This window comes from Enemella dayhoffiae (genome assembly GCF_002250625.1).
GTDB classification, from domain to species: domain Bacteria; phylum Actinomycetota; class Actinomycetes; order Propionibacteriales; family Propionibacteriaceae; genus Enemella; species Enemella dayhoffiae.
Window position 1 is genome coordinate 451,511 of record NZ_NMVQ01000001.1, and the last position, 54,573, is coordinate 506,083.

Genomic DNA, 54,573 nt, shown 5'->3' on the forward strand with positions numbered 1-54,573 from the left:
CACCATCATCGTGCAGAACTACACCTATTCCGCCGGCAGCAGCATCTCCCGCCCGGTGGAGCTGTTGACCGGAATGCTCGCCCAGGCACAGAAAGCCGCACCGGAGCGGCAGCGCTACGTGGTCTATCTGGGCGACGGCGAACAGACCAGCGACGAGACACCGGGTTCGTTCGCCGAGCTGAAACCTTTTCTGGCCGGTGGGGTCGTGCTGGGTTATGGCACCGTCGCCGGCGGCCGGATGCCGACCGGCTATGGGCGCGACAACTTCGTCTACGACCCCGCCGGGCACGGCGACGCGCTGTCGAAGATCGACGAGGGCAACCTGCGCACCATCGCCGACCAGCTCGGCGTTGGCTATCAGCACCGCACCGGCGACACCTCTGCCCTGCAGCTGAACCCGAAACGCACCGCGCTCGGGCTCGGCGACGGGCGGGTGCACTCCGGGGTGGAGACCTATTGGGTGTTCGCGCTCGGCCTGCTCGGCCTGGCGCTGTGGGAGCTGTGGCGCAGCGCCACGGCCTACGCCCGACTGCGGGAGGAGCTGCGATGACCAGGCGCCGACGACTGCTGCTGCTCAGCGCACCGGTGTGGTTGCTGGTGCTGCTGGTGTCGGTCAAGCTGCTCACCATGTCGCTGGACAACCAGACCGGGCGACGGGCGTACGCCGCCGGTGAGCACGAAACCGCAGCCTCCGCGTTCGACCGGACCAAGGTGGTCAACCTGGCGGAGCCGTGGGTCGCGCCCTACAACCGCGGCACCACCGCCTATCAGCAGCGACACTTCGACCTGGCCCGCGACGACCTGACCGAGGCGCTGCGGCTGGTGCCGGCCCAGCACGACTGCCGGGTGCGGCTCAACCTGGTCGCCACCCACGAGGCGATCGCCGACGGGCTGGCGGCGACCGGACAGCACCAGGCGGCGCGGCAGGCGTACGAACAGGGGTTGAGCGTGCTGCGGGCCGGCCGCTGCGCGGACCGACAGCCCACCCCGTCGTCGACGCCCACGAAGTCGCCCTCGGCGTCCCCCTCGAAGACGCCGTCGAGGACCCCGTCACCCTCGCCCTCGGCCAGTCCCAGTCCCGGCGGATCTCCCACCCCGCAACAGAACGAGCCCAACGAGGAGCAGCGCCGCGAGCAGGAGAAGCAGCGCGCCGACGAGGCCGATCCGCGGATGGAGCAGAAGCGCCAGGAACAGCAGCGTCAGGAGGGCCGGGCCAGCAACCGGCCGAGCTACACCCCGCGGCCGGAGCCGACACAGAGCCAGGATCCGCGCGACAGCGAGAGCCGCAGCCAGGAGCTGGATCAGCGCAACAGCGACGCCCGCAAGGAGCGGCAGAAGGACCAGGATCGGGAGCAGCGGCCGAAGGGTCCCGACGTCAAGAAGCCGTGGTGAGACTCAGTTGGCCGCGGCGACCGCATCGGGATGGTCGGCGATGTACTGCTCGATGATCTCGTCCATCCCCGCGTCCGGCTGCAGACCGAGGGCCGCCGAGCGGGAGTTGTCCACCCCGCGCGGCCAGGTCTGCACGAGCGCCTCGATCACCGGATCCGGTTGCAGGGTGACCCGATCCGCGACCTCGTCGCCGGCGATCCGGCGCAGGGCGGTGAGCATCTCGCCGACGGTCACCGCGATACCGGGCAGGTTCACCGGAAGCCGTCCGGTGAGTTGTCCGGGCTCGGTGCCGCGGGTCGCCTCGGCGACGGCGAGGATTCCTTCGACGGTACGCCTCGGCGAGGCGAGCAGCACCCTCAGGCCGGGGTCGACCGGGCAGGTGGCGGGCTCCCCCGCGAGGGGTTCGCGGATGATCCCGGACAGGAAGCTGGAGGCGGCGGCGTTGGGACGACCCGGGCGTACGCTCACTGTCATCAACCGGGCCACCCGAGCGTCCACGAACCCCTTGCGAGTGCAGTCGGCGACCAGGTTTTCGCAGATGAACTTCTGGATCCCGTAGCTGCCCTGGGGCAGCGGCAGCACCGACTCGCTGATCACCTCGGGCAGCGGTAGCGCGTCGTCGCCGCCGTAGACGGCCAGCGAGGAGGAGAAGAACAGCCGTACCAGCGGACCGCCGCCCTCGTGCTGGGCCCGGCACGCGTCGAGCACGGCGCGGGTGACGTCGACGTTGGCGCGCATGCCGAGGTCGAAGTCGCGCTCGCACTCACCGGAGACCGCGGCCGCCAGGTGCAGCAGGACGTCGACCGGTTCGGCGAACAGTTCGGGCAGGGTGTCGGCCAGATCGCCGCCCACCGAGGACACCCGCTGCTCGCCGGCGAACGGGGAGAGCTCCGGCACGAACCGGTCGGCGAGCAGCACCTGGTCGATCGCGCGGCCGTCGAACTGGCCGCGGTCCAACAGTTCCCGGGCGACGGCGCTGCCGAGGAACCCGTGACCGCCGGTGATCACGATGCGCATGGAGTCAGCCTAGGTGGCTTCGACAGGCTGAGCCACCGTTACCGCGTCAGCCAGCCGTGCGGCGGGAGCGGGGGCGATCGACCAGGGCGGTGACGAGGCCGGAGACGAGGCTGATCACGATGGCACCGAACACGGCGGCCCAGAAGCCGGACACATGGAAGCCGAGACCGAGGTTGCCGGCCAGCCAGGAGGTGAGCAGCAGCATCAGCGCGTTCACCACGAGCAGGAACAGTCCGAGGGTGAGCCAGATCAGGCAGCCGGTGAAGAACTCGACGATCGGCTTCACGAACGCGTTGACCAACCCGATGATCACCGCGACGGCGAGCACGGTGCCGATCAGGGCGGGGGTGCTGCTGCCGCGTACGTCGATCCCGGGGACGAGGAGGGCGGCGACGGCGACGGCGAGGGCGGTGGCGATGACTCGAATGGCGGTACGCATGCCTCCAGCCTGCGTGGTGAACCGCTTGCGCCCAATCGGGAACCGCCCGGGTCCGTCCCTGAGGTGGGCAACCCCTCAGTCGGACAGGGTGGCGGCAGCGCGGCGGACCAGGTCGACCGCCGGCCGATGGTCACCGCGCCGTCACGCCAGCACCAGTCGGCTGGGCGGCAGGTCGAGGACCGGCACCGCAACGATCCCGGGCCGGGACAGGAAGGGGGCGCTACCGGCGGCCACCAGACACACTCCGACCCCCGCTGTCACCCCCTCGGCGGTTGCCTCGATGCTGGAGACGACCCCGCCGATCCGCGCCGGACGGGTACGCCGATCGGTCGCCAACCAGAAGTCCCGCAGCGGGCCGGCGCTCTCCGGCAGGGCCAGGAACGCCTCGTCCTCGATCTGGGCCCAGGTGAGCTCGGTGGCGGTGGACAGCGGGTGGTTGCGGCACAGTTCACCGGAAACCTGACCGCGACCGAGATCGAGCTGGGTGACGCCACCGTGCGGGAACTGGACGAACTGAGCCGCGTCGAGCTTGGTCTCCCGCACGACTTCATCCGTAGCTCGGACTGGGCCAACGGGGGCCTGCGCGACCGGATCCGCCTGCCAACCGGCCGGCGGGAGGTGGGCTGATCCCGGCGCCGCCAAGTCGGCCGCGCTCCCTTGACCGGTCGGGCCGGCAGGACGACGATCGACCCATGACCGCCACCGGCACACCCGAGTTGTCCACGATCCTCGCCCAGGCCCCCAAACCGGTGGCCGATCCCGGCCGGCGGGCCGAGATCCGGGAACTGCGGGAGCGGCAGGGTCGGCGTACCGTCGCCCTCGACGACGACCCGACCGGGTCGCAGAGCGTGCACGGTGTCGAGGTGGTCACCGTGCTCGAACGAGGCGAGTACGCCGCAGCCCTCACCGAGCCGGGGGCGACCGCGTTCCTGCTGACCAACTCGCGCAGCCTGCCGCGCAACGTGGCCGAATCGCAGAACTTCAAGCTGGGTGAGGGAATCTTCGCCCTGGCGATGCAGGGCGACTGGCCGGTGGACGTGGTCAGTCGCAGCGACTCGACCCTGCGCGGGCACGTGCTGACCGAGGTGAACGCCCTGGACCGGGCGCGCGCCGAGGCGTACGGGAGCGGGTTCGACGGGGTGCTGCTCGTGCCGACCTATCTGGAGGCGGGGCGGTTCACCGCGGGTGACGTGCACTGGGCGATGGTCGGCGGAAACCCCGTCCCGGTTGGGGAAACCGAGTTCGCCCGGGACAAGACGTTCGGTTATCGCTCCTCCAGCCTGGTCGACTTCCTGGCCGAGGTGAGTGGCGGTGAGCTGGGCGGGGACCGAGTGCGGTCGTTGTCGCTGGAGTTGATCCGCTCCGGTGGGGTGGACGCTGTCGCCGACGCCCTGCGCTCGACTGCTGAGCCTGTCGAAGGGCCACGTCCTGAGCCTGTCGAAGGGCCGACCTGGTTCGTGGTGAACGCCACCGACTATGCCGACCTGGAGACCGTGGCGCTGGCGGTGCACCGGGTGCAGGCCGAGGGGCGCAGCTTCCTGTCCCGGTCCGGCCCGAGCTTCGTCCGGGCACTGAGCGGCATCGAACCGCGCGAGGTGCTCACCGCCGAGGACATCTGGCCCGACGGGCGGACCGGCGGCGGTCACGGCCTGCTCGTCGTCGGCTCGCACGTCGGGCTGACCGGCCAGCAGCTGGCGAAGGCGCGGGCCCGCGGCGGACTGGTCGAGGTGGAGCTGTCGGTCCCCGAGCTGCTCGGCGACGACGCGACCGCCCACGTGCAGGCGACCGCCGGCCTGGTCACCCGGGCGCTGCAGCACAGCGACGTGCTGCTGCTGACCAGCCGGGAGGTGATCTCCACCGACGATCGCGAGGAGTCGCTGGCGATCGCCCGGACGGTCTCCCAGGCGATCGTCGACGTCGTGCAGCAGGTACGCCGGGCCGAACCCGCCTGGGTGGTCGCCAAGGGCGGGATCACCTCCCACGACGTGGCGGTCAGGGGACTGGGCATTCGCCGGGGAATCGTGCTGGGGCAGCTTTTCCAGGGGATGGTGTCGGTGTTGCGTGCGGTGGATGCACCACAGGAGGTGGTCGGCGTGCCCTATGTGGTGTTCGCCGGAAACGTGGGTGATGAGAACGCACTCGCAGATGTGCTGCGCAGGTTCAGCCAGACGACGGAGCAGGGAGGCAAGTGATGAGCCAGCCGCGAATCGGTTGGATCGGGCTGGGCGCGATGGGCGGTCCGATGGCCGAACAGCTTGCCCGCAACGGGTTTGCGGTGACCGGCTTCGACCCTGCCGTCCGCGGCCGCGACGGCGTTTCCGACGCGGCGGATGCGGCCGCCGCGGTCACCGACGCCGAGGTGGTCGGACTGATGGTCGCCACCCCGGCCCAGGTGCACGCGGTGCTCGATCAGGTGATCGACACGCTCGCCCCCGGCACGGTGGTGGTCGTGTTCGCCACCATCGGCACCGAGGCCGCCGAGCAGGTCGCCGCCCGGCTGGCCGAGCGCGACCTGGCGATGGTGGACGCCCCGGTCTCCGGTGGGTCGGTGCGGGCCGGCACCGGTGAGCTGCTGCTGATGGTCGGCGGCGACCCGGTGGCGCTCGAGCGGGCTCGGCCGATGCTGGCTGCGCTCGGCACGGTGCACGTGGTCGGGCCGCAGTCCAGCGACGGGCAGCGGCTCAAGCTGGTCAACCAGCTGCTCTGCGGCGTACACGTCGCGGTGGCCGGGGAGGCGTTGGCGTACGCCGAGGCGATGGGCCTGGATCCGCGGGTGTGCTGGGAGGTACTGCGCGGCGGTGCGGCCCAGTCGTTCATGTTCGCCGACCGGGGCGCGCGCATGCTGGACTATCCGGAGGTGCCGGTCTCCTCGGCGGTGGACATCATCGCCAAGGATCTGGGGCTGGTCGCCGACGCCGCGGCGGGAGTCAACCAGCCGGTTCCGCTGGCGGCGGCGGCCCTGGACCTGTTCCGCTCCGGACAGGCCGAGGGGCTGGGGCGTACCGACGATTCGGCGATGGTGGAGGTGGCCCGCCGCGCCCGGACGGCCGGCGAACCGGCGCCGCCTGCCTAGCCTCCTCAGACGCCGTAGGGGCAACCGGGCTCGGGTGGGCGGGTCAGGGTGTCCGTCACGCCGCGGCGGCCTGCCCGAGCCGGGCGGACTCCAGCAGCAGCATCTCGCGGTGCGCCGCGAACAGGGCCGCGCGCTGCGACGGGTCGGCGGCGAGGAACTGTCTGATCTGGGCGAGGGAGAGCCCGGCGCGCTGAGCCCGCTGCACTTCCGCGGCCAGCGCCAGATCGGTGTCGCGGTAGCGCCGGTGGCCGAGCCCGTCCCGCGCGGGCACGAGCACGCCCTCGTCCTCCCAGTGCCGCAGCACGTGCGCGGCCACACCGAGCTCGCGGGCCGCCTGGCCGACGGTCTTGCCTCCAGGTCGACCTGAGGGCTCGTCGTCGTTGGCATGCGGATACACAGCAACTGCAGGCGTTGGGTGTCGACCCGCGTCCGGTGACCGACCTCGCGCTGACCCATCTCGACGTCGACCATGTCGGCGGGATCGTGGATTCCCCGTCGGCCAAGGTGCACCTCTCCGCGACCCAGCTGTCGCTGATCACCCCGGCGCTGCGGCGTGACCTGCTGGACCGACTGCACCCCGCTCAGTGGGACCACGGCCCTCGCTGGACGCCGCACGTGCTGTCCGAGGCGTACGCCGGGCGGCCGACGGCCCGGATCGCCGACGGGGTCCGGCTGGCTGCCCTGGACGGCCACCTGAGCGGGCACTGCGGCGTGGTCATCGAGCGGCCCGGACGCGGCGAGCTGATCCACGCCGGGGACGCCATCTTCAGTTCGCGCACCGTGTCCGGCCGCCCGGCACCGCCGGGGCTGGCGTTGTTCGAACGTCACCTGCGCACCGAACGGGCGGCCTGGGCGGACAGCCGGCGCTGGCTGCGGGAGCGCCACGCGCAGGGGTGCGAGATCGTGTCCGCCCACGAGCCGGGTCCCGGACCCGGTTGACGGTCGCGGCGGTCAGCTCAGCCGACAGGCGTACGCCGACGGTTCACCAACCAGACCGCGCCGGCCGCGACCAGCAGTCCGCCGCCGAGCCCGCCGACGCCGAGGGCGATCCAGCGGCGCAGCGGCAGCTGACCGGAATCCACGCCGCGGATCTGCTCGCCCCCGAAGTCGGGGACGCCGGTGACCTCGCCACCGACGCGCGTGGTCAGCGTGTAGTCGACCCGCAGCGGGCCGGCCAGCCTGTCCGGGGACAACCAGAGCGCCACCAGATAGCGGCCGGCGAGGAAGGGTTTGCTGCCACTGCGCGAATAGGCGCGCAGTGCCACCGGTTCGGTGACGGCGTCGAAGGTGTCGGCGTCTCCGGTGAGCGTGGACACGGTTTCCTCGGCCTCGCCCAGGTCGGGTCCGAGCACCCCGATCCCGAACTGCGGTCGCTGGTCGGACACGGCCGCGACGGCCTCCGACGGCGCGATCTGGGCCTGCACCTGCAACCACTGGCCCCAGTCGACCGGGACGCTGAACACGTGCACGGTTCCCGAGTCGAGGGAGAGGCGATAGCTGCGGGTCGACTGGATCGAGGCGGGTGCGGTCAACGTGCCGGGGGTCACCCTGCCCTGTTCACCGGTCGGCAGCTCCTGGGTCTTCGGCGGCGGCAGGGTGGCCGGCAGGTCGTTCAGGTTGCGCACCTCGGGCACCTCCAGGACCCGGACCAGGGCGGGCGCCGGTTCGTTGTTGCGGGGCATGTCGGTCAGGTCGGCACGCTGCACCTGGACGAGCATCCCCGGCTCGGGGGGACAGCCGTCCAACGCGTCTCCGCTGACCCCGATCACCGCGCCACCGCGGGAGGGTCCGAAGTTGCTGTTGTGCAGGCAGGTGCGGTTCTGGGCGCGGCTGGTCTGGATCGAGAAGCCGTCGTGCGCCATTCCCGGCGGCTGCATCGCCGCCCCGACGATCAGTCGGCCGCTCGGCGTGGTGCGGTTGGCCCGGAAGTAGCGGTTCCGGTCGATCCGGTCACGGGCGTTGCCGAGGGTGGTGGTGCTGTCCCCGAGCGGGAGCGGTTCGGCCGCGGCCGGATCGGTGGACCCGGCGACCTGCCCCGGCGCGGCGGCCGCCACCGGTGCCCCGCCGAGGGCACCGCCGAGCAGCAGTCCGGCCGCCGTCGCCGTCGCAAGCACCCGGCGTACCGACCGGACGCGGCGACCGGGGGCTGGTCCGGCTGGTGCGGGAGTCACCGCGCCATTGTTCCGCAGCAGCCGGTGGATTCGGGCTCGCGGCTGGCATGCTGGCGGACATGGGTGAAGTGTTCGGCGGGCGATTCGAGCTGGTCGACCCCATCGGCGCGGGCGGCGCCGGCAGTGTCTGGCGGGTCTGGGACTGGAAGCGGTCGCAATATTGCGCAGCGAAGGTGATGAAGCAGTCCGACTCCACCGCCCTGCTGCGGTTCATCCGGGAGACCGGGACCCGGATTGATCACCCCCACGTGGGCGCTCCGACCTCCTGGGTCGGTGAGGACGATCGGGTGCTGTTCACCATGGACCTGGTCACCGGCGGCTCGGTGGCGACCATGATCAACGACTATGGTCGACTGCCCGACTGGTTTTCCATGATCATCACGGACCAGTTGCTCGAGGCGCTCGCCTCGGTGCACGCGTCGGGGCTGATCCATCGGGATGTGAAGCCGGCCAACCTGCTGCTCGAGGCGACCGGGACGGGCCTGCCGCGGGTCCGGCTCGCGGACTTCGGGATCGCCGCCCGCGGTGACGACCCGCGACTCACCCACACCACCGAGGTTGTCGGTACGCCGGGGTACATGTCCCCGCTGGCGCGGATGGGCGTCGATCCCGAACCTGCCCAGGACCTGTACGCCGCAGCGATGGTGCTGGCGGAGATGCTGACCGGTCGCCGGCCGACCGAGACGGAGCCGCCGTTCGACCTGTCCGATGTGGACTGCGCGCCGGAGCTGGTGACGCTGACCGAGCGGATGGCCGCCGACTCCGGGCACGGGTTCGACAGCGCCGAAGCGGCCCGGGCGTCGCTGCGCGGTGTGGTGGCTCGGCACGGCGCCGGTGACGAACCGGTCGAGGTGTTCGACCAGGTCGGCCCACTGCCCCCGGACTGGGGCCCGCACGGTCCACTGTCGCGCGACGGTCAGACACCCGCGGGTGGGTGGGCGCCGGGTACCCCGATCACCGGTCCGCAGCCGGTGCTCGCCGGGTCGCCGGTGAGTCAGCCGTACGCGCCCACGGGGGCGCACCCGTGGACTCCGGCCGGGTCGGCGCCCGGACCGGTGCAGCAGGGTACGCCGGGGCGTACCGCGGCGGGAGCGGGACTGGCCGCGCGGCGGCGTACGCCCCGCTCGGTCTGGGTGTTGGGAATCGCCGGACTCATCTGTCTGCTGGTGGCCCTGGGCCTTGCTATCTTCTGAGCCGATGTTTGCGTCCGCAAAATGTGGGAGGGCCGATGCAGCGTGGTGAGGCCGAGGTGTCGCAGACGCGTGCCCGGCAGATCGAGCTCTATGGTGAGCCGCTCCAGGACGTGCTCGGTCGTTGCTCCCGCTCGTTGCACCTGACCCAGGCGCGCATGTCCGAGCTGCTCGGCATCTCGGCGCCCATGCTTTCGCAGCTGATCAACGGGCATCGGATCAAGATCGGCAACCCCGCCGCCGCCCAACGGCTGCAGTGGATGATCCGGATCGCCCAGCAGGTCGACCAGGGCGTCACCGCTCTGCCGGCCGCGCTGGAGGAACTGCACCGCAACGCCAAGGCCTCCGATGTGCTCAACGCCCCGCCCAGCGGGACCGCCCGGCGTACCCGACACCTCGCCACCGAGATCCAGGAGGTGTGCCGGCAGACCGCCGCCGCCACCGATTTCGTCGGTGCGGCGGAACTGGTCCGGGAGCGTTATCCGGAGATCGCGGAGTTTCTGCTGATCTATGGCGCGGAGCGCGCCGATCGCGCGATGCGGCACACCGACCAGGTCCTGCGAGGCTGAGTCGAGTCCCGCATTCCCTGTGTGGGTGTGATTTCTCACGTTTCCTTAGACCCGGCTGAGCAGCGCCTCAAAGCATCCGCCGGGGTGTGGACAGGTGACTGGTGGGCGTGGATATAGTCAAATCCACTGCAAGGTATGTACGACTCCCGGCCAGAATCAGCCCCACGTGAGGAGCATCATGACCAGCGAAAACCACCACAACGACATCGATTCCCTGCTCAACGCCACCGTCTATGACAAGGACGGCGACAAGGTGGGTGGTGTCGGCCAGCTCTATCTCGACGACGACACGGGGCGTCCCAGCTGGGTGACCGTCTCGACCGGCCTGTTCGGAACCAAGGAGACCTTCGTTCCGCTGCAGGACGCGACCTACACCGACGGCGAGATCCGGGTCCCGTATGACAAGGCGCGGATCAAGGACGCCCCGAACCTCGATGTGGATGAGCACCTGACCCCCTCGGCCGAGGCGAAGTTGTACAGCTTCTATGGCGTGCAGGAGCGGAACCGCGAGAAGTCGGCCCAGAGCGAGGAGCAGCAGCGGCTGCGTCGCCACGACCGCCACGGCGGGACGGGTGCCGCGGCCGGAGCCGCGGGTGCGGCCGGTGCTGCTGGTGCTGCGGCGGGTCACCATGATCGTGATCATGACGGGCACCGCGATGGCGGGATGAAGGAGCGCCTCGACCGCGACAACGACGGCCGCCTCGACTCCGACGACCTTCGCGGCCGCGACCGCGATCATGACGGGCACCGCGATGGCGGGATGAAGGTCGACCGCGACAACGACGGCCGCCTCGACTCCGACGATCTCCGCGGCCGCGACCGCGATCATGGGGGCCTCGGACACCAGGGCGACGCCCAGGGGTACGGCAACGCCGGCCAGCAGGGCGGCCTCGGACACCAGGGTGACGCCCAGGGGTACGGCGACGGCGGTCACCAGGGCGGCCTCGGACACGGTGGCGACGCGCAGGGCTACGGCGGCCAGGGTCAGCAGCACGGCGGCCACGGTGCGGCCGGGGCCGCTGCCGGTGCCGCTGGTGCCGCTGGTGCCCCCGGCCTGGGAGCTGCCGCCGCCGGCGCGGCTCACCACGGCCAGCAGGGACAGCACGGTCAGCAGGGCATGGGCCAGCAGGGCATGGGCCAGCAGGGCATGGGCCAGCAGGGCGGCATGGGTCAGCAGGGTTACGAGCAGGGCGGCATGGGCCAGCAGGGCGGCATGGGTCAGCAGGGCGGCATGGGTCAGCAGGGCGGCATGGGTCAGCAGGGTTACGAGCAGGGCGGCATGGGCCAGCAGGGCATGCAGCAGCCCGGGATGGGTCAGCAGCAGCCCGGGATGGGTCAGCAACAGCCCGGGATGGGTCAGCAGCAGCCCGGGATGGGTCAGCAGCAGCCCGGGATGGGTCAGCAGCAGCCCGGGATGGGTCAGCAGGGTGTCGGCCAGCAGGGCTACGAGCAGGGCGGCATGGGCCACCAGCAGCAGGGCGGCGTCGGCCAGCAGGGCATGCAGCAGGGCGGCATGGGCGGCGCGGCAGGCCAGCAGGGCATGGGCCAGCAGGGTCAGCAGGGTGGCCTGCAGGGCCGGATGGACCGCGACGGCGACGGCCGCCTCGACGCCGGTGACCTGACCGGCCAGCATGGCCAGCAGGGCCAGGGCGAGCAGGGCGACAAGCACGGTCTCGGTGGCACTCCGGTCAGCGACATGGGCCCCGGTGGCCAGGGCGGCCAGGGTGGTCAGGGCGGCCTGAAGGGCAAGCTGGACCGTGACGGTGACGGCCAGATCCGCGACGACCTGCCCGGCGGCGGTCGCTGAGCCGCAGACCCGGCGTACACCTCGAACGCCCCGGTGCCCACCGCACCGGGGCGTTCGTCGTCTCCGGATGATCGCCTGACAGACTCTCGCCATGGAAGCGCGGGAGTTCTGGAGTTTCGTCGACCGAGCGAGCACCCGGCTGGCCGACCAGGGTGACGCGACCGACCCGACCGCCACCCGGCTGTTGCTCACCCTCAACCGCGCCTCGGCGGTGATCACCTATGACCTGGAGTCGTCCATCCACCGGCCGCGCGGCCGCTCCTGGGCCGCGTTCCGACTGATGTTCGTGCTCTGGCTCGCCGGGCCGCTGGAGTCGAAGCGGGCCGCCGAGCTGACCGGGCAGAGCCGGGCCGCCACCTCGAACCTGACCACCCCGCTGGAGGCGGCCGGAGTACTCACCCGCAAGACCGATAACCATGATCGCCGATCGGTGACGCTGACGCTGACCGAGGCCGGCCGGGCCGAGATCACCGAGCTGTTCGCCGAGCACCACCGGCGCGAGCAGCAGTGGGCGCAGGCGCTGACCCCCTGGGAACGCGAGACCCTGACCGGGCTGCTGGAGAAGTTGATCATGAGGACCGACATCACCATCCGTGGCCGGACCTGACTCGGACCGCTGACAAGTTGTGTGATCGGCGCTACACTTTGATACATTGATGTATTAACTGGTCGAAGGGGAGGACCGATGGCGTACTACCGCAGCGTGGGCAGCATCCCGCCCAAGCGACACACCCAGCACCGGAACCCTTCGACGGACGGGCTCTACTACGAGGAGTTGATGGGTGAGGAGGGGTTCTCCTCGGACTCCTCGCTGCTCTATCACCGCGAGATCCCCTCGGCCATCGTCACCGTGAAGAAGTGGGAGCTGCCCGATCAGCAGACCCGCCCCAACGATCCGCTGCTACCGCGGCACTTCACGCTGCACGCCCTGTTCACCGAGGACACCTGGTCCGAGACCGACGTGGTCACCGGGCGTCGGCTGCTGCTCGGCAACGGTGACGTACGCCTGGCCTACGTGGTCGCGCGGGCCGAGAGCCCGCTGTACAAGAACGCGGCCGGTGACGAGCTGGTCTACATCGAGTCCGGGGAGGCCCGGCTGGAGACCGTGTTCGGCGTCCTGGACGTGGTCGAACACGACTACGTGTTGATCCCCCGCAGCACGATCCACCGATGGCTGCCCCGGGGTGCCGAGCCGCTGCGGGCGTACATCGTCGAGGCGAACAGCCACATCGCACCGCCGAAGCGGTTCCTCTCCCGCTATGGGCAGTTCCTCGAGCACGCGCCCTATTGCGAGCGCGACCTGCACGGGCCGAGCGAACCGTTCGAGATGACCGGGACCGACGTGTCGGTGCTGGTCAAGCATCACGGCCCGGGTGGGCGGATGGCGGGCACCGAGATGGTGCACGCGACCCACCCGTTCGACGTGGTCGGCTGGGACGGATGCCTGTATCCGTGGCGATTCAGCGTGGACGACTATGAGCCGCTGACCGGGCGGGTGCACCAGCCGCCGCCGAGCCACCAGGTGTTTGAGGGGCACAACTTCGTCATCTGCAACTTCGTGCCGCGCAAGGTCGACTATCACAAGCTGGCGATCCCGGTGCCCTACTATCACGCGAACGTCGACTCCGACGAGGTGATGTTCTATTGCGGCGGGGATTACGAAGCACGCAAGGGATCCGGGATCGGTCAGGGGTCGATCTCGCTGCATCCGGCCGGTCACGTGCACGGCCCGCAGCCGGGGGCGTACGAGCGCTCCATCGGGGTGGAGTTCTTCGACGAGCTGGCGGTGATGGTGGACACCTTCCGCCCGCTCGAGCTCGGCGAGGGTGCCGCTGGCTGCGAGGACGAGGCCTACGCGGGGAGCTGGAATGCCAACCGCCGCTGACCCGCAGCTGTTCCGCGGGATGCTGGACGACGCGGCAATTTTCCCACCAGGGTTGAAACCGCTGGAACAAGCGGTCCCCGCTCACCGGAACCACCGACGCTCGAAGTATCGCGAGCTGGTTGGTCCGCTGGTGCTCACGAGCGCGGCGTTGGATGAGCTGCCGCGGCTCACCAGGGGGTACGCCGACGGCTCGGTCGAGGTGTCGGTGACCGGGGTCGAGGTGACCCGGGCGCCAGAGGTGGCCGAGATCTGCTTCACCCTGGCCGCCGTCCGGCTCGCCGCCTTCGAACTGCTGATCGGGGAGCTCGCCCCTCGTGAGGTGGGGCGGCACATGGCCGAGCTGGCCGCGGTGCTGCCGGGGGTTGAACTCTTCCTCGAGGTGCCGCTAACGCCCGATGGCGGATATTCGGAGGAGGTGCTGGAGGCCCTCGCCGGCACCCCGTGCCGGGCGAAATTCCGCACCGGCGGGGTGACCGCCGACCTCTATCCGAGCGAACAGCAGCTGGCGGCGGCGATCGAGTCGGCGGTTCGTCTCGGTGTCCCGTTCAAGGCGACGGCCGGACTGCATCACGCGCTGCGCAACACCGATGGGGACCGCGAGCAGCACGGCTTCGCCAACCTGCTCTGGGCCACCGCGGAGGCACAGCGCGCTGGCGACGTCGCGGGTGCCCTGGCGGAGCGCGACGGTGCGGTGGTGGCCGAGCGGGTGGCCGAGCTGGATCCGGGCGTACGCCAAGCCTTCCGCTCCTTCGGCACTTGCAGCATCGACGAGCCGGTCGAGGAGTTGCGGGGTCTTGGCCTGCTCTGACGCGGCCGGCGGAACGGGTCTTTGCAGTTGGGAACCTTTGCAGATGTGAACGCGTCGCTCCGGCGTTCCGGCGATCTGCCCCCCACCAAGGAGTCATCATGAAGCGCACCTCGATTCGCCTCGCAACGGCCGCCCTGGGTGCGGCACTGGCCCTCAGCGCCTGCACGGGCATCACCTTCCAGCCCTATTCGGGCAGTCCGAGCAGCGCGAGTTCTCCGGCTGCGGCCCCGACCACCCGTTCGCCTTCCATCCAGCCCAGCCCGGAGGACAGCGCCTCCCCGGAGCCCGGTGAGTCACCCAGCCCCGGCGGTGGCTCCCGCGGCAAGGTGGCCCGCATCCAGGTGGAGGTGGCGATCATGAACGAGGTGAAGGACAAGACCGGTCGCACCGTGATCGTGGACTGCCCGGCCGATCTTGACGCGCGAGTGGGGACGAAGATGACCTGCGACTGGCGCGATGTCGACGACAAGGGCCGGGTCGAGGTGGAGGTCATCTCCGTCGACTCCACCGGCCAGGTGAACTTCCGCTTCCGCACCGTCTCCTGACCACCTCCCGCAGAACTCCCGGGTTCTTGGCATCGCACCGACGAGAGCCTGCGGTCCAGCCGGCCGCGGGCCGTCAAGAGACCGGAGTTGTGCGGGAATCCACCAGTATTCGCATCTTTGCAGATGGGAACCACTCGGTGAATCGCCCCGTCAGTACTCATGTAAACCGCCGGAGACCCGGCACCCGATCCTCGACAGGAGTCGTCATGAAGACCACCCGTTCGCTCGCCGCCCTCCTGGCCGCAGCCGCTGCTGGCCTGGCCCTCTCCGGTTGCTCGGTGCTGCCGACCTCGTTCGCCGGCCCCCGCGCCCCGGAGCCGCCGGTCAGCCAGCCGGCCCCGCCGACCGAGCCCACCACCGCACCCACCAGTGCGCCCACCACCCGTACGCCGAGCAGCTCACCGACCAGCAGTCAGCGCCCGACCACCCAGCGCCCGACCACCCAGCGCCCGACCACCCCGCGTCCCACGCAGGACGGCCAGACCCCCACCGCGCCGAGCGACCCCGGCGTACGCAACGGGTACGTCCCGAAGGAGACCGTGGTCTATGAGGTGGCGAGCGCAATCAAGAAGAGGTACGGGTTCTATCCGAACGTGCAGTGCCCCGCCGACCTGCCCGCCCGGGTGGGCGCCGGCGTGAACTGCACCGTCGCCGACAGCAAGCTGCCCGGTGGACAGATCGAGGTCAAGGTCACCGCCACCTCGATCAGCGGCCGCACGGTGAACATGAAGTTCGAGCAGGTCGGCTGAGCCGGACCCGGCTGACCCGCCGAGCGGGCACCCTGAGACGAACCCGTCCCCCGGACTCTCCCCCGGGGGGCGGGTTTCCTTGTGCGCGACGGGCCGCACTCTCGAGGAGTCAGAGCCAGGAGTTGCGCTCCCGGGCGGTCGGCACCACCGCCTGGTCCCACTGCTCGAACGGCTCGAGCAGCTTGTACCGGTTGTCGGGCTGGCGATCCAGCACGACGAAGGTGCCGTTGGGCGGATTGCAGATCGACTCGAAGTAGTCGACGCTCCAGTGGAACCACCGCATGCAGAACAGCCGCATCGTCAGCCCGTGGGTGACGATCACGACATTGCGCTCCATCGCCGGGTCGTCGAAGTTTCGGTGCAGCGATTCGAGGAAGGTGGATACCCGGTCATAGACGTCGGAGCCGGATTCGCCATGGCTGAACCGGTACCAGAAGTGGCCGTAGTCGTTGCGCAGCCGCTTCTCCTCGGCGATCTTGGCCGGGTCCTGGAAGTTGGCCCAGTCCTGTTCGCGGAGTCTCGGCTCCAGGCGTACCTCGTCGGCCGGGACGCCCAGGCCGAGCAGGGCGGCGGTCTCCAGGGTGCGGGTGTAGGGGGAGACCCACATCCGCAGCGTCTCCTCGCCGACCAGCGCGCGGATCCGCTCACCCGCCGCGATCACCTGCTCCCGGCCGCGTTCGGTCAGGTGCAGGGCGTGGTCGGGCACGGTCTCATAGATCCGGTCGTCGATGTTGCCCTCGCTCTCCCCGTGGCGGACCAGGATGATGCGTTGCGGACGGTGGGCCGGGGGCACTACTCCCCCGTACGCTCGGCCACGTCGGCCAACCGGGACAGCGACGCCCGCAGCCAGTCAGCGGTGGTACGCCGGGCGCGCGGGATCCGGTTGCTGTCGGTGAGCCCGGTCCAGTCGTAGGTGTGGGTGACCCGGGTCCGGCCGTCCTCGAGTGGCTCCAGCTCCCAGCGCCACAGATGCCCCGGGGGACGCGCACCCGGTTCGGCGGGCTGCCAGGCGATCAGCCGACCCTCGGTGAACTCGACGACGTGGTTCTCCCGCACCGAGCCCTGGGTCAGGGTCATGGTGAACAGCTGGCCGACCGCGGTGATCCGTTGCCCGGCCGGCGCCTCGGCCAGGTTGTCGTTGCCGTCCCAGCGGGGCTGGTTCGCCGGGTCGGCGATCAGCTCGAAGATGCTCCGCGCGTCCGCAGCGATCACCCGGCTGGCGGTGACGGTGCGCTGCTCAGTGTCGCTCACGTCGCGATCCTGCCACACGGCCCCGGGGGCGCAGGCGTACGCCGGGGATCGCCGGGGCGGGGATCCGGCCGGTCTCGCCCCGGTAGCCCCGCACGGCGCCGAACCGGTCGCCGTGCGCCTGCCACTCCTCGCGGAATCCGGCCACCTCGTCGTGGTCGCTGCCGATGAAGTTCCACCACATCACGATTTCCTCGGTGAACGGTTCGCCGCCGAGCAGGATCACCCGGGCCGGTCCGTCGCTGCCCAGCTCCAGCCGGGACGGTCCACGCTCGAGCACGCCGAGGTCACCGGCGGCCAGCTCGCGGCCGTTGAGGCGTACGCCGCCGCGGTCGACCAGCACCGCGTGCTCGTGCCCGGCGGGGACCGGGAGCCGGGTGTCGGTGCCGGGGGCGAGGGTCAGCTCGGCGCCGAGCAGGGAGGTGAACGTGCGCACCGGCGAGCGCTCCTGGGCCAGGTCGCCGAGGAACACCCGCCCGGTGATCCCGTCGGCCAGCTCGACCTGCTCGGCCGCGTGGTGCTGGAAGTCGCGGCCGGTGTCCCTGGCCGTGGCGGGCAGCACCACCCACAGCTGCACCCCGTGCAGCTCGTCGGTGGCCGGCGTGCTCACCTCGGAGTGGCAGATCCCGGAGCCGGCGGTCATCAGATTCAGCTCGCCGGGGCGGACCATCGCGTGCACGCCGGCGGAGTCGCGGTGCTCGATCTCCCCGGAGAACAACCAGCTCACCGTCTGCAGACCGGTGTGCGGGTGCGGGGCGACGTCCATCCCGCCGGTGGCCGCGACCCGATCTGGGCCGTAGTGGTCGACGAAGCACCAGGCCCCGACGAACGAGCGCTCCCGGTGCGGCAGGGTCCGGCGTACCGTCATCGCGCGCGGACCGCCCAACGGGACCTCGCGCGGGCTCAGCAGCTCCAGCTCGGTCATGGTCCGACCCTATTCGACAGGCTCAGGGACCTTTCGACAGGCTCAGGGACCCTTCGACAGGCTCAGGGACCCGACCTCGGGCTCGTTAGGATCGGCGTACAGCGACCACCACGAAGGAGTGCCATGCCTGCCGACGATTCGTCCCTCTTCGGACCCGACAACCTGCCCTACGGTGTGTTCTCGGTGGAGGGGCAGGATCCGCGGGTCGGCGTACGCCTGGGTGAGGAGGTGATCGACCTGGCCCGGTTGTTCGAGGATCCGCGGTTCGACCAGCCCTCGCTGAACGCGTTCATGGCCAGCGGTTATGAGGCGTGGGTGGAGGTGCGCCGGCAGCTGCAGCAACGGATCGCCGACGACGCGTTGCCCGTGGAGGCACGGTTTCCGCTGTCCGAGGTGCGGTTGCACATGCCGATGGAGGTGGCCGACTACGTCGACTTCTATGCCTCGGAGCACCATGCCAGCAACCTCGGTCGGCTGTTTCGGCCCGACGCCGAGCCGCTGCTGCCCAACTGGAAGCACCTGCCGGTCGGGTATCACGGCCGCTCCGGCACGGTGATCGTCTCCGGCACCGACGTGCGCCGCCCGTGCGGCCAGCGCAAGGCGCCGGACGCCTCCGAGCCGACGTTCGGGCCGAGCGTACGCCTGGACATTGAGGCCGAGCTGGGGTTCGTGGTGGGCACCGGCTCCCGGCTCGGTGAGCAGGTCTCCACCGCCGACTTCGAACGCCACGTGTTCGGCTGCGTGCTGGTCAACGACTGGTCGGCCCGCGACATCCAGGCGTGGGAATACGTGCCGCTGGGACCCAACCTGGGCAAGAGTTTCGCCACCTCGATCTCGGCCTGGGTGGTGCCGCTGCTGGCGTTGACCGCGGCGCGCTGCGAGCTGCCCGGGCAGGATCCGACCCCGCTGCCCTATCTGCGCGAGGAGCAGTCGTGGGGGCTGGACATCGCCCTCGAGGTGGCGTGGAACGGGCAGGTCGTCAGCCGTCCGCCCTATCGCACGATGTACTGGTCGCCCGCGCAGATGTTGGCCCACATGACGGTGAACGGGGCATCCGCGCGGACCGGCGATCTGTACGCCTCCGGCACGATCTCCGGGCCCGAGAAGGAGCAGCGGGGTGCGTTCATCGAGCTGACCTGGGGTGGCGAGGAGCCGGTCACGGTCAACGGTGAGGAGCGGACCTTCCTGGTTGATGGTGACGAGATCGCGATCACGGCAAGCGCACCGGGTGCGAACGGGTCGCGGATCGGCTTCGGTGAGGTCCGCGGGACGATCCAGCCGGCACCGTGCGAGTCATGAGCCGCCGCGAGATCGTCCTCGCCGAGGAGGATCCGCGGACCGGTTATCCGCTGCTCACCGCGACCGTGGTGCCGCGCCCAATCGCTTGGGTGTCGACGGTCGCGGCCGATGGGGTGGTCAACCTGGCGCCGCATTCGTTCTTCTCGGTCTCCTCGGCGCGGCCGCCGATCGTCCAGTTCACCTCGGTGGGGGCGAAGGACTCGCTGCGCAACGTGCGCGAGACCGGTGAGTTCGTGGTCAACCTGGTCAGCGAGGAGCTGGCCGTTGCGGCCAATGCCACATCTACGGATTTTCCTGCCGAGCTTGACGAATTCGAGCAGGTCGGGTTGGTCAAGGAGTCGTCGAGGTTGGTCCGGCCGCCGCGGGTGGCGGCCTCACCGGTGGCGATCGAGTGTCGGCTGCACCAGGTGATCGAGGTGGGCGACTGCTTCGTGGTGATGGGTGAGGTGCTCTGTTTCGCCATCGACGAAGAGGTTCTCGACCCGGATGCCAAACGGCCGCATCCAGCGTACGAGAGGCTGCGACCGGTCTCCCGGCTGGGACGCGACGAGTGGGGACGACCCGCGGACACCTTCGAGCTGAAGAGAATTCCATTCTCCGACGACGATTCCGGGCGCTGACCGCTCAGGTGACTGGCCCGCAACTCGTGCTGGTAGGAGGCGATCTTCTCCTCGTCGCCGTACCAGCCGTCGAACTGCGGTTCGATGCTCTCGGTGTTGGGGTCGAGCATCGCGCCCACCCGACCGACTCGACCGATCCGGTCGAGCGGTTGATGGCGTTCGTGGGGCGTACGCCCTGAGGCTCAGTCCTGGTTGGCGGCCCGGACCGCGAGAGTCTCATAGCCGAGCTCGTGCAGCGGAACGGGTACGCCGGTGACGGCGGCCAGCCGGACCAGGGCACCGAGGATCGACTCGAGCTCACTGGGTACGCCGGCCAGCAGATCCCGCTGCAGCGAGGTGGTGGACCCCTCGGGGAGGACCTCGGCGAACGCCATCGAGCGGGGTACGGCGTCGGCGGGCAGGCTGACGCCGGCCGCGCTTCCGACGGCGGCAACTTCGGCGATCGCGCGGGAGAGCAGTTCGCGCAGGCCGGGCCGGGTGCGGATCACCCCGATCGGCTGTGCGGACAGGGATCCGAGCAGGCCGAAGGCGGCGAAGAACAGGTATTTCTGCCACAGCTCGGACCAGATGTCGGTGGGTTCGACCACGGTCACCCCGGCGTCGTGGAACGCCTCGCGCAGGGCGATGACGCGATCGGTCACCCGGTTGGTCCACTCGCCGAACGCGATCGACCCGGGACCGCCACGGTGGTCGACCACCCCGCGGGCGGACAGCTGGGCGAAGATGCGCACGATCCCGGGGAGCACGGCTCCCTCGCCGACCACCTCGGCCACCCGCCTGGGTGCGTCGATCCCGTTCTGGGTGGTGATCACGGCGGTCAGCGGGCCGACGAGGCTGGGCAGCTGCGGCAGCACCGCGTCGAGGTGGTGGGCCTTCACGCACAGCAGCACCGCGTCGACCGGGCCGATCTGGTCGGCCTGGTCGGTGCAGCTGACCTCGGGGAGGTGCAGTTCGGTGTCCCCGTGCACGCGCAGCCCGTCTCGCCGCAGCACCTCGAGCGTCTCCGAGCGGACGAGATAACCGACCTCATGCCCGGCCCGCTGCAGCAGCGCACCGAAATAGCCGCCCAGCGCACCCGCACCCACCACCGCGAATCTCATGGCCACCATGCTAGAAGTCGTGTCAGGATCGTGGGGTGGAGCTCACCGACCTGACCTGGCCCCGGCAGACGGCCCGCCTCACCCTGCGGGCGATGGCGGAGGCGGACCTGCCCACCGTGTACGCCTATCGCAGCCGACCGGCGGTGTACGAGTGGATCACCACCGCACACACCTCACTCGACGACTTTTGCACCCGGGTCCAGCGCCAGTTGTCGGAAACCGACCGGTTGCTGCTGCTGGTGGCCGAGCTGGACGGCGACGTGATCGGGGACGGGATGGTCAAACTCACCAACGGATGGGCGCAGGACGACCTGCCCGCCGCCCAACGGTGCCAGGCCGAGATCGGTTACGTGATCGACGACGGGTACGCCGGCCGCGGGCTGGCCACCGAGCTCACCGGCGAGTTGCTGCGGATCGGCTTCGCCGACCTGGGGCTGCGCCGGATGGAGGCGGGGTGCTTCGCCGACAACCTGGCCAGCCGGCGGGTGCTGGAGAAGTGCGGGTTCCGGCTGGAGGGGTATTTCGTGCGGGAGTCGCTGCACCGCACCCGGGGTTGGTTGGACGGTTGCGCGTACGGGGTGCTGGCTCAGGACTGGGTGGGCTGAGGCGTACCGGGGTTGCGCACCAGGACCAGTCGCCGGTCGCTGGCGCTGAGGGTCAGCCGGTCGCCGGAGACCGACCACTGGGGACCGGCGGCGAGCAGTTCGGCGACCAGCTGTTCCTGGTCCATCAGGTCCTGGGAGCAGGCCATCTTGGTGGAGATGAGCCGTTCCACGACCAGCCTGGTGCCCTCCACACGATAACCGCCGCCCATCGTGTTGCAGCCGGGCCGGGCCCCGAGGCGGGCCTCCTCGAACGTGATCGTGGGCGCCTTGCCGACCACCGGTGGTACCGGGGCCTGCTCGACCACGCGCCAAGGGCCGCGAAGGGCCGCTGCATCGTTGGCCGCCGGGGTGGACGGGCCCGGTGTGGAGGGTGAGGGCGCGGCGGGAGTCCCACCGGTCCCGCAGGCGGTGAGAATCAGGATCGCGGACAGGGCGAGCAGGAGTGGGTACCTCATGTTGCCGACCACGATACGAGCCCGGTGGGAGGTTCCGTCGGGCGACAGGTTCGACAAGTGGCTTCGACAGGCTCAGCCAGGGGTTGGACGGAGGCTGCGACAGACTCAGCCAACGTTGCCACAGGTTCAGACGGCGGCCTCCTTGTCGTAGGGGCCGCCCGTGCTGTGGTGCAGGTCACGGCCGGCGGCCTCCCGGGCGGTGATCAGCGCGATCAGGGTGACGATCATGGTGATCGCCAGATGGGCGACCACTGCCGGCGTACCCCAGGTGGTGGACAGCCAGAGCGCGATCAGCGGGGCCGGGGCACCGGCGATGATCGAGGAACCCTGGAAGACCAGCGACGACCCGCCGTAGCGGTAGGCGGTCGGGAACAGCTCGGTAATCCCAAATCAACCGGAGCACCACCAGCAGCACGGTGGCGAGGATCCCCGCCGATCCCAGTGTGGGCAGGAAACCGATGGCCGCGGTGGCGGCGCCCAACATCAGGAAGGTGACCACCAGCATCGGCTGACGGCCGAACCTGTCACCCAGGACCGAAGACGAGCCCGCCCAACGGCCGGGCGACGAAGCCGAGACCCATTGTGGCCAGCGCGGACAGGGTGGCCACCCACGAGCCGCCGCGGGCGATCCTGCGCATCGGTTACCAGGTGGGGTCGCGACACCCGCTCACCCACCGTGCGTCCGGACTGGCCATCCTCGCCGTGCGGCCGGAGCAGCCGGACGACCCGGAGTCGGTGCGGCGGGCCAGGGATCAGGGGTTTGCGATCACCCGGGATGAGCTGGAGCAGGGTGCGGTCGGGATCGCCCGCCGGCGTACGCCTCCCGCCTGGCAATGACATGGAGTGCTGCGTCGGTGTGGTTGCGCTGGACGGTCTGGATGCGGACTCGGCGGTGGGGCCGGTACGCGCGGCCTCGGCAGAGCTGCGCCGGTCGTTCTAGGGCGGCGCCTGTTGGTGGAGTAGCGTCTCGCAGAACCGACCCGACGAAGGAGTAGCGATGTCCCTGCCCCCGATGCACCTGGCGATCCCGGTCCACGACATCGATCTGGCGCGTGACTTCTATGGCGCGGTGCTCGGTCTCCCCCGGGGGCGGTCGGCCGAGCGCTGGACCGACTGGAATCTGCACGGGCACCAACTGGTCACCCATCAGGTGGAGGCCCCGATCGTGTCGGCGCCGACCAACCCGGTGGACGGCCACGACGTGCCGGTGCCGCACTTCGGACTGGTGCTGCCGATCGCCGATTTCCACGCCCTGGCGGAGAAGATCCGCGAGGCGGGGATCGAATTCGTGATCGAGCCGTATGTGCGGTTCGAGGGCCAGCCCGGGGAGCAGTGGACGATGTTCCTCCGCGACCCGTCGGGCAACAACCTGGAGTTCAAGGCGTTCGCGGATCTCGGGCAGTTGTTCGCGGTGTGAGGCTGCTTCGACGGGCTCAGCCGACGTAGGAGGAATCAACCGTTTGGGTGATCCGCGGGGCCGTGTCGGCAGCGCAGGGTGGAGGCGTGCTGATTGCCGCCATCGTCCTGATCACCGCCGCCCTGATCTTCTACACCACCGGTGTCTGGGCCGAGCACCGCGCCGGTACCCTGCGGCGCTGGCACGTCGGGGCGTTTGCGGCCGGGCTCGCCTGCGATGCGGCCGGAACCGCGCTGATGAGTGGGCTGGCCGATCTGTCCACCGGCACGCCCGGACTGCTCACTCGGATCATGATGATCACCGGTGGCGTGGCGCTGTTGCTGATGGTGGGGCACCTGGCCTGGGCCGTCGTCGTGCTGCTGCGTGACCGGGCCAGTGAGCGGGCACGCTTCCATCGGCTGTCGGTGGTGGTGTGGGGGATCTGGCTGATCCCCTACTTCACCGGGATGGCCGGTTCCATGATCAACTGATGGGCATCGGTCCACCTCGTCGGTGCGGCGGGTTCCACCCGGCTGGCCGGTTCCGGGGGGAGCGGGCGTACCCAGTCCCCCAGCCGGCCGAGCGCGGAGTTCAACAACCCCGGACGCCAGCGGACGGTACGCGCCAGGTCGAGGCGCAGCCGCGGATGCACCGGGTGCGCAACCGTGATCTCGAAACCGGTCGCGGTGAGAAAGCCCACCGGCGGCAGGGCACAGGAGGGTCCGACCCGGGTCGCGCGCACTTCCAGCGCGGCCAGCCCCATCCGGACCGCGCGCGCGGCGGTGGCCTGGATGAGTTGCCGACCGATCCCGACGCCGGCGCACTCCGGCTGGACCCGGATCGACAGCATGGCGGCCGCATCCGCACCGTGCGGTCCACCGCCCTGCGGACCGCTGCGTGGCACGTGCAGGGGCGGGCAGAACAGCAGATACCCGGCCAGCTCGGCACCGACCTGGGCGCTGATCCCGCACAGACCCCATTCCTGCTGGGCGGCGCGGGCCCACTTCGCGGCGTTGCCGTCCGCCTCCAGCCCGGGGCGTACCCCTTCACCCAGGGCGCACCCCGAACAGGTCCGCGGCAGGCTGGGCAACTGCTCGACCATGATCGGTCGAAATCGCGGGCGCTCGGTCACGGGGCGTCCCGTCGGGCCTGCGAACGCCGGGGCTGGGTGAGCCCGACGACGAAACCGAGCAGCACCGCAGCGGCCAGCCCGACACCCAGCCAGACCAGCCGACTCGGCGTCGGCCGCAACAGGTCCTCGTTGCCGATCACCCGGGCGAACGGGCCGTGGTAGCCAGACTGCTCCTCCATGCCCCCATCGTAGAATGGACCGCAGCATGAAGCACCCAACCCACACCCCCGCAGCCTCCGCGCCCGCCAGGCGTCGGCGGCAGGCGCTGGTGTGGGTCGTCGGCCTGCTGGTCACCGCGGTGATGGTCGGGCTCGGGCTGTGGCAGATGCAGACGTTCCGGGACCAGGGTCAGGACGCGATGCGCGCCCGGATGACCCAGCCCGCGGTCCCCCTCGAGTCGGTGGTCCAGGTCGGACAGCTGCCCCGCGACGGTTACGGCCGCCCGGTGGTGGCCCGCGGCAGCTATCTGCCCGAGCGGCAGGTGCTGGTTCCCGAGGCCGGCCACCCGGGCCGCTTCCGGGTGCTGACCGCGTTGCGGCTGGCCGACGGCACGGTGTTGCCGGTCGTCCGCGGAGTGGTCGAGGGCGATCAGCCGCCCCCCGCTCCCGGTGGCCGGGTCGAACAGATCGGGCTGCTGCTCCCCACCGAGGCCGAACCGGAGACCGAGCTGCCTCCCGGCCAGCTGGGCACGGTCCGACTGCCACGGCTGGCGCAGGCCTGGCCAGAACAGTTGATTCCCGGATTCGTCAGCCTCGGTGACGCGGACGCCACGGCGCAGGGACTCACCCCTGCCGAGGTGGCGGTGCCGAGCTCCGCCGGGCAGGCGCGGAACAGCGGGTATGCCCTGCAGTGGTGGATCTTCGCGATCGCCGCCATCGCGGCCACCGTCAAACTTTCCCGCGACGCGGCGCGGGGGACCGGGCTGATGGCTGTGGGTAATGTGGACAAGGCTGGGGACAACGCTGTTGGCGACACGCCGGACACTGGGGATGAGCGTCCCGCATCGACCCCGGCCGGCGACCCGTCGCCGTCCTCGAGCGCCGACGCGGATACGCGGTTGACAAGGGAAGACGCGTGAGATTGACGGCCTGCGACGGGCCGCCGTGAAAAGGTTGTACGGACCCCGGGCACCAGCTGGTGCGTCGGTCGTGATGGAGAGGGAGACTGTGGACAATCGTGCTGTGCGGGGTGCGCTGATCCGCTACCGGGTGATGGCGTACGTCGTGGGCGTACTGCTGGTGGTGCTGATCTGCATCGGCATGCCGCTGAAATACCTGTCCCCCGATCCCACGCTGAACAAGCTCGGTTCCATGATCAACATGGTGTTGGGGATCGGTCACGGCTGGCTGTACATGCTGCTGCTGGTCACCGCCTACGACCTCGGGCGCCGGGTGAAGTGGACCTGGAAGCGGATGCTGGCGATCGCCCTGGCGGGCACGATCCCGTTCCTGTCGTTCGTCGCCGAGCGATCGGCCACCAGGGACGTGCGGGCGAAGCTGGCGGCGGGGCAGTCCACCCCGGTCGCCTGACCCCGACCCTCCGCGGTCAGTCGCGGGGTTCGAGTCCGAGCAGACCGACGATCCGCTCCAGGTCGTCGGCGGAGGCGAACTCGATGACGATCTTGCCCTTGTTCTTGCCCATGTCCACTCGCGCCCGGGTGTCGAAGCGGTCACAGAGCTGATCGGTCAGCTCGATGGCGCGCTGCGGTTTCTCGGTCGGCGTACGCCGGGCGCGCGGCTCGCTGCCGGTCTCACCGAGGATGATGAGTTCCTCGGTGGCGCGGACCGAGAGTCCCTCGGCGACGATTCGCTGAGCCACCCGTTCCTGAGTCAACTGATCCTCCAGCGACAGCAGCGCCCGGGCGTGACCGGCGCTGAGTACGCCGGCCGCAACCCGCCGCTGCACCGAGGCCGGCAGCCGCAGCAGGCGGATCGTGTTCGAGATCTGGGGACGAGACCGCTTGATCTTCGCGGACAACTCCTCCTGGGTGCAGCCGAAGTCGTCCAGGAGCTGCTGATAGGCGCTCGCCTCTTCGAGCGGGTTCAGGTTGGCCCGATGCAGGTTCTCCATCAGCGCGTCCCGGAGCAGGTCGTGCTCCTCGGTCGGGCGCACGATGGCGGGGATGGTGTCGCGGCCGGCGGCCTGGCTGGCCCGCCACCGGCGCTCGCCCATCACCAACTCATAGGTCTCCTCACCCTCGGCCCCCCGGCGGCCGAGGGGCCGGACCACGATCGGCTGCAGCAGACCCACCTCGCGGATCGACTCCACGAGTTCGTTCAGGTCGTCCTCGTCGAACTCGGTCCGCGGCTGCTTCGGGTTGGGCGTGATCGCCCCGATCGGGAGCTCGGCGAACCAGGCGCCCTCGGGCATCCGCCGGGAGGATTTCTGGGAGTCGATCACCCCGTCGACAGGTCGGTGGGTTCGCGCCTCGGGGTCGGTGTTCTGGATCAGTTGGCCGAGCCCCCGGCCAAGTCCGCTGCGGCGTGGTGGCTGGGTCACGGTCACTCCTTCGTGCCCGCACGGCGGGCGATCTCGGCGGCGGCCCGGCGATAGCAGATCGCGCCGGTGGATTCGGGCTGATAGGTGAGCACTGTCTGTCCGTAGCTGGGCGCCTCGGAGATCCTGACCGAGCGCGGGATGACCGACTCGAGGGTCTGGCTGGGGAAGTGAGCCCGGACCTCGTCGACCACCTGGGCCGCCAGCCGGGTGCGCGGGTCGAACATGGTGAGCAGCACGGTGCTGACGCGCAGCTCGTCGTTCAACTCGCCCTTAACCAGGTCGATCGTGTTGAGGAGTTGCGAGACTCCTTCCAGCGCGTAGTACTCGCACTGGATCGGGATGAGAATCTCCTCCGCTGCGACGAGCGCGTTCAGCGTGAGGAGGCCGAGTGACGGGGGACAGTCTAGGAAGACGTAGTCGACGTCCGTCTCCCTGAGGTGCCGCCGGATCGCGCGGGACAGGCGTGACTCGCGAGCGACCATGGACACCAGCTCGATCTCGGCCGCCGCCAGGTCGACGGTGGCTGGCAACACCCAGAGGTTCTCGGCCTCCGGGGACTGTCGGACATGGTCCCCGAGCGGTTGCCCCGCGATCAGCACCTCGTAGGTCCCCGCCGTCCCCGGCCCGTGCTCGATCCCCAGGGCGGTGGAGGCGTTCCCCTGCGGATCCAGATCCACGACCAGCACCCGCTGGTCACCGAGGGCGAGGGCGGTGGCCAGGTTCACCGCGGTGGTGGTCTTGCCGACGCCGCCCTTCTGGTTGGCGATCACCATGACTCGTGGTTGCCGTGGGCGGGGCAATGTTTTACGTGAAACAGCCCGTCCGCCGGGCTCCTCATCCTCATCCGCGCCGCGCGGCCCCAGTTCCTCGGGGTCAATGGTCGCCCCCAACACCCGGTCGGGCAATGTTTCACGTGAAACGGCCCGCTCGGTAAGGTGGCTCTCTTCCACTTCGGCGTCCTGAAGGGCCGAGCCAGCCTGAGCCGTGAGTTCCGCGTCCTGCGGCTCGGGCTCCGAAAGGGGGCCTTTTGGGGTGGCCGAATCTTCGATCAGTCCCTCCGGAGTCACCGTGTCAAGGTCAGTCACCGGGGCGCTGCGGTGCTGGTGCTCCAGGCCGGGTTCGCCCAGAAAACCTTCGTTGACCTCGGCGTCCTGGAGGCCGGCACCGGCGTCCTCCGCGGGCGCAGCCGACGTTTCCAGGTCCGGTTCCGCGAGGGTGGACGGCGGGTCGTTTCGGATCGGGCCGGGCCAGCCGAGCCCGGCGTACTCCTGAAGTCGAGTCGGCCAACCGAGCGCATCGGACGTGGACGGACTCATCACTCTCCTTGGCTGCGGCTACTCGGCCCGGCGGCGCCGGACGGCCGCCTCAGACTACCGCACGGACCCGTGGTCGCTAAGCCCGCAGGAGTCGGCGTACCAGGTCGCGCACGACCGACTCCACATCGCCCAGAGAATCCCCGCGGACCAGCAGCTCGAGGACGAGCCCGTTGATTGCATGGTGCAGCAGCTGCACCTCGTACGCCCCACCGGGCAGTCCGGCGGACTGGTGAAACTTCGCGTCTGCCTCGCGGCCGCGGGCGAGGAACGGGTTCAGCGCGGCGGCGACCTCAGGCGTACGCGCCGCTTCCAGCCGCAACTCGTAGAGCGCCAGGGTCAGCGTGCGCGAGGCGGTGAGCCGCCGCACCACGTCGAGCACGAACTCCTCGACGGCCGCCACCCCCTGCTGCGAATCGAGCACTCCCTGCACCCGATCAGGATCCGGAACCAGCCGAGCGAAGATGCCCTCGGCCGCCGCCAGCACCAGGTCGCCCCGGGTGGCGAAGTAGTTGCTCGTGGTGCCCAGGGGTACGCCGGCCCACCGGTCCACCGCCCGGTGCGTGAGCGCTCTGGCACCACCCTGTCCGAGGCAGGACAACGTGGCGTCGACCAGCTCCGCTCGCCGTCGCGGATTCGCCGCCATTGACAATCCCCCTTCCCGAACCGGTACAACTGTAGTACACCTGACTATGACACAAGTCGTAGTCAGGGGAGAATCTCGTGCGCTCGTTGATCTATCTGATCGCCGTCAGCCTGGACGGCTACATCGCCGATGCGGCCGGAGAGTGGTCGTCGTTCGACTCGTCGCCGGAACTGTTGGCCGACCTGTTCACCGAATATCCCGAAACCTGCCCGGTCCAGGCGCGGGAGGCTCTTGGAGTGACCGCGCCGCCGCGGCACTTCGACACCGTGATCATGGGTGCCCGGACCCATCGGCCGGCCCTGGACGCCGGGCTCACCAGTGCCTATCCGCACCTGAGGCAATACGTCGTCACCCATCGAACGGACCTGCCCAATGACCCCACGCTCCGCACCACAACCGACCCGGTCGGCCTGGTCAGGGAGCTGAAATCCCAACCGGGGAAGAATCTCTGGCTGTGTGGAGGCGGGGACCTGGCCGGTCAGCTGGTGGACGAGATCGATGAGTTCCACCTGAAGGTCAACCCGGTGCTGCTCGGTTCGGGTACGCCGCTGCTGGCCGGGGTGAACGCGCGCGTCGGGGTGCGGGAGACTGCCCGGCAACGGCTGGGCGAGCGGGTCGATCTGGTCACGCTGGTGAGCGAACGGCCGGCGGGTCCCCACGCTGGAGGGTCCCACGCTCCATGAACTGGCCCTCATATCGTCAACTCACCTCGACTGGCTCCGCCCGGTTGCGCTACTCGGGGAGCGTGAGGGGTCAGGATCGGGTGACTCGGACGGCGGTGGTGGCCTCGGCGGCGGGGTGGGCGCGGACGCTCAGTAGCTCGGCGCGCAGACCCTGCTTCCTGAGAACCTTTTCCACACCGCGGACCTCGTCGGCCGCCGAGGCTCCCTTGAGCGCGATCAGGGCCCCAGTGGGGGAGAGCAGCGGGACGCACCAGCGCAGAAGCCGGTCCAGCGGCCCTACCGCACGACAGGTGACGACGTCAAACGACCCGCCGAAATCCTCGGCTCGGCCGCGGATAACCCCGACCCGGTCGGTTATCCCCAGCTTATCCACAGCAAGATTGAGAAAATTGACCCTTCTTTGCAAGGGTTCGACCAAGGTGATGCCCAGGTCGGGGCGGGCGAGCGCCAGCGGGATGCCCGGGAGGCCGGCCCCGGAGCCGATGTCGGCCACCTCCGCGCCGGTCGGCAGCACCTCGGTCAGGGCGGCGGAGTTGAGGATGTGCCGGGACCAGAGCCGATCCACCTCGCGGGGGCCGATCAGCCCCCACTCGATCCCTTCGGCAGCCAACAGGTCGCGATAGCGTTCCGCCAGCTCGAACCGGTCCCCGAACACCTCGCGGGCGACCCGCAGCTCATCCCCGGCCCCGGCGCCTGCCCCGACCCCCGCGTCGCTCCCGGGTTCGGCCGCGGACGTCGGCTCCGACCCCTGAGTCATCTCAGCGCGGCAGCACGACGACGCGCCGGTTGGGCTCCTCGCCGTCGGACTCGCTGGTCAGACCGGCATCGGCGACCACGTCGTGCACGATCTTGCGCTCGAACGGGTTCATCGGGGTCATCCGGACCTGCTCGCCGGAGGAGCGGACCTCCTCGATCGCTTCCTTGGCCAGCTCGGTCAGCTCGCGGCGCCGCTTGTCCCGGTGACCGGCCACATCCAGCATCAGTCGGCTCCGCCGCCCGGTCTCGGTCATCACCGACAGCCGGCACAGCTCCTGCAGCGCGTCGAGCACCTCGCCGTCCTTGCCGACCAGCACGTTGCCCTCGGTGACAATGGACACGTGCGCCCGGCCGCCCTCGGTGAAGGTGTCGATGTCCCCGTCCAGGTCGGCGATGTCGAGGAGCTCCTCGAGATAGTCGGCGGCGATGTCGCCCTCCTCGTCGAGCACCGCCTGCTTGTTCGACCGACGTTCGCCGTTCTCCGCCACGTTCTCGTCGCCATCGCGCGCCTCGGCCTGCTCGGCCTGCTCGGCCTGCTCGGCCTGCTCGGCCTGTGCGCCCGAATCGGCCTGATCGGTCTGCTCGACCGACTCGGCGGCGTCGGTCTTCAGGACGGCGTTCCGGGTGTTCTCGTTGTCGCTCACGCGTGACTCCTTCGGGGAAACCACCGCAGACCGCGGTGGGTGGCCGTTGGTGGCCGGGATGGGGTTGGGCCAGGTCATTTCTTACGGTTGGCGCGCGTCTGGCGCCGCGGCTGCTGCCGCTGAATCCTCGGCTCATCGCTGGCCTCCCCGGCCAGCTCGGCGTTGCTCGGCTCGCTGGTGTCCTCGGCCTGCGGCGCCTTCTTGCGCGGTTTCGCACCGGGTCGCAGGGTGTCCGGGTCATAGCCCTTGGCGGTCATCCGCTCCTCCCAGGCCTCGTACGCCGGCGTACCCGGGGTGGGGGAGTTGCGGATCACATAGAACTGCTGACCCATCGTCCACACGTTGGAGGCAGTCCAGTAGATCAGCAGGCCGATCGGGAACGAGACGCCACCGACACCGAAGATCACCGGGAACAGGTACAGCATCATCTTCTGCTGCTGCGCCATCGGACCGGTCATCGCCTCCGGCGGCATGTTCTTGGCCATCAGCTGGCGCTGCGAAATGAAGGTGGTCGCCACCATCGCCAGGATCAGCACCAGCGCCACGACCTGCACCAGGCCGAAACCGTTCAGCGGCAGGAAGGTGTCGGCGATGCGTACGCCGAAGATCTTCGCCTCCGCCATCGAGTGCACCAGCTCGGGGCGGTCGATCAGGAACTGGCCGACGGCCTTGCCGCGGGCCGCCCCGTTGAGCACGTTGAACAGGGCGAAGAAGATCGGCATCTGCAGCAGGATCGGGAAGCAGGACGCCATCGGGTTCACACCCTCGTCCTTGTAGAGCTTCATCGTCTCCTGACCGAGCTTCTCCCGGTCGTGGGCGTATTTCTTCTGCAGCTCGCGGACCTTGGGCTGCAGCACCTGCATGTTGCGCGAGGAGCGGATCTGGCGGACGAACAGCGGGATCAGCGCGGTGCGGATGACGATCGTCAGCAGCAGGATCGACAGGGTCCAGGTGATTCCGGAATCGGTGCCGAACAGTGGGGCGAACAGGTAGTGCGCGAGCACCAGCAGGCCGGAGACCGCCCAGTGCAGGGGTGAGAGCAGCGTGTCCCAGAACGCCTCCAACGGGATCAGCCCCGCCAGGGGGGTGATCAGGGGGAGCAGGGTCTCCATCAGTTCGCACCTCGAGTGTTGGTGGGCCGGGTCGGTTGCGCCCCGGCGGGTTCGTCGTCAGTTCCAGTGTCGCCGCTGTCGTGGAGCGTACGCCGGGTCGGCGACCCGGACGCGTCCCCGAATTCGCGGCGGGAGCGTTCGGCGTCGGCCTGCTCGCGCTCCCACTCGGCAGCGGCCGGCGTACCGGGGACCGGGTCGTAACCGCCCGCGGACCAGGGGTTGCAGCGCACGATCCGGCTGATCGTCAACCAGCTGCCGCGCAGCGCCCCGTGCACCTGCACCGATTCGAGTCCGTAGGCCGAGCAGCTGGGGTGGTAGCGGCAGACGTTGCCGTAGAGCGGGCTGATCACCGCCCGCCAGAGCTTGATGAACCCGACCAGCAGCCATTTCACCGCGCCGGCCCCGTCGCCTCGGGGGCGTACGCCGCCAGCTTGCGCAGGCAGCCCCGCCAGGCGCCGCCCAGGTCCTCGGCCAGGCTGTCCGCGCTTGCGGCGGGGGCCAGCGCTCGGATCACCACGTTGGTCCCCCCGGGCGTCTCGGCCACCAGCGGAACCGCCAGGTGCCGCAGCCGCCGCTTCACCCGGTTGCGCACCACCGAGCCGCCGACGGCACGGGACACGACAAGGCCCACCTTGGTCGCGGAATCGCCGGCACCGGCAGGGCGGTGGGCGTGCACGACCAAAGTGGACCGACCGGAGCGTACGCCGGAACGAATCGTGCGCCGGAAGTCCAGCGCTGATCTCATCCGATGCGCGGCAGGGAGCACGGTCGCCGCGGCCGGCTCAGCCGGCCAGCTTGGCGCGACCCTTGCGGCGGCGAGAAGCCAGGATGGAACGCCCGGCGCGGGTCCGCATCCGCAGGCGGAAGCCATGGGTGCGGCTGCGACGCCGGTTGCTCGGCTGGAAGGTGCGCTTGCTCACGGGAAGTCTCCCACTGTCTTGTGGCTCGGACCCACCGGCGGGCCACCGCCCGGCACCGGTCCGGTGGGGCGACTTTTCAGGCAGCCAGCAGGGTTGCCGGACGACCCGGCGACCTCACTACGGTACGTGGTCCGCGAGAGCCGGTCAAACCGAAGTGTTGGCCAATCGGACGTCCACTCGACACGCCGAGAGCGCGATGTCGTGTCTTGCGATCATGGATTGGCTTGGTTTAGCGTCGGGGCTCCGGGACTGCGGCACCTGACCGTCCGTCCCGGCTGCGAAACTCCGACTGGGCACCACCCCGGCAGGGGTGTGGCTCAGCCGGGTCGGATCGTCAGGTACGCACCCCATTTTGGGCTACCCACAGACTGTGGAAAACTCTGTGGAAGGCAGTGGTCCGGGACGCCCCGTCGGGGAACGGACCATCGAGAGACGACCGGAAACACGATTGATCGCCGGGGTGATTGTGAGCGAGTTCGACGAGTCGGGATTCCGCGACCACGGATCCATCGATGGTCGGCGACCCTCCCTCGACGGCGAATCCAGCTTCGGCGGCGGCACGGGGTTCGGCGCCGGGATGGGTGCCGAGTTCGACAGCACCCCGGTGGACGAGTTGACCGGCCGACCGCTCAACAGCCCGGGTGCCGACGCCGGTTCCGGTGATCGCACCTCCGGAGATCCGGTCCAGGCCGCCTGGGCAGACCTGTTGCACGAGGCCACTCCGGAGCACCGGGTGTGGCTGCGCCGGGCCACCCCGCTGAGCGTGCACGAACCGATGCTGATGGTCGCGGTACCGGATGACTTCACCAAGGATCGGGTGCTCCGGACCAACGTGGAGGCCGCCCTGCCGCGGTTCTTCCAGCGGGCCAGCCGACTCGAGATCATCATCAACCCCGAGCTCGCCCAGCCGGTCGATCCGACGCCGACCAGAATCGATCCGGAGCCGAGCGCAACCGAGCCGCAGCGGCGTACGCCCAGTCGGGCCGCCACTCCGCACCCGACCACGATCGACTCCCGGCTGAACCCGAAGTATTCGTTCGAGAACTTCGTCATCGGCTCCTCGAACCGGTTCGCGCACGCGGCCGCCGTGGCCGTCGCCGAGGCGCCCGGCAAGTCGTACAACCCGCTGATGATCTATGGCGAGTCCGGGCTGGGGAAGACCCACCTGCTGCACGCCCTGGGGCACTACGTACGCCACTACTACGACCGGGTCCGGGTGCGCTACGTCTCCACCGAGGAGCTCACCAACGACTTCATCAACGCGATCTCGGAGAACCGGACCGCCGAGTTCCGCCGGCGCTATCGCGACGTGGACGTGCTGCTGATCGACGACATCCAGTTCCTGGAGGCGAAGATCCAGACCCAGGAGGAGTTCTTCCACACGTTCAACACCCTGCACAACGCGCAGAAGCAGATCGTGATGACCTCCGACCGCCCGCCCAAATTGCTCGAGGCGCTCGAGCCGCGACTGCGCAGTCGTTTCGAGTGGGGGCTGATCACCGACGTGCAGGCCCCCGACCTGGAGACCCGGATCGCGATCCTGAAGAAGAAGGCCGCCCAGGAACGGCTCACCGTCAGCCTGGACGTGCTGGAGTTCGTCGCCTCGCGGATCCAGAGCAACATCCGCGAGCTGGAGGGGGCGCTGATCCGGATCACCGCGTTCGCGTCGCTGAACCGGACCCCGGTGACGATGGAGTTGGCGATGGACGTGCTGAAGGACCTGATCCCCGTGGGCGCGGACGCCGAGATAACCGCCCAGCAGATCATCCAGCACACGGCGCAGTACTTCGATTTCAGCGTGGACGACCTGTGCGGTTCCTCTCGCACCTCGGCCCTGGCGACCGCCCGCCAGATCGCGATGTACCTGTGCCGGGAACTGACCGACATGTCGCTGCCGAAGATCGGCCAGGAGTTCGGCGGCCGCGACCACACCACGGTGATGCACGCCGACCGCAAGATCCGCCAGTTGATGAACGAGCGGCGCCACATCTACAACCAGGTCACCGAGCTCACCAGCCGGATCAAGCAGCGCCGACGCTGAGCGCTGGGGCGCCTCGAGTCGGCCATCCAGCGAACCCTGGTGCCAGTCAGCGATCCCTGCAGGGTTCGACCAGCAGCGATTGGATTCGCTGGATCGCTACCGGAGCTCAGACGGGGTCCTTGAGGTAGGTGTTGAAGTAGCACCGCAGCGCCTCGACCATGTTGACGCTGCTGGGGTCATAGAGCCACTGGATCTGCAGCCCGTCCATCAGCGCGGTGAACGAGGAACCGAGGAGCGCCGGGTCGACCCCCTCGCGCAGCTCCCCATCGCGGGCCAGGTCATCGAAGATCTGCTGGTTGATCCCGACGATCTTGCGATAGCGCTGGGTGAAGTAGTCGTGCGCCGGGTGATCCGGATCGGTCGACTCGGCCGAGAGGGTGGCGAACAGTTCGACCATCCCCGGGATGGTCGCGTTGTGCGCCGCGAGCTCGAGCACCCGCTTCACGTGTTCGCGTGCGCTGGGCTGCTCCTTCAGGTGGAACACATCGTCGTTGGTGTTGTCCCGACGCTCCAGGACCGCGCTCAACAGTTCCTGCTTGGAGTGGAAGTGATACAGCAGCCCGGGGTGGGTGATGCCCACTCGCTGGGCGATGTCGCGGAGCGAGGTGCCCCGATATCCCACTTCACCGAACAACTCGACCGCGGCCGCGAGGATCTGCTCGCGACGGCGACCGCCCTTGGTTCCCGTTTCCCCGGCCATGGACCAATCCTGCCAGAAACTGACCAGTAGGACAGGAGAAACTGACCAGTGGATGGTGATCGAGCGATCCCACAGTACCTGTGGGCCGCTGCACCCTCTTTTCCACAGCGTCGACGGCTCGCTGTGGGGACCGGGTGATCGCCGGCGGACAATCCGCAGATCCTCCCCGTGTGATTTCAGGTTCTGCACAGCCGCGGAAGGGCAAGTTCTGCCCGCTGACGAGCCCGAACGCGGGTTATCCACAGAACCCACAGGGCCTATGACGAAGATGAAATTACAAAGTCATCCATTTCTTCCAAGTAGGTGGGTGCCCAGGTTGGGGATACCCCTTCCAGCCCCTGCGTGGTTCTGGCTACTGTGAGCCAGCACACAGGAAAGAGGTCACCCATGCGGCGTACCAGGCTCTCCTGCCTTGCTGCTGCTCATCACCCTGCTGATCGGCCTGGTCCAGGGGGTCGCGCCTCGGGCGTACGCCGCCCCGACGCCGGCCACGCCGCGGGTCAGCTGGCCCGCCGGCGGGCACGTCTACTGGAACCCGAGCACCGGCGCGCACCCGGTCTGGGGGGAGATCTATCGCCGCTGGGCGGAACTGCGCTACGAGAACGGGCGGATGGGTTATCCGGTGAGCGATGAGAACTGTGGTCTGGTCGGCGGCGGGTGCTTCCAGCTGTTCCAGGGCGGCTTGGTCTACTGGTCGCCGGCCTCTGGGGCGTACCCGGTGTGGGGGCTGATCCGCGATTCCTGGGCGGCCAGCGGCTGGGAACGCGGCCGGTGGGGCTATCCGACCGGCCCGGAGATCTGCGAACCGCGGCACTGCTGGCAGTCCTTCCAGGGCGGGGTGCTGGACGTCCGCTGGTGAAACCGCTGGTGAACCTGCTGGGGCGTACGCCATTAGGCTGAGCGGGTGCGCTATCACTCCACCCGGACCCCGGCCGGCGAAGGCCTGCAGTTCTGCGACATCCTGCTCGCCGGTCTGGCCCCGGACGGCGGGTTGTACCTGCCGGAGCAGTATCCGGACATCACCGGATTGCTGCCCGGCTGGCGGAAGCTGCTCGCCGAGCAGGGGTACGCCGCCGTGGCGGCCGAGGTGCTGGGGCTGTTCGTCGACGACATCCCCGAGGCCGAGCTGCAGCGGATCTGCGCCGCGGCGTACAGCACCGACAACTTCGCCAGCGCCGACATCGTCCCGGTCAGCGAGCTGGGCGCGAACCGTTGGCTGGCGCACCTGTCCGACGGGCCGACGGCGGCGTTCAAGGACATGGCGATGCAGCTGCTCGGGCGGCTGTTCGAGTATGAGCTGGAACGCCGCGGCGAGAACCTGACCGTGCTCGGCGCAACCAGCGGGGACACCGGCTCGGCGGCCGAATATGCGATGCGCGGCCGGGACAACCTGACGGTGTTCATGCTCACTCCGCGCGGGCGGATGACCCCGTTCCAGCAGGCGCAGATGTTCAGCCTCGATGAGCCGAACATCCACAACCTCGCCGTCGACGGGGTGTTCGATGACTGCCAGGACCTGGTCAAGGCGGTGAACTCCGACGCCGCGTTCAAGGCCCGGCACCGGATCGGCGCGGTCAACTCGATCAACTGGGCGCGGCTGGTCGCCCAGGTGACCTACTACGTGGTGGCCTGGCTGCGGGTGACGTCGAGTGAGAGCGAGAAGGTCACCTTCTGCGTACCGACCGGCAACTTCGGCAACATCTGCGCGGGTCACGTGGCGCGGCAGATGGGGCTGCCGATCGGCCGGCTGCTGCTGGCCACCAACGAGAACAACGTGCTCGATGAGTTCTTCCGCACCGGGGTCTATCGGGTCCGCGCGGCCGCCGAGACCCACGAGACCTCCAGCCCGTCGATGGACATCTCGAAGGCGTCCAACTTCGAGCGGTTCGTGCACGACCTCTTCGCCGGGGACGCAGACCGGGTGCGTGAGCTGTTCGCCGAGCGGCTGGTGACCGACGGGTTCTTCGACCTGTCGGGTACGCCGGAGTTCGCGGGGCTGGGCGGGCGGTTCGGGTTCGCCTCGGCGTCCTCGACGCACGCGGATCGGCTGGCCACCATCGAGCGGACCTGGCGGGAGCACCGGGTGCTGATCGACCCGCACACCGCTGACGGGGTGAAGGTGGCCGACGAGCTGGCTCGCGACGACGAGTCGGTGGTGATCCTGGAGACCGCGCTGCCGGTGAAATTCGCCGCGACGATCCGCGAGGCGGTGGACCGTGAACCCGATCGCCCCGAGGCGTTCGTCGGCATCGAGGACCTGCCGCGACACGTCGTCGACCTGCCCAACGACGTCGACGCCGTGAAACGCTTCATCACCGAACGCCTGTCCGGTGGCTGAGCCTGTCGGTGGCTGAGCCTGTCGAAGTCACCTCGACGGGGCGGCGTACGGTCGAGGTATGGCTGAGATCACCTTGCACCGTGGAGACATCACGACCGATGCCGAGTCCGACGCGATCGTCAACGCGGCCAACTCGAGCCTGCTCGGCGGAGGCGGGGTCGACGGGGCGATCCATCGCGCGGCCGGTCCGGACCTGCTGGCCGAGTGCCGCACGCTCGGCGGCTGCGCGACCGGTGACGCGAAGATCACCAGGGCGGGCAGGCTCCCGGTCGAGCACGTGATCCACACCGTGGGTCCGGTCTGGCACGGCGGAAGCCGTGGCGAGCCGGAACTGCTCGCCGCCTGCTATCGCCGCTCGATCGAGCTGGCGGCCGAGCACGGCTGCGCCCGGGTGGCGTTCCCGGCAGTGAGCTGCGGCGTCTACGGCTATCCGCTCGACCAGGCTGCTCGGATCGCGATCGACAGCGTACGCCAGGCCATGGCCGTGCACCCAGAGGTCACCGAGGCACGGTTCTGGTTGTTCGACGACAAGGCGTACGCCGCCTTCGAGACCGCCTTGTCCGAGCCAACCCCGGTGACCTAAAGTTAGGGTCACCTAACAGACGGGACGATCACGATGGAGTGGGTGCGGCAGCTGCCCCTGGCGGAGAGCATCGCGGTGCTGTTCGTGATCGTGATGCTGCGGGCCAACGCCACCTATTGGATCGGCCGCGGTGCGGCCGCCGGGGTGATCCGGTTGACCCGCAACCGAGCCCCGTCGCCGCGCCGCGCCCGGGCCCGACAGCGCGCCGAGGCGCTGATCGCGCGCTGGGGCGTACTGGCGGTCCCGTTCTCCTTCCTCACCATCGGCATCCAGACCGCCGTCAACGCCGCCGCCGGCGCGCTGCGGATGCCGCTGCGGCGTTATCTGCCGGCGGTGATCGTCGGTTCGGTGATCTGGGCGTGCCTGTACGCCACCGCGGGCCTGGCGGTGATCAGTGCCGCCATCGGGCTGGCCCTGCACTCGCCGTTGCTGATCGGCGCCCTGCTCGTCGCGGCGCTCGTCGTCGCCGGGTTCGTGCTGTGGCGCCGCCGATCGGGGCCGGCGAAGTGCGAGTCGGAGGAGCCGGCGGTGCGGACCGACTCCGACGCCGAGGATCCGCTGGTCCCGCCGACGCGCTGAGTTCGCTTTGGCCCCTCGATGGACAATGGGGCATGCCCACTCGACCAGCCACCCTGCTCGGCGCCCTGCCAGCCGCACTGCTGCTGGTCGCCTGCAGCCCCGGACCTGGCGTCCAGGATCCACAACCCAGTACCCCGGTGCAGACCGCCCCGACGCCCTCGGCCGCCCCGGCGACGCCGACCGGCTCGCCGAGTCAGCCGGCCACGCCGGGCCAGGCGCCCAGCACACCGGCCCAGGCGCCGCTGCCGGCCGGCGACTTCGAAACCGACCTGGACGTTCCGTGGGGTCTGGCCCGGATGCCCGACGGGTCGGTCCTGGTGACCGAGCGCGACACCGCGCAGGTGCTGCGGCTGGCGCTGGGCAAGTCGGTCATCCTCGGTCAGGTGCCCGGGGTACGCCCCAACGGCGAGGGCGGACTGCACGGGATCGCCGTCGACCCGACCGATCCGCAGGTGTTCTTCGTGCACTTCGCGGCCGGTAGCGACAACAAGGTGGCCCGGCTGCGGCTCGCCGGCACCGGGTTCACCGTCGAGCGGGTGATCGTCGAGGGCATCCCCGCCGCGGCGATCCACAACGGCGGCCGGCTGGCGTTCGGACCCGACGGGTTCCTCTACATCGCTACCGGCGACGGCAACCGGACCGGGAACGCCCAGGACCGGAACTCGCTGGGCGGCAAGATCCTGCGCGTCGACCGCGATGGCAACTCGCCCCCCGGAAACCCGTTCGGCAACAGCGTCTGGACCCTCGGCCACCGCAACGTCCAGGGCCTGGCCTGGGACCAGCAGGGACGGATGTTTGCCTCCGAGTTCGGCCAGAACCGCTTCGACGAGGTCAACCTGATCGAGCCGGGCAGGAACTACGGCTGGCCGCGGGTCGAGGGCATGGGCAACGACCCGGCGTACACCAACCCGCTGCACGTCTGGGGCACCGACGACGCCTCCCCCTCGGGCCTGGCATACCTGAACGGCAACCTGTGGATGGCCGCGCTGAAGGGTCAGGGCGTCTGGCGGATCCCGCTCGACGGCGGTGCCCCGGAGAAGCTGCTCACCGACCGCGGCCGGATCCGCACCATCGAGCCGACCGGTGACGGCGGGCTGTTCGTGGTCACCTCGAACACCTACCGGGGTACGCCGAAGGCCGGCGATGACCGGATCATCGTCTGGCGGCCGTGAGGCGGCCAGACGATCGACCCGGAGCCGCACCGCGCCACATGGACCGCCCCCATCCTGGTCGATATGATCAACATCCCGCGTGCCGGATTGACACGTGGTGATCACCCCTGTCGAGGAGCGATAGTGAAGATCCGCCTGGAGCGCGACGTCTTGGCCGAGGCCGTGGCGTGGGCCGCCCGCAGTCTGCCGACCCGCCCCAGCGTGCCGATCCTGGCCGGCCTGCTGATCCGCGCGAGCAACTCCGGGGTGGTGCTGTCCTGCTTCGACCACGAGACCTCCGCGCAGATCAACGTCAAGGCCCAGGTCGCCGACGACGGTGAGGCGCTGGTCTCCGGACGGCTGCTGGCCGACATCTGCCGCTCGCTGCCGAACAAGCCGGTCGACATCAGCGCCGACGACTCGCGGATGGAACTGGTCTGCGGGTCGGCCCGCTTCACCCTGCAGACCCTGCCGGTCGCCGAATATCCGGCGCTGCCGACGATGCCCGAGTCGGCCGGCACCGTGGATTCGGCCGACTTCGCCGAGGCGGTCTCCCAGGTGGTCGTCGCCGCCGGCCGCGACGACCTGCTGCCGGTGTTCACCGGCGTACGCGTCGAGATCGACGGCGACACGATGAGCCTGCTCGCCACCGACCGTTATCGGATGGCGCTGAAGGAGTTGACCTGGAATCCGGCCTCACCGCAGGCCTCCGGCAACGCGCTGGTGCCCTCCAAGGTGCTGTCCGAGACCGCCAAGTCGATGACCTCGGGTGAGAACGTGACCATGTCGCTGGCCGCCGGCAGCGCCGGTGACGGACTGATCGGCTTCGAGGGGACCGGCCCGGGCGGCGTCCGCGAGACCACCACCCGGCTGCTGGACGGGGAGTTCCCGAAGGTACGCCACCTGATGAACATCCAGCCCGCGCTGAGCGTGCGCGCCGACACCGCCGAGCTGATCGCCGCCGCCAAGCGCGTCGCCCTGGTCGCCGAGCGGAACACCTCGCTGCGGATGATGATCGACGAGGACTCGGTGATCCTCGAGGCCGCCACCGGAGACCAGGCCCAGGCGTCCGAGGCGATCTCGGCGACGGTCACCAACCACGCCGGCGGGGAGCCGCCGATCAAGGCCGCCGGCTTCAACCCCGCCTATCTGCTCGACGCCCTGGGGGCGCTGGACGCGCCGTTCGCGAGCTTCGCGTTCACCGCGCCGGGCAAGCCGTGCCTGATCACCGGACTGCCCGAACTGGACGGTGAGCCGATCACCGACTATCGGCACGTGATCATGCTGATGCGGCTGCCCAGCTGAGCCCGGCCGGGAACCTCCCGGCAACCTGTGGGACCCCTGAAGACCCGCCGCACCACCGTGGCGGCTCGCCCCCTCCCGTGCCCACGATGGAACCACTCGCACCGATCAGAAGGAGTGGTTCCCCATGTTCCGCACGTACGCCGTCGCCACCGCGATCGCGGGACTGGCGCCGAGGCCCCGGTGAGTTCCGTGGTGCTCGCCCGCCGCGCACGGCGTACGCCCGGCTGCTGGTCACCAGCAGCGGACCCCTGCCCGACTGCACACCGGTGGCCGCCGCGGGATTCCAACTGTGGATGCCGAACGGCACCGTGCAGCGCGCGGCTTCGGTCGGTCACACCGCCTGCGCCAACCCGGCGGTGAGCAACCTCACGGTCTGGCCCGTCCAGCCCTGAGGGCGCGGCCGTTCCCGGGTCCGGACTAGTCTGGCCGGGTGGCAGCAATCTGGCGGGACCTTGACCAAACACCGATCACCGCACGGGAGGCCACCCGGGAGTGGGCGCTGATGGCCCACGACATCCTGGAGGAGATCGCGCCCCGCTACGGACGATCGATCGCCTTCGACGACCTGGCCCACGAGGTGCAGCGACGCTCCGGAATCATGACCGATCTGCCGACCCTGCAGTGGGTGCCCGACGTGCTCACCGAGGTCGGCGATCGCTGCCAGGAGTCCGGTGAGCCGCGGCTGACCGAGCTGGTCGACGCCCCCGGCAACCGGTCCACCGATGCGGTCACCCCGGCCCGGCTCGAGTGTCACCAGGCGTACGGCGCGAAGATTCCGGACTTCGACGCCCCGAATCGCCGCAGCAGTCGCGGCGCCCGCAGCGCCACGACGCGTACGCCCAGGCCGAAGGCCGCCGAGCCGAGGCGGCGCCCGGTGTGCCCGAGCTGCTTCCTCGAGGTCCCCGAGTCCGGGATCTGCGACAACTGCGACTGAGTTCAGGCCGCTAGTTACACCGGTGGGATTTTCCCCAGACTGTGCATGAAATTGTGGATAACTCTCAGCCGAGGCGGTCGGCCAGCCGCAGGTACCTCCGCACCTCGGCTCCCAGGTGACGGGGCAGACCCCACAGCTCGAGCACGGCGGTGAACCGCTCATCCTCGGCGGCCTGGGGTCGGCGTACCGACACCAGATCCAGCAGCAGCGCCGCCTCCGACAGCGGGACCAGACACAGCCGTCGCGGCCCCAGCCGCCGGGCACGCGCCTCGGGCTGACCCGGCAACCGGTACACCCGCTCCAGCCAGTCAGCGCTCCCCAGCGGATCGTCGGCGATCAACCGCTCGGCCGCCATCGCCGCCGTAACGGCCTCCCCGAGCCGCCGCGTCAACTCCGCGTCCAGCCGCGGCCCATCCGCCCCGGCCGCCGCGCCGGCGTACGCCTGGGCCAGTCGGCGGCCCACCACCGGGCCCTCGACTCCGACCAGGTCGGTCAACACCTGCGACAGGTCCGCGGTCGCCGGCACCGGCCCGGTGAACACCCGATACGGCTCCAGCTCGGCCGCCCGGGAGGCCGATTCCCGGGGTGCCGCCACGGGTTCGATCGCGGCCGCGCCGAGCACGTCCCACAGCGGCTCCAGGGCCGCTCGCGGATCGGCCGCCCACGCCGACTCGCGGATCCGGACGAACCGCCACCCGCCGCGAGCCAGGTCGCGCTGCCCGCTCAGCTGCCTCCGGTACGCCTCAGCGCCCGCCCACTGGGCCGACTCGCACTCGACCGCCACCCGGCCGCGGGTGCCGTGCACCACCAGGTCCAGCCGGAGCCCCTGCACCGGTTCGGCGGCGGTCACCCGATAACCCTGCTCCAGCAGGGCGTCGGCCACGCGCTGCTGCAGCAGCGAGGTGAACGGTGGTACCAGCACCTGATCCCCGACCGGTTCGCTGAGTTGCCCGGCGACCGGCACCCCCGAGCCCGCACCGGCGGCCGCCTCGACCTCGAACGCGTGCTGCAGCAGCTGTCGCCGCAGGTCCTCGGGGTTGGGCAGGTCGACCAGCTCGACCGAGTGCACCAGCACCACCTGATCCCGCGCCCGGGAGATCGCCACGTTGTACCGCTGCACCGCCACCTCGCGGGTCTGCGCGACCAGCCGCCCCGTCGGCGCCGCGACCAGGGACACCACCATCACGTCGCGTTCGCTGCCCTGGAAGGCCGGTGGCTCGCCGACCTGCAGCCGCTGCGCGGCCCACACCTCGGCGGGCAGCCGCTGCTGCAGCTCGGCGGCGATCGTCCGGGACTGCTCCTGGCCGAGCAGGCTGACCACGCCCAGGCTCATCCCCTCATAGGCCGGGTCAGCGACGATCCGCTCCACCTCCGCCACGACGGCAGCCGCCTCGGCGGCGTTCACGTTGCCCCTGGTCAACGTCGCGTCGTCGACCTTGATCGTGCGGAACGGGCGCAGCGGGCCGAACTGTCGGACCGGCTGCAACCGGACTCCCTCGGGGGCGTACGCGATCTTGTTGGAGAAGTCGATGATCTCCGGCACGCTGCGCCGGTGCTCGGTCAGCACGTGCCGGGTCCCGAACCGCAGCGTGGCCTCGTCGAAATAGGAGCGCATCGGATTCGTCCACAGCTGGGCCAGCGGATCCTCCCCCAGGTGCTTCTGGGCGAGGGTCTGCAACTGGTCGCGGTCGCGACCGACGCCGGCCGGGGAGACCTGCTTGTCGTCACCGACGACCACCACCCGCGGGGCCAGGTATTGCAGGGTGATCCCCTCCAGCCCGGCCTGGGAGGCCTCGTCGATCAGCACCACGTCGAACGAGTCGGGCTGCACCTCGACCTGCTCGGCGACCCGATACAGCGGCATGATCCACGCCGGTACCGCCCCGCGGGCGGTGGCCAGCAGTTCCCGGATCTCGCGCCGCAGCTGCGCCGCGTGGCGTCCGGTGCCCCGGCCGAGTTGGCGGACCTGCTGGGCGTACGCCGTGAGCGCGGCCCGGGCGGAGGGGGTGAGCCGGGCCACCGCGTGCTGCCAGGCCTGCTCGCCGGCCAGCCGGGCCACCGTCTCGACGATGGCCCGATCCAGCACGTCGAGGCGTTCCCGCACCTGCTCGGTGTCGGCGCGCCGGTCCGCCCGCTGACGCTCGGTCAGCCAGTGATCGGTCCGGGCCCAGGCCCAGGCGGCGTCGAAGTCGCGCAACCGGGGGAGCCAGGTGGCGTCGTCGGAGTCCTCGGCGGTCAGGGCGGCCGCCAGCCGCGGGTGCCAGTCGGCGATGTCGGCGGCGAGTCGGCTGCGCCCCCGGTCCTGGTCCTGCTCGCCGCGGGCCAGCTCGCGGGCGGTGGCGTGTGCGTGGTCCAGGTCGGGGATCGCGGCCAGCGTGTCCAGCATCTCCTGTCCGGCGGCGAACCCGGACCAGTTCGGCGGGGGCCAGCCGTTGGCGGCGGCATAGTCGGTGATCCCGCTGAGCTCGTCGGCGATGCGGACCAGGTCGATCAGCCGGTCACGCTCGATCCGGTGCCGGTCCAGCCGGGTCCGCCAGTCCCCCTCGGCCGAGGGGGCCCACTCGCCCCACTGCTGGTCGGCCAGCTCCAACAACCGGGTCAGCTCCAGGTGGGCCAGCACCTGCTCCAGCTGCCGGGGCCGGGTCGGCACCTCGCCGTCCACCCGGACCCGCTCGAACACCGGGACCGCCGCGCGCACCGCCCGCGGGGCCAGCAACCCACCCCGGGGCCGCCCGTCACCGCCGAGGCGCACGGTGTGGTCGGCCGCGTAGCCCCGCAGGGCCTGCACGAGCGCGATCAACCCGTCGTCGGATCCCTGCACCGTCACCTGACTGGTACGCCCCAGCGCCTCCGCGCTGCGTTCGGCCCGGCCGACCACCTCCCGCAGCGTGGCCGCCCGGGACCGCCACGGCCCGCTCTCGCCGTCGAGCACCTCGGCGACCGCCGGGCCCGTCCACCCGGAGGTGGCCTGCCGCAGCCCGGCGATCCGCCCGCGCAGGTCGGTCAGCGTGCGCGCGAAGTCCTTGCGCTGCACTGGTGCCATCGCCCGCAGCCCCGGCAACCACCGCTCGACGCCGGGAGTCCTGTGCCGCTCGGCCCGGCGTACCGCCGCCTCGTGCCGGTGCCGCAACGCCTCGGTGGCCGAGCTGGGCGCGCCGGCGCCCCGGGTCTCGCGGCGGAACCGCAACAGCTCCGCCCCACCGACGGGCGACCAGTGGTGCTGCGGGTCGAAGAACTCCCGGCTCCAGCCGAACCGCTCGGTGTGCTCGCGGTGCCAGGCGACCACCTCGGCCAGGGTTCCGGGGCGCCCCGACTCGGGCACCGGGACGGTCTCGGCGGCCCGGGCCGCGACCAGCGCGTCGAGGCACCCGGACCGCTCGCCGGCCAGCCGGTCCAGGTCGGCGCGCAGCCGCTGGATCCGGTCGGCGCGGGCGTCCGGATCGTCGTGGGCGGCCTCGTCGGCCAGCCGGCGTACCGCCTCGGTCAGCTCGTCGAGCTCGGCCTCCGCGGTGCCCAGCACGCTGACCGCGAGCGGACGCAGCGAGTCCGGCAACTGGTCGCGCAACTGCGCCAGGGCCCGATCGGTCGGGGCCGTGACGAGCACCCGCCGACCCTGGGCGAGCAGGTGGCTGAGCAGGGCGGCGATGGCGTGCGTCTTGCCGGTCCCCGGCGGGCCCTGCACCACCACCTGGGCCTGCTCGTCGACCCGCTGCACCACCCGGCGCTGGGCCGCGTTGAGCGGCAACGGCCCGAACAGGTCACCGGCCACGTCGACGAACGCCCCGCCCTCGCGCGCCGGGGCCGGCGGGACCTGGTCGGGGTCGAGCAGCGGCCGCAGCCCCGGCGGAACCGTCCCGTCGGCCTCCAGCCGGTCGGCCACCCGTTCCAGCATCGCCACCATCGGCAGGTGGCTGCGGCGGCGCAGGATCAGCACCGGCTCGGGTTGCTCGGACACCTCGGCGACGAGTGGGCCGAGACTGTTCAGCCCGCCCCGATGGGCCCGGATCCGGCGTTCCCAGTCGGGCAGCCCGGCGGGCCACTGCTCGGGTTCGAGAAAGCTCGACAGCTCCGGGATCGGCGCGCCGTCCAGGTGCAGCGCCAGCCGCGCGGAATCCGCGTCCACCTCGATCCGCGCCGGCAGCACCACCGCGGCCCGGTCGATGCTCGGGGCGTCCGCCCGGCGTACCCGGCCCAGGCCGAGCAGCAGTTCCAGGTCCTCGGGCCGGGCCTGATGGTTCAGCGAGGCGGTGAACAGCCGCGCATACCGGCTGTCCGGATCGGCGTCGGGGCTCAACTGCAGCAGCGGCACGGAAGGGTCGTCGGTGGCGGTCAGCGAGTCGCCGAGGGCGACCACCTGGCCGTCCGGCGCTGCGGCGTACGCCGAGATCTCGCGCACCGGCGAGGATCTGAACCGCTCCAGGGCCGCCACGTAACGAAACATCCCGACCACGCGGTTGACGTCTGACTCTGCCACCACCAAGAACACCTTCCGAAACTGGCTGGACCGGGAGGGGACGGTCCACCCACGAGAGGTTAGTCCGCGCAGGTGACAGCCGCACGACGATCAGGTGTCACCTCCGACCGGAGGTGGAGGTGGCTACAGTCCGGGTATGAGCGAGATCGAGTTGGAGCGGCGCGGATCGATCGCGCTGATCACCCTGAACGCCCCCGAGCGGCGCAACGCGCTGGGCCGGCAGATGGCGGCGGACCTGCTCGCCGTGCTGGCCGAGGTCGACCGCGATCCCGCCCTCGGGGTGACCGTGCTGCGCGGGGCCGACGGGCACTTCTGCGCCGGCGCCGAGCGCAGCCTGCTCGCCGACGCCGGGGCCGATCCGGCCGGGGATGCACACTATGCGGCGCTCGGTCTGGTCTATGAGGTGTTTGCCGCCGTGGACCGGCTGACCACCCCCACCATCGCCGCGTTGCGCGGCTGGTCCGTCGGCGCCGGGGTCAACCTGGCGATGGCCGCCGACGTGCGGGTGATCGCCGAGGACGCGACGCTGCGCTCGGGATTCTCCCAGATCGCGCTGCACCCCGGCGGCGGTCACTTCACGCTGATCTCGCGGGAGAGCAACCGGCAGGCGGCGGTGGCGATGTCGCTGCTCGGCCAGGACGTCCGCGGTGCCGAGGCGGTACGCCTGGGGCTCGCCTGGGAGTGCGTCCCCGATGCCGAGGTGGAAGACCGCTGCCTGGCGCTGGCCGCGGCGGTCACCGATCCGGCGCTGAGCCGGACCGCGGTCGCCAACCTGCGCCACGAGACGACCGCCGGCCATCTGGACCTGCGCGCCGCCACCCAGCTGGAGCGGGCCAGTCAGCTGTGGAGCCTGCGGCGTCGCTGAGGCGCGTCGCTAGGGTTGGCCCCGGCGGCACCAAACAGAGGAGCAGATCATGGAGATGGGACTCGTCGGACTCGGTCGGATGGGCGGCAACATGCGCGAACGCCTCCGCAAGGCCGGGCACACCATCGTCGGCTATGACACCAACCAGGACATCTCGGACGCGAAGGACCTGGCCGACATGGTCGGGCAGCTGAGTGACTCCCCCAGGGTGGTCTGGGTGATGGTCCCCGACAAGGTGGTCGACGGCGTGATCGACGACGTGGCCGACCTGCTCGGCGAGGGCGACATCATCATCGACGGCGGCAACTCCCGCTGGACCCACGACGGTCCGCGCGCCGAGCGGCTGGCCGAGAAGGGTGTCGACTATCTCGACTGCGGCGTCTCCGGCGGGGTCTGGGGGATCAAGAACGGCTACGCGCTGATGATCGGCGGCAAGGAGGAGGCGGTCGCCAAGGTGCGTCCGATCTTCGACTCGCTCAAGCCGGAGGGCGACTTCGGCTACGTGCATGCCGGCGACCACGGGGCCGGGCACTTCGCCAAGATGGTGCACAACGGCATCGAGTACGCCATCATGCAGGCGTACGCCGAGGGCTGGGAGCTGCTCGAGGCGGCCGGCCACGTCACCTCGGTGCGCGAGACCTTCAACTCCTGGCGCGAGGGCTCGGTGATCAAGTCCTGGCTGCTCGACCTGGCCGTTGCTGCCCTCGACGAGGACGAGCACCTGGACAAGCTGCGCGGGTACGCCGACGACTCCGGTGAGGGCCGTTGGACCGTCGAGGCCGCGATCGACCTGGGGGTGGCGGTGCCCACGATCACCGACGCCCTGTTCGCCCGCTTCGTCTCCCGCCAGGACGAGTCACCCGCGATGAAGATGGTCGCCGCGATGCGCAACCAGTTCGGGGGGCACGCCGTGCACGGTGTCGTGGAGCCCGGCGACAAGCCCGCCCCGCCGGAGCAGGGCAAGAGCGCCTGAGGCGGAGGCCCCGGCCCACCGGAAAACCTCAGCGAACGCCCCGCCATTTTCGGGGTGTTGTTCCTTACAGACTAGCATGCTAGCATCTCGGCATCCCGACCAAGGAGTGCCAAATGTCTGCACCGACGCAGGCCCACCCGGCCAACGAGGACGCCACTCAGTCCTCCCCCCTGACCGTCGCGGTCGCCAGCTTCATCGGCACGACCGTCGAGTACTACGACTTCTTCATCTTCGGCACCGCGGCCGCCCTGGTGTTTCCGCGGCTGTTCTTCCCGAACGCCAGCCCGCTGACCGGCACCCTCCTCTCCTTCGCGACCCTGGGCGTGGGCTTCCTCGCCCGCCCGCTGGGTGGAATCGTGTTCGGGCACTTCGGCGACCGGGTCGGACGCAAGAAGATGCTGGTGATCACCTTGTTGGGCATGGGCGTGGCAACGGTGCTCATGGGGCTGTTGCCCACCTACGCCACCATCGGAATCGCGGCGCCCATCCTGCTGACCCTCCTGCGGTTGGTGCAGGGCTTCATGGTCGGCGGCGAATGGGGCGGTGCCACGCTGATGGCGGTGGAACACGCTCCGGTCGGCCGCAAGGGGCTCTTCGGGGCGTTCCCGCAGATGGGCGCCCCCGCCGGCACCGGCCTGGCGACGGGTGCCTTCCTGGTGGCGGCGATGCTGCCGGACGACCAGTTCAACGACTGGGGTTGGCGGGTGCCGTTCCTGCTCAGCGCGCTGTTGGTGCTGATCGGCCTGGCGATCCGGTTGACCGTCGGGGAGAGCCCTGCCTTCCAGGCTGCGCAGGAGGAGGACAAGGTGGTCGAGCTCCCGATCGCCAGCGCCTTCAAGCACCACTGGAAGCCGATCCTGTTGATCGCCGGCACCTACCTCAGCCAGGGCGTGCTCGCCTACATCTGCATGTCGTACCTGGTGAACTACGGCAACAAGGTGGTAGGCATCCCTCGCGTCAGTACGCTCATGGGCGTCCTGGTCGCAGCGGTGATCGCCACTGCGGCGTACCCCTTCTTCGGCATGCTGTCCGACTTCTGGGGCCGCAAGACCATGTACTTCACCGGTGCCGTGCTGATGGGGCTGAGCGTCTTCCCGGCACTGGCGCTGATCAACACCGGAAACCCCTTGCTGTTCGTGCTGGGGATCACGCTGATGTTCGGTATTGCGATGCCGCCCGCGGCCGGGGTCACCGGGCCGCTGTTCTCGATGGTCTTCCCCAAGGAGGTCCGCTACTCCGGCGCCTCGGTCGGCTACACGATCAGCCAGATCGCCGGACCCGCCTTCGCACCGACCATCGCCACCGCCATCTTCGGGGCCACCAAATCGTCTGGCTATGTGGGTCTGTACCTGGTTGTGGTCTGCGCGATCTCGGTGCTGTCGGTGGCCCTGCTGCCCGGGCCGTGGGGTCGGCGTGAGGCTGCGCGGCAGCGGCAGGAGGTGCACTGAGATGACGCAGACGTCCACCGATGTCCTCGTGGTGGGCGCAGGCCCGTTCGGCGTCACCACTGCGCTGGCCCTCGCCCGGCAGGGAGTTCGGGTACGCCTGATCGCCAAGGCTCCTTGGGTGGCCAACACCCCACGGGCGCACATCACCAGTCAACGAACGATGGAGGTCTTCCGCGACCTGGGTGTGGAGGAGCGGGCCAAGCAGGTGGCCACCGATTGGTCGCAGATGGGGGACTCGCTGTTGGCGGTGAGCCTGACCGGCCCGGAGATCGCCCGCATGCCGTCGTGGGGTTCCGGTTTCGCCCGGCACGGTGACTACGTCCGCAACAGCCCCTGCGGTTACCTGGACATCCCGCAGGATCGGATCGAGCCGGTACTGATCGACGCGGCCGGCCAGAGCGGGGTGACCATCACTTATCACACCGAGTTGCTCGACCTGGCACAGGACGACGATGGGGTCACCGCCACCCTGCGTCACCGGCTCAGCGGCACCGAGGAAGTCGTGCGCTGCCAGTACCTGGTCGGTGCCGACGGCGCCAAGTCGCTGGTCGCCGAGAAGATCGGCCTGCCGTTCGAGGGCCATGTCAGTCGCGCCGGCACCCTTTACACGCAGTTCCGCTGCGACCTCTCCACGTACGTGGCGCACCGACCGAGCATCCTGCACTGGTTCTTCAACCCGGACCTCAATGTCGGAGAGATCGGTCTGGGCCTGCTGCGCTGCACCAAGCCGTGGACCGAGTGGATTGCCGGTTGGGGCTTCCTCGTCGAGGACGGCGTTCCCGAACTCACCGACGACCAGGTCATCGACCGGATCCGCGAGCTCGTGGGCGTACCCGATCTGGAGATCGAGATCTTCGACCGATCCGTCTGGTATGTGAACCAGCAGTACGCGACCGAGTACACCAACGGGCGGGTGATGTGTGGTGGCGACGCCACCCACCGTCATCCACCCAGCAGCGGCCTGGGACTGAACACCTGCGTTCAGGATGCGCACAACCTCGCGTGGAAGCTGGCCTTCCTGGTCAAGGGATACGCCGGATCCGGCCTGCTGGACTCCTATGCCGCCGAACGTGCCCCCGTCGGCCGGCAGATCGTGCTGCGGGCCAACCAGTCCCGGCTCGACTACGCCGCCATCCGTGATTGTCTCGACGTCACCGGTCCGGCCGACCCGGTGACCAACGCACTGACCAACCTCAACGCACCCACCGAGGAGGGCATCAAGCTGCGGGCCAAACTGGAGGATGCGTTGCAGCTCAAGGAATACGAGTTCAACGCCGAAGGCGTGGAGAAGAACCATCGCTACTCATCATCGGCGGTTCTGCCCGAGCCGGACGCCGGCGAGGAGGTGTGGGAGCGGGACCAGGCGCTCTACCACCAGCCCACCACGCGGCCCGGAGCGAAACTGCCGCACGCCTGGCTGGTCGATCACCACGGCCACCGCAGTTCCACCCTTGACGTGGTGGGCAGAGGCCGGTTCACCCTGGTCAGCGGAATCGCGGGCGTGGCCTGGCAGCAGGCCGCCGAACGGCTTGGCCTGCCTTACCTCGACGTGGTCCGGGTCGGGGCCGACCCGGACGCCCAGGATCCCTACCACGAATGGTATCGGCGCCGAGACATCCACGAGGCGGGTGCACTACTGGTACGCCCCGACGCGGTGATCGCCTGGCGGCACCGTGAGGGGGTCTGGTCGGCCGAGGAGGCCGAGCGACGGCTGTCCCAGGCTCTGGGCGCGGTCCTCGATCGAGCGGTGGTGGGTGCCGAGTGAGCTTGGCGCTGATCTGCCTGTCCCACACCCCGCTGATGGGGTTCACCGAGCCTGCCCCGGGTGTGCGTGCCGAGGTGGAGGCGCTGCTGGACCGTTTGCGCGGATTCGTGGCGGAGTTCGATCCCACGCTGGTGGTGAGCTTTGGGCCGGACCACTACAACGGGTTCTTCTATGACCTGATGCCGCCGTTCTGTCTGTGCCTGGGCGCCCGTGGGGTGGGCGATTTCGACACCCAGGAGGGCGACTTCCAGGTGCCCGAGGAGCTGGCCAGCCAACTCGCCCAGCACGTTGCCGACCGCGGCGTCGACATCGCCATCTCGCGGGCTGCGGAATTGGACCACGGCGCGGTTCAGGTGCCGGAGTTGCTGCTAGGAGGGATTGACCGATTCCCCACGCTGCCGGTGTTCGTCAACGGCGTGGCCCCGCCTTTCGTGCCCATGCAGCGAATCCGCCTGCTCGGCGAGGCGGTGGGCGATTTCCTGGTCGGCCTCGACGAACGGGTGCTGGTGATCGGGTCCGGCGGTCTGTCGCACGACCCGCCCGTTCCCCGTTGGGCCAGTGATACGCCCCAGCAGCACGAGTTTCTGCTGCGCGGGCGGCACCCGACGGCGCAGGCCCGTCAGACCCGGCAGCAGCGCACCATAGACACCGGCCTGGCGTTCGCCCGCGGCGAGGCGGAGATCGCCGATCTCAACCCGGATTGGGACAACGCCTTCCTTGACGTCTGCGCATCCGGAGATCCCGGGCGGTTCGACGCCTACCGCGCCGATGAGATGACCGAGGTGGCCGGGAACTCGGCCCATGAGGTCCGCAGCTGGGTCGCCGCCTTCTCGGCCCTGCGCCGCGCCGGGGCGTACCGGGTCGTCGACCGCTACTACCGCGCGATCCCCGAATGGATCGCCGGCTTCGGTTGCCTGACAGCCACCACCGAGAGCGAGGAATGATGGAACTGACCTACGACAACACCAGCAAAGTGGTGCGTACCCCCTCCTGGGAGATCCACACCAACCAGGCCGGCTCAGGAGACGACGCCGTGATTCTGTTGCACGGCTCGGGACCCGGGGCCACGGGGTGGAGCAACTTTTCGCGGAACATCGGCTACCTGGCCGAGCGTTATCGGGTGATCGCCGCCGACATGCCCGGGTGGGGTTCTTCCTCACCGTGCACCTGGCAGCAGCGCAACCATCCGGAGGCGGTGCTGGAGTTGATGGACACCTTGGAGATCCAACGGGCCACCCTCATCGGCAACTCAATGGGCGGTGGCACCACCGTGCGGTTCGGCTATGAGCATCCCGAGCGGGTGAACAAGCTGATCACGATGGGTTCCTCGTCCGGCTCCAGCACCCTGTTCGGTCCCGGTGGGCTCAGCGAGGGCATCAAGATTCTGCAGCAGGGTTACCGGGAACCGAGCGAGGCGACCATGCGCAGACTGGTGGAGGTGATGACCTTTGATTCGAGTTTCGCCACCGATGAGCTGATTCGCAACCGGGCCCAGATGGTTGCTGCCCATCCCGAGCACAACCGCAATTTCATCGAGGGCACAGGGAAACGACCCGTGGTCGAGCTGGACGCTGAACGAGTCCGCACGATCACCGCGCCCACCCTGCTGTTCCATGGCCGCGATGATCGAGTGGTGCACTTCGAGCACTCGCTGCGCTTGACCTCGCTGATTCCCGACAGCCGGTTGGTGCTGATCAACCGTTGCGGCCACTGGCTGCAGATCGAGCACGCCGAGGAGTTCAACCGGACGGTGGCCTCGTTCATCGACCACGGCTGAACCGATCCGACCGAGAACCACTAGGGCCGCACCCGAACGGGTGCGGCCCTTCGCGGTTCATGCGACGAAGTCGTTCAGTGCGTGACGACCACGTTGACTCCTCAGTTGGAGAGGCGACTCGGGTGTAGACCACCGTCCCGCCGTGGGGGGCGTTCGACTGTGAAGCGCCATTGATACGCTAGCATGCTAGTACCGAATGGCACCATCTTCTTCACGGAGCGAATACCGTGGAGATGTCGTTAGGATCCGAACATGCCCTCAGCCCATTCTCGAAGCGCGGTGGTCGGCGGCCGGCTGGCGCAGCAGGTCTACCAACGGCTCAAGCAGGATCTGTTGGATGGGCGCTACGAGGCCGGGGCTGACCTCACGGTGACCAAACTGCGGGACGAGTACCAGGTCAGCAAGCAGCCCGTGATGGAGGCCCTTCGGGCACTGGCTGCGGATCGTCTGGTGGAGATTCAACCCCAGGTCGGGGTTCGGGTCAGCCGGTATTCGCCCGCCGAGGTGGAGACCTTCTTCTGGATCTTCGCACGCACCGAGGGTGGGATGGCCTACCGGGCGGCCACGCGGCGCAGCGAAGCCCAACTGGCGGAGTTGTCTTCCCTGTGCAACCGCCTCGATAGGCTCGGGTCGTTGCCCGAC

62 protein-coding genes (2 of these 62 only partly in view) are annotated in these 54,573 nt (G+C 69.9%); 39 read left to right on the plus strand and 23 right to left on the minus strand.

Features of this window, described 5'->3' with window-relative positions:
• On the plus strand, positions 1-550 hold the 3' portion of the coding sequence (locus CGZ93_RS02185) for a vWA domain-containing protein (RefSeq protein WP_094362483.1). The gene continues 398 nt to the left of window position 1, outside the view; 550 of the gene's 948 nt are visible here — the last part of the coding sequence; its start codon lies off the left edge, out of view; its stop codon occupies positions 548-550.
• On the plus strand, positions 547-1,392 hold the full coding sequence (locus tag CGZ93_RS02190; RefSeq protein WP_094362484.1) for a tetratricopeptide repeat protein: 846 nt from the start codon (positions 547-549) through the stop codon (positions 1,390-1,392). Before CGZ93_RS02185 ends, CGZ93_RS02190 begins: the two co-directional genes overlap by 4 nt.
• A gap of 3 nt (positions 1,393-1,395) precedes the next feature.
• Here CGZ93_RS02190 and denD read toward each other — a convergent pair whose 3' ends face one another.
• The 3 genes from denD to CGZ93_RS02205 form a co-directional block, all read right to left on the minus strand.
• Complete coding sequence (denD, locus tag CGZ93_RS02195; RefSeq protein ID WP_094362485.1) at positions 1,396-2,409, minus strand: D-erythronate dehydrogenase; 1,014 nt, start codon at positions 2,407-2,409, stop codon at positions 1,396-1,398.
• Positions 2,410-2,455: 46 nt separating this feature from the next.
• Complete coding sequence (locus CGZ93_RS02200; RefSeq protein WP_094362486.1) at positions 2,456-2,848, minus strand: phage holin family protein; 393 nt, start codon at positions 2,846-2,848, stop codon at positions 2,456-2,458.
• A 141-nt stretch (positions 2,849-2,989) separates the two neighbouring features.
• Entirely contained in the window at positions 2,990-3,391 is a 402-nt protein-coding gene (locus CGZ93_RS02205) for a LysR family transcriptional regulator substrate-binding protein (protein WP_176451599.1), read from the minus strand.
• A 149-nt stretch (positions 3,392-3,540) separates the two neighbouring features.
• Here CGZ93_RS02205 and CGZ93_RS02210 point away from each other — a divergent pair, with 149 nt between their 5' ends.
• Both CGZ93_RS02210 and CGZ93_RS02215 read left to right on the plus strand, forming a co-directional pair.
• Positions 3,541-5,040 carry a four-carbon acid sugar kinase family protein gene (locus CGZ93_RS02210; RefSeq protein ID WP_094362487.1) on the plus strand — a complete coding sequence of 500 codons (1,500 nt, stop codon included), beginning with the start codon at positions 3,541-3,543 and terminating at the stop codon, positions 5,038-5,040.
• Positions 5,040-5,921, plus strand: coding sequence for an NAD(P)-dependent oxidoreductase (locus CGZ93_RS02215; protein ID WP_094362488.1), 882 nt, complete (start codon positions 5,040-5,042; stop codon positions 5,919-5,921). Before CGZ93_RS02210 ends, CGZ93_RS02215 begins: the two co-directional genes overlap by 1 nt.
• 55 nt (positions 5,922-5,976) lie before the next feature.
• Here CGZ93_RS02215 and CGZ93_RS02220 read toward each other — a convergent pair whose 3' ends face one another.
• Positions 5,977-6,318 carry a helix-turn-helix domain-containing protein gene (locus CGZ93_RS02220; RefSeq protein WP_094362489.1) on the minus strand — a complete coding sequence of 114 codons (342 nt, stop codon included), beginning with the start codon at positions 6,316-6,318 and terminating at the stop codon, positions 5,977-5,979.
• Between the two features lie 35 nt (positions 6,319-6,353).
• On the opposite strand from CGZ93_RS02220, the gene CGZ93_RS02225 reads away from it, so the two are divergent.
• Complete coding sequence (locus CGZ93_RS02225) at positions 6,354-6,860, plus strand: MBL fold metallo-hydrolase (protein ID WP_229117137.1); 507 nt, start codon at positions 6,354-6,356, stop codon at positions 6,858-6,860.
• A gap of 17 nt (positions 6,861-6,877) precedes the next feature.
• On the opposite strand, the gene CGZ93_RS02230 is transcribed toward CGZ93_RS02225, so the two are convergent.
• Positions 6,878-8,092 (minus strand): hypothetical protein, encoded by a 1,215-nt coding sequence (locus CGZ93_RS02230; protein ID WP_141211038.1) that lies wholly within the window; start codon positions 8,090-8,092, stop codon positions 6,878-6,880.
• A gap of 59 nt (positions 8,093-8,151) precedes the next feature.
• On the opposite strand from CGZ93_RS02230, the gene CGZ93_RS02235 reads away from it, so the two are divergent.
• From CGZ93_RS02235 to CGZ93_RS02275, 8 genes are all read left to right on the plus strand, one after another.
• Positions 8,152-9,285 carry a serine/threonine-protein kinase gene (locus tag CGZ93_RS02235; RefSeq protein WP_094362591.1) on the plus strand — a complete coding sequence of 378 codons (1,134 nt, stop codon included), beginning with the start codon at positions 8,152-8,154 and terminating at the stop codon, positions 9,283-9,285.
• A gap of 35 nt (positions 9,286-9,320) precedes the next feature.
• On the plus strand, positions 9,321-9,851 hold the full coding sequence (locus CGZ93_RS02240) for a hypothetical protein (protein WP_094362492.1): 531 nt from the start codon (positions 9,321-9,323) through the stop codon (positions 9,849-9,851).
• A gap of 178 nt (positions 9,852-10,029) precedes the next feature.
• A complete protein-coding gene (locus CGZ93_RS18175) occupies positions 10,030-11,658 on the plus strand; it encodes a PRC-barrel domain-containing protein (protein ID WP_141211039.1) in 1,629 nt (542 codons plus the stop codon).
• A 91-nt stretch (positions 11,659-11,749) separates the two neighbouring features.
• On the plus strand, positions 11,750-12,265 hold the full coding sequence (locus tag CGZ93_RS02255; protein WP_094362494.1) for a MarR family winged helix-turn-helix transcriptional regulator: 516 nt from the start codon (positions 11,750-11,752) through the stop codon (positions 12,263-12,265).
• A gap of 78 nt (positions 12,266-12,343) precedes the next feature.
• On the plus strand, positions 12,344-13,543 hold the full coding sequence (locus CGZ93_RS02260; protein WP_094362495.1) for a homogentisate 1,2-dioxygenase: 1,200 nt from the start codon (positions 12,344-12,346) through the stop codon (positions 13,541-13,543).
• Entirely contained in the window at positions 13,527-14,351 is an 825-nt protein-coding gene (locus CGZ93_RS02265; RefSeq protein WP_094362496.1) for a hypothetical protein, read from the plus strand. The genes CGZ93_RS02260 and CGZ93_RS02265 overlap by 17 nt, the downstream gene beginning before the upstream one ends.
• A gap of 98 nt (positions 14,352-14,449) precedes the next feature.
• Positions 14,450-14,896 (plus strand): DUF4333 domain-containing protein, encoded by a 447-nt coding sequence (locus tag CGZ93_RS02270; RefSeq protein ID WP_094362497.1) that lies wholly within the window; start codon positions 14,450-14,452, stop codon positions 14,894-14,896.
• 206 nt (positions 14,897-15,102) lie between these two features.
• Positions 15,103-15,645: a DUF4333 domain-containing protein gene (locus tag CGZ93_RS02275; protein ID WP_094362498.1), complete on the plus strand. Its 543-nt coding sequence runs from the start codon at positions 15,103-15,105 to the stop codon at positions 15,643-15,645.
• Positions 15,646-15,754: 109 nt separating this feature from the next.
• Here the strand turns inward: CGZ93_RS02275 and CGZ93_RS02280 are convergent, their stop codons facing one another.
• From CGZ93_RS02280 to CGZ93_RS02290, 3 genes are read right to left on the minus strand one after another with little or no spacing between them, the layout of a single operon-like run.
• On the minus strand, positions 15,755-16,438 hold the full coding sequence (locus CGZ93_RS02280) for a histidine phosphatase family protein (RefSeq protein ID WP_094362499.1): 684 nt from the start codon (positions 16,436-16,438) through the stop codon (positions 15,755-15,757).
• On the minus strand, positions 16,438-16,896 hold the full coding sequence (locus tag CGZ93_RS02285) for an SRPBCC family protein (protein ID WP_094362500.1): 459 nt from the start codon (positions 16,894-16,896) through the stop codon (positions 16,438-16,440). Before CGZ93_RS02285 ends, CGZ93_RS02280 begins: the two co-directional genes overlap by 1 nt.
• Complete coding sequence (locus CGZ93_RS02290; protein WP_094362501.1) at positions 16,883-17,818, minus strand: pirin family protein; 936 nt, start codon at positions 17,816-17,818, stop codon at positions 16,883-16,885. Before CGZ93_RS02290 ends, CGZ93_RS02285 begins: the two co-directional genes overlap by 14 nt.
• 123 nt (positions 17,819-17,941) lie before the next feature.
• Between CGZ93_RS02290 and fahA the strand changes: the two genes are divergently transcribed.
• Genes fahA through CGZ93_RS18710 form a run of 3 tightly spaced genes read left to right on the plus strand, consistent with a single transcriptional unit; the run spans position 17,942 to position 19,916 of the window.
• The gene (gene fahA / locus CGZ93_RS02295) at positions 17,942-19,117 is read left to right on the plus strand and encodes a fumarylacetoacetase (RefSeq protein ID WP_094362502.1); all 1,176 of its coding nucleotides are present in this window, start codon (positions 17,942-17,944) and stop codon (positions 19,115-19,117) included.
• Positions 19,114-19,737: a flavin reductase family protein gene (locus CGZ93_RS02300; RefSeq protein ID WP_094362503.1), complete on the plus strand. Its 624-nt coding sequence runs from the start codon at positions 19,114-19,116 to the stop codon at positions 19,735-19,737. The genes fahA and CGZ93_RS02300 overlap by 4 nt, the downstream gene beginning before the upstream one ends.
• Positions 19,738-19,745: 8 nt before the next feature.
• Positions 19,746-19,916 carry a hypothetical protein gene (locus CGZ93_RS18710; protein ID WP_176451601.1) on the plus strand — a complete coding sequence of 57 codons (171 nt, stop codon included), beginning with the start codon at positions 19,746-19,748 and terminating at the stop codon, positions 19,914-19,916.
• A 3-nt stretch (positions 19,917-19,919) separates the two neighbouring features.
• On the opposite strand, the gene CGZ93_RS02305 is transcribed toward CGZ93_RS18710, so the two are convergent.
• Positions 19,920-20,837, minus strand: a complete 918-nt coding sequence (locus CGZ93_RS02305; RefSeq protein WP_094362592.1) for a 2-dehydropantoate 2-reductase — start codon at positions 20,835-20,837, stop codon at positions 19,920-19,922.
• Positions 20,838-20,872: 35 nt separating this feature from the next.
• Here CGZ93_RS02305 and CGZ93_RS02310 point away from each other — a divergent pair, with 35 nt between their 5' ends.
• On the plus strand, positions 20,873-21,442 hold the full coding sequence (locus tag CGZ93_RS02310; protein ID WP_094362504.1) for a GNAT family N-acetyltransferase: 570 nt from the start codon (positions 20,873-20,875) through the stop codon (positions 21,440-21,442).
• On the opposite strand, the gene CGZ93_RS02315 is transcribed toward CGZ93_RS02310, so the two are convergent.
• The gene (locus CGZ93_RS02315; RefSeq protein ID WP_141211040.1) at positions 21,424-21,897 is read right to left on the minus strand and encodes an META domain-containing protein; all 474 of its coding nucleotides are present in this window, start codon (positions 21,895-21,897) and stop codon (positions 21,424-21,426) included. The two genes, CGZ93_RS02310 and CGZ93_RS02315, sit on opposite strands and share 19 nt — an antisense overlap.
• 226 nt (positions 21,898-22,123) lie before the next feature.
• Between CGZ93_RS02315 and CGZ93_RS19700 the strand changes: the two genes are divergently transcribed.
• From CGZ93_RS19700 to CGZ93_RS02335, 4 genes are all read left to right on the plus strand, one after another.
• On the plus strand, positions 22,124-22,252 hold the full coding sequence (locus tag CGZ93_RS19700) for a hypothetical protein (RefSeq protein ID WP_267489704.1): 129 nt from the start codon (positions 22,124-22,126) through the stop codon (positions 22,250-22,252).
• A 245-nt stretch (positions 22,253-22,497) separates the two neighbouring features.
• On the plus strand, positions 22,498-22,734 hold the full coding sequence (locus tag CGZ93_RS02325) for an IclR family transcriptional regulator (RefSeq protein ID WP_141211041.1): 237 nt from the start codon (positions 22,498-22,500) through the stop codon (positions 22,732-22,734).
• A 160-nt stretch (positions 22,735-22,894) separates the two neighbouring features.
• Positions 22,895-23,314: a VOC family protein gene (locus tag CGZ93_RS02330; protein WP_094362507.1), complete on the plus strand. Its 420-nt coding sequence runs from the start codon at positions 22,895-22,897 to the stop codon at positions 23,312-23,314.
• Positions 23,315-23,400: 86 nt separating this feature from the next.
• Positions 23,401-23,784 (plus strand): HsmA family protein, encoded by a 384-nt coding sequence (locus CGZ93_RS02335; RefSeq protein WP_094362508.1) that lies wholly within the window; start codon positions 23,401-23,403, stop codon positions 23,782-23,784.
• Here CGZ93_RS02335 and CGZ93_RS02340 read toward each other — a convergent pair.
• Positions 23,748-24,425: a GNAT family N-acetyltransferase gene (locus CGZ93_RS02340; protein ID WP_094362509.1), complete on the minus strand. Its 678-nt coding sequence runs from the start codon at positions 24,423-24,425 to the stop codon at positions 23,748-23,750. The two genes, CGZ93_RS02335 and CGZ93_RS02340, sit on opposite strands and share 37 nt — an antisense overlap.
• Positions 24,422-24,604 carry a hypothetical protein gene (locus CGZ93_RS18715; RefSeq protein WP_094362510.1) on the minus strand — a complete coding sequence of 61 codons (183 nt, stop codon included), beginning with the start codon at positions 24,602-24,604 and terminating at the stop codon, positions 24,422-24,424. The genes CGZ93_RS02340 and CGZ93_RS18715 overlap by 4 nt, the downstream gene beginning before the upstream one ends.
• A gap of 26 nt (positions 24,605-24,630) precedes the next feature.
• Between CGZ93_RS18715 and CGZ93_RS02350 the strand changes: the two genes are divergently transcribed.
• Both CGZ93_RS02350 and CGZ93_RS02355 read left to right on the plus strand, forming a co-directional pair.
• Positions 24,631-25,503 (plus strand): SURF1 family protein, encoded by an 873-nt coding sequence (locus CGZ93_RS02350; protein ID WP_171196665.1) that lies wholly within the window; start codon positions 24,631-24,633, stop codon positions 25,501-25,503.
• An 88-nt stretch (positions 25,504-25,591) separates the two neighbouring features.
• On the plus strand, positions 25,592-25,954 hold the full coding sequence (locus CGZ93_RS02355) for a DUF3817 domain-containing protein (protein WP_407643913.1): 363 nt from the start codon (positions 25,592-25,594) through the stop codon (positions 25,952-25,954).
• 16 nt (positions 25,955-25,970) lie between these two features.
• Here CGZ93_RS02355 and CGZ93_RS02360 read toward each other — a convergent pair whose 3' ends face one another.
• From CGZ93_RS02360 to CGZ93_RS02370, 3 genes are all read right to left on the minus strand, one after another.
• The gene (locus tag CGZ93_RS02360; protein ID WP_229117138.1) at positions 25,971-26,930 is read right to left on the minus strand and encodes a ParB/RepB/Spo0J family partition protein; all 960 of its coding nucleotides are present in this window, start codon (positions 26,928-26,930) and stop codon (positions 25,971-25,973) included.
• Positions 26,927-27,697 (minus strand): ParA family protein, encoded by a 771-nt coding sequence (locus tag CGZ93_RS19235; RefSeq protein ID WP_229117139.1) that lies wholly within the window; start codon positions 27,695-27,697, stop codon positions 26,927-26,929. The genes CGZ93_RS02360 and CGZ93_RS19235 overlap by 4 nt, the downstream gene beginning before the upstream one ends.
• 619 nt (positions 27,698-28,316) lie before the next feature.
• Entirely contained in the window at positions 28,317-28,883 is a 567-nt protein-coding gene (locus CGZ93_RS02370; protein ID WP_094362513.1) for a TetR/AcrR family transcriptional regulator, read from the minus strand.
• Between the two features lie 77 nt (positions 28,884-28,960).
• Between CGZ93_RS02370 and CGZ93_RS02375 the strand changes: the two genes are divergently transcribed.
• Positions 28,961-29,566, plus strand: a complete 606-nt coding sequence (locus tag CGZ93_RS02375; RefSeq protein WP_094362514.1) for a dihydrofolate reductase family protein — start codon at positions 28,961-28,963, stop codon at positions 29,564-29,566.
• A 70-nt stretch (positions 29,567-29,636) separates the two neighbouring features.
• On the opposite strand, the gene rsmG is transcribed toward CGZ93_RS02375, so the two are convergent.
• The 6 genes from rsmG to rpmH all read right to left on the minus strand — a co-directional run bounded on the left by rsmG (position 29,637) and on the right by rpmH (position 32,998).
• A complete protein-coding gene (gene rsmG, locus CGZ93_RS02380; protein WP_094362515.1) occupies positions 29,637-30,323 on the minus strand; it encodes a 16S rRNA (guanine(527)-N(7))-methyltransferase RsmG in 687 nt (228 codons plus the stop codon).
• Position 30,324: 1 nt separating this feature from the next.
• Positions 30,325-30,966 carry a Jag family protein gene (locus tag CGZ93_RS02385; protein WP_407643914.1) on the minus strand — a complete coding sequence of 214 codons (642 nt, stop codon included), beginning with the start codon at positions 30,964-30,966 and terminating at the stop codon, positions 30,325-30,327.
• Positions 30,967-31,040: 74 nt separating this feature from the next.
• On the minus strand, positions 31,041-32,060 hold the full coding sequence (gene yidC, locus CGZ93_RS02390; RefSeq protein WP_407643916.1) for a membrane protein insertase YidC: 1,020 nt from the start codon (positions 32,058-32,060) through the stop codon (positions 31,041-31,043).
• Positions 32,061-32,077: 17 nt separating this feature from the next.
• A complete protein-coding gene (gene yidD / locus CGZ93_RS02395) occupies positions 32,078-32,470 on the minus strand; it encodes a membrane protein insertion efficiency factor YidD (RefSeq protein WP_094362518.1) in 393 nt (130 codons plus the stop codon).
• Positions 32,467-32,844 (minus strand): ribonuclease P protein component, encoded by a 378-nt coding sequence (rnpA, locus tag CGZ93_RS02400; RefSeq protein WP_267489705.1) that lies wholly within the window; start codon positions 32,842-32,844, stop codon positions 32,467-32,469. The genes yidD and rnpA overlap by 4 nt, the downstream gene beginning before the upstream one ends.
• A gap of 16 nt (positions 32,845-32,860) precedes the next feature.
• On the minus strand, positions 32,861-32,998 hold the full coding sequence (gene rpmH / locus CGZ93_RS02405) for a 50S ribosomal protein L34 (RefSeq protein ID WP_094362520.1): 138 nt from the start codon (positions 32,996-32,998) through the stop codon (positions 32,861-32,863).
• A 577-nt stretch (positions 32,999-33,575) separates the two neighbouring features.
• On the opposite strand from rpmH, the gene dnaA reads away from it, so the two are divergent.
• Complete coding sequence (gene dnaA, locus CGZ93_RS02410; protein ID WP_094362595.1) at positions 33,576-35,039, plus strand: chromosomal replication initiator protein DnaA; 1,464 nt, start codon at positions 33,576-33,578, stop codon at positions 35,037-35,039.
• Positions 35,040-35,145: 106 nt separating this feature from the next.
• Here dnaA and CGZ93_RS02415 read toward each other — a convergent pair whose 3' ends face one another.
• Entirely contained in the window at positions 35,146-35,739 is a 594-nt protein-coding gene (locus CGZ93_RS02415; protein ID WP_094362521.1) for a TetR/AcrR family transcriptional regulator, read from the minus strand.
• A 412-nt stretch (positions 35,740-36,151) separates the two neighbouring features.
• On the opposite strand from CGZ93_RS02415, the gene CGZ93_RS02420 reads away from it, so the two are divergent.
• From CGZ93_RS02420 to CGZ93_RS02450, 7 genes are all read left to right on the plus strand, one after another.
• Positions 36,152-36,598 (plus strand): LGFP repeat-containing protein, encoded by a 447-nt coding sequence (locus CGZ93_RS02420; protein ID WP_094362522.1) that lies wholly within the window; start codon positions 36,152-36,154, stop codon positions 36,596-36,598.
• A gap of 45 nt (positions 36,599-36,643) precedes the next feature.
• Entirely contained in the window at positions 36,644-38,077 is a 1,434-nt protein-coding gene (thrC, locus tag CGZ93_RS02425; RefSeq protein ID WP_094362523.1) for a threonine synthase, read from the plus strand.
• Positions 38,078-38,135: 58 nt separating this feature from the next.
• Complete coding sequence (locus CGZ93_RS02430) at positions 38,136-38,660, plus strand: O-acetyl-ADP-ribose deacetylase (RefSeq protein ID WP_094362524.1); 525 nt, start codon at positions 38,136-38,138, stop codon at positions 38,658-38,660.
• 33 nt (positions 38,661-38,693) lie between these two features.
• Positions 38,694-39,239 carry a DedA family protein gene (locus CGZ93_RS02435; RefSeq protein ID WP_094362525.1) on the plus strand — a complete coding sequence of 182 codons (546 nt, stop codon included), beginning with the start codon at positions 38,694-38,696 and terminating at the stop codon, positions 39,237-39,239.
• 32 nt (positions 39,240-39,271) lie between these two features.
• Complete coding sequence (locus CGZ93_RS02440; protein ID WP_094362526.1) at positions 39,272-40,411, plus strand: PQQ-dependent sugar dehydrogenase; 1,140 nt, start codon at positions 39,272-39,274, stop codon at positions 40,409-40,411.
• 123 nt (positions 40,412-40,534) lie between these two features.
• Positions 40,535-41,695, plus strand: coding sequence for a DNA polymerase III subunit beta (dnaN, locus tag CGZ93_RS02445; protein ID WP_094362527.1), 1,161 nt, complete (start codon positions 40,535-40,537; stop codon positions 41,693-41,695).
• 430 nt (positions 41,696-42,125) lie between these two features.
• Positions 42,126-42,629, plus strand: a complete 504-nt coding sequence (locus CGZ93_RS02450; protein ID WP_094362528.1) for a hypothetical protein — start codon at positions 42,126-42,128, stop codon at positions 42,627-42,629.
• A gap of 64 nt (positions 42,630-42,693) precedes the next feature.
• On the opposite strand, the gene CGZ93_RS02455 is transcribed toward CGZ93_RS02450, so the two are convergent.
• On the minus strand, positions 42,694-47,103 hold the full coding sequence (locus CGZ93_RS02455; protein WP_176451602.1) for an AAA domain-containing protein: 4,410 nt from the start codon (positions 47,101-47,103) through the stop codon (positions 42,694-42,696).
• A 136-nt stretch (positions 47,104-47,239) separates the two neighbouring features.
• Between CGZ93_RS02455 and CGZ93_RS02460 the strand changes: the two genes are divergently transcribed.
• From CGZ93_RS02460 to CGZ93_RS02490, 7 genes are all read left to right on the plus strand, one after another.
• Positions 47,240-47,968 (plus strand): enoyl-CoA hydratase/isomerase family protein, encoded by a 729-nt coding sequence (locus CGZ93_RS02460; RefSeq protein WP_094362530.1) that lies wholly within the window; start codon positions 47,240-47,242, stop codon positions 47,966-47,968.
• Positions 47,969-48,017: 49 nt separating this feature from the next.
• Positions 48,018-48,941 (plus strand): phosphogluconate dehydrogenase (NAD(+)-dependent, decarboxylating), encoded by a 924-nt coding sequence (gene gnd / locus CGZ93_RS02465; protein WP_094362531.1) that lies wholly within the window; start codon positions 48,018-48,020, stop codon positions 48,939-48,941.
• A 113-nt stretch (positions 48,942-49,054) separates the two neighbouring features.
• Positions 49,055-50,389, plus strand: coding sequence for an MFS transporter (locus tag CGZ93_RS02470; protein WP_094362532.1), 1,335 nt, complete (start codon positions 49,055-49,057; stop codon positions 50,387-50,389).
• A gap of 1 nt (position 50,390) precedes the next feature.
• Positions 50,391-52,154: an FAD-dependent monooxygenase gene (locus CGZ93_RS02475; protein WP_094362533.1), complete on the plus strand. Its 1,764-nt coding sequence runs from the start codon at positions 50,391-50,393 to the stop codon at positions 52,152-52,154.
• Complete coding sequence (locus tag CGZ93_RS02480; protein ID WP_094362534.1) at positions 52,151-53,098, plus strand: 3-carboxyethylcatechol 2,3-dioxygenase; 948 nt, start codon at positions 52,151-52,153, stop codon at positions 53,096-53,098. Before CGZ93_RS02475 ends, CGZ93_RS02480 begins: the two co-directional genes overlap by 4 nt.
• On the plus strand, positions 53,098-53,931 hold the full coding sequence (locus CGZ93_RS02485) for an alpha/beta fold hydrolase (protein ID WP_229117141.1): 834 nt from the start codon (positions 53,098-53,100) through the stop codon (positions 53,929-53,931). Before CGZ93_RS02480 ends, CGZ93_RS02485 begins: the two co-directional genes overlap by 1 nt.
• A 252-nt stretch (positions 53,932-54,183) precedes the next feature.
• Positions 54,184-54,573, plus strand: the 5' portion of a protein-coding gene (locus tag CGZ93_RS02490; protein WP_094362536.1) for a GntR family transcriptional regulator. The gene runs 282 nt beyond the window's last position; 390 of the gene's 672 nt are visible here — the first part of the coding sequence; the start codon lies at positions 54,184-54,186; the stop codon falls past the right edge of the window.

What these genes read in the sequence shown, in the direction of transcription:
- CGZ93_RS02370 (WP_094362513.1), bottom strand. Translation starts at nt 28,883, where the DNA reads ATGGCGGCGAATCCGCGACGGCGAGCGGAGCTGGTCGACGCCACGTTG.
- CGZ93_RS02190 (WP_094362484.1), top strand. Translation starts at nt 547, where the DNA reads ATGACCAGGCGCCGACGACTGCTGCTGCTCAGCGCACCGGTGTGGTTG.
- CGZ93_RS02470 (WP_094362532.1), top strand. Translation starts at nt 49,055, where the DNA reads ATGTCTGCACCGACGCAGGCCCACCCGGCCAACGAGGACGCCACTCAG.
- CGZ93_RS02350 (WP_171196665.1), top strand. Translation starts at nt 24,631, where the DNA reads ATGAAGCACCCAACCCACACCCCCGCAGCCTCCGCGCCCGCCAGGCGT.
- CGZ93_RS02240 (WP_094362492.1), top strand. Translation starts at nt 9,321, where the DNA reads ATGCAGCGTGGTGAGGCCGAGGTGTCGCAGACGCGTGCCCGGCAGATC.
- CGZ93_RS02460 (WP_094362530.1), top strand. Translation starts at nt 47,240, where the DNA reads ATGAGCGAGATCGAGTTGGAGCGGCGCGGATCGATCGCGCTGATCACC.
- CGZ93_RS02435 (WP_094362525.1), top strand. Translation starts at nt 38,694, where the DNA reads ATGGAGTGGGTGCGGCAGCTGCCCCTGGCGGAGAGCATCGCGGTGCTG.
- fahA (WP_094362502.1), top strand. Translation starts at nt 17,942, where the DNA reads ATGCCTGCCGACGATTCGTCCCTCTTCGGACCCGACAACCTGCCCTAC.
- CGZ93_RS02415 (WP_094362521.1), bottom strand. Translation starts at nt 35,739, where the DNA reads ATGGCCGGGGAAACGGGAACCAAGGGCGGTCGCCGTCGCGAGCAGATC.
- CGZ93_RS02300 (WP_094362503.1), top strand. Translation starts at nt 19,114, where the DNA reads ATGAGCCGCCGCGAGATCGTCCTCGCCGAGGAGGATCCGCGGACCGGT.
- denD (WP_094362485.1), bottom strand. Translation starts at nt 2,409, where the DNA reads ATGCGCATCGTGATCACCGGCGGTCACGGGTTCCTCGGCAGCGCCGTC.
- gnd (WP_094362531.1), top strand. Translation starts at nt 48,018, where the DNA reads ATGGAGATGGGACTCGTCGGACTCGGTCGGATGGGCGGCAACATGCGC.
- CGZ93_RS02315 (WP_141211040.1), bottom strand. Translation starts at nt 21,897, where the DNA reads ATGAGGTACCCACTCCTGCTCGCCCTGTCCGCGATCCTGATTCTCACC.
- CGZ93_RS19235 (WP_229117139.1), bottom strand. Translation starts at nt 27,697, where the DNA reads ATGGTGATCGCCAACCAGAAGGGCGGCGTCGGCAAGACCACCACCGCG.
- CGZ93_RS02290 (WP_094362501.1), bottom strand. Translation starts at nt 17,818, where the DNA reads ATGACCGAGCTGGAGCTGCTGAGCCCGCGCGAGGTCCCGTTGGGCGGT.
- CGZ93_RS18715 (WP_094362510.1), bottom strand. Translation starts at nt 24,604, where the DNA reads ATGGAGGAGCAGTCTGGCTACCACGGCCCGTTCGCCCGGGTGATCGGC.
- CGZ93_RS02235 (WP_094362591.1), top strand. Translation starts at nt 8,152, where the DNA reads ATGGGTGAAGTGTTCGGCGGGCGATTCGAGCTGGTCGACCCCATCGGC.
- CGZ93_RS02270 (WP_094362497.1), top strand. Translation starts at nt 14,450, where the DNA reads ATGAAGCGCACCTCGATTCGCCTCGCAACGGCCGCCCTGGGTGCGGCA.
- CGZ93_RS02430 (WP_094362524.1), top strand. Translation starts at nt 38,136, where the DNA reads ATGGCTGAGATCACCTTGCACCGTGGAGACATCACGACCGATGCCGAG.
- CGZ93_RS02215 (WP_094362488.1), top strand. Translation starts at nt 5,040, where the DNA reads ATGAGCCAGCCGCGAATCGGTTGGATCGGGCTGGGCGCGATGGGCGGT.
- CGZ93_RS02305 (WP_094362592.1), bottom strand. Translation starts at nt 20,837, where the DNA reads ATGAGATTCGCGGTGGTGGGTGCGGGTGCGCTGGGCGGCTATTTCGGT.
- CGZ93_RS02260 (WP_094362495.1), top strand. Translation starts at nt 12,344, where the DNA reads ATGGCGTACTACCGCAGCGTGGGCAGCATCCCGCCCAAGCGACACACC.
- rsmG (WP_094362515.1), bottom strand. Translation starts at nt 30,323, where the DNA reads ATGACTCAGGGGTCGGAGCCGACGTCCGCGGCCGAACCCGGGAGCGAC.
- CGZ93_RS02210 (WP_094362487.1), top strand. Translation starts at nt 3,541, where the DNA reads ATGACCGCCACCGGCACACCCGAGTTGTCCACGATCCTCGCCCAGGCC.
- CGZ93_RS02440 (WP_094362526.1), top strand. Translation starts at nt 39,272, where the DNA reads ATGCCCACTCGACCAGCCACCCTGCTCGGCGCCCTGCCAGCCGCACTG.
- CGZ93_RS02330 (WP_094362507.1), top strand. Translation starts at nt 22,895, where the DNA reads ATGTCCCTGCCCCCGATGCACCTGGCGATCCCGGTCCACGACATCGAT.
- CGZ93_RS02265 (WP_094362496.1), top strand. Translation starts at nt 13,527, where the DNA reads ATGCCAACCGCCGCTGACCCGCAGCTGTTCCGCGGGATGCTGGACGAC.
- CGZ93_RS02255 (WP_094362494.1), top strand. Translation starts at nt 11,750, where the DNA reads ATGGAAGCGCGGGAGTTCTGGAGTTTCGTCGACCGAGCGAGCACCCGG.
- CGZ93_RS02275 (WP_094362498.1), top strand. Translation starts at nt 15,103, where the DNA reads ATGAAGACCACCCGTTCGCTCGCCGCCCTCCTGGCCGCAGCCGCTGCT.
- CGZ93_RS18175 (WP_141211039.1), top strand. Translation starts at nt 10,030, where the DNA reads ATGACCAGCGAAAACCACCACAACGACATCGATTCCCTGCTCAACGCC.
- CGZ93_RS02485 (WP_229117141.1), top strand. Translation starts at nt 53,098, where the DNA reads ATGGAACTGACCTACGACAACACCAGCAAAGTGGTGCGTACCCCCTCC.
- CGZ93_RS02200 (WP_094362486.1), bottom strand. Translation starts at nt 2,848, where the DNA reads ATGCGTACCGCCATTCGAGTCATCGCCACCGCCCTCGCCGTCGCCGTC.
- CGZ93_RS02475 (WP_094362533.1), top strand. Translation starts at nt 50,391, where the DNA reads ATGACGCAGACGTCCACCGATGTCCTCGTGGTGGGCGCAGGCCCGTTC.
- dnaA (WP_094362595.1), top strand. Translation starts at nt 33,576, where the DNA reads ATGGGTGCCGAGTTCGACAGCACCCCGGTGGACGAGTTGACCGGCCGA.
- CGZ93_RS19700 (WP_267489704.1), top strand. Translation starts at nt 22,124, where the DNA reads ATGGTGATCGCCAGATGGGCGACCACTGCCGGCGTACCCCAGGTGGTG.